Source organism: Micromonospora sp. C41, from assembly GCF_018070485.1.
Classification (GTDB): domain Bacteria; phylum Actinomycetota; class Actinomycetes; order Mycobacteriales; family Micromonosporaceae; genus Micromonospora; species Micromonospora chalcea.
In genome coordinates this window covers 1-52838 of the sequence record NZ_JAGPXP010000008.1, presented here as the reverse complement: position 1 = coordinate 52838, position 52838 = coordinate 1, and the positions used below count along the sequence as shown (strand labels likewise).

Here is a 52838-nt window from a genome sequence, read left to right as displayed (position 1 = left end):
TGTCGCCGGAGGTGCGCTTCCCGAGCCGGTCCCAGCGCCGCACAGTCCGGCCGTCCGGGCTGTAGATGATCTCCCGGATGTCGCGGGTGTCCGGCGCGTTCGCCTCGCACTGCCGCACCATCCACGTCGAGAACGTCCGCAGGTTGTGGGTGGAACCGCCGGAGCGGATCGAGAACGTGCCGACGTCCAGCGCCGACGCCCACTGCGCCAGGCCGGTACGGTCCCGCGCCGACTCGACCACGGAGTAGTCCCGCGACACCACCCGGTCCGAGCCGCAGTGGTAGCCGCCCCGGTGCGCCGGGTCGCCGACGATGCCGACGGCGGCGCCGGACAGGCCGTGGTCGCCGAGGTGCTCCAGCAGCAGCCGGCGCACGTCGAGCAGGGACTTCGGAGCGGTGGTGGCCACCGGTGCCTCCTCCAGGGTGATGGTCTGCCAGGTCCGCTGTTCGTCCGGCCAGGCGGTGAGGTCCCACTCGTCCTTGTGGAACCACGCCACGGTCAGCCCACCGTCCGCCGCGATCGCGGTGACCATGTCCCGCATCCACGCCTGGCGGCCGGTCCCGTCGCGGTCGCCGGGGACGCGGGTCGCGCCGAGCTCGGCGACCAGGTACGGCAGCCCGGTCCGGCCGGCGATGTCCCGGGGGATCGAGAGCAGGTCGTCGGGGCGGCGGTAGGACGAGCCGTTGTTGTAGATGTCCCAGCCGTGCGCGTCGACGTCCGCAGTGACGAGCCACCGCAGGTCACCCGGGTTGGCCTGCCACCAGTAGCGGGTGTAGACCGGCACCAGCCACACCCGGTCCCGCGCCGGATGGTCGGCGAGCGCGGCGACCAGCTCGGCCCACCGCGCGTGGAACACCTCGGGGACCGGGTCGCCCGCCGACGGGCCCTGCTCGGGCTCGTGCGCGTACGTCAGGATCAGCCGCCGCCCGGCCGGCATCTGGTCCAGCCAGGCCCGGACCCCGGCGAGGTCCCACGTTTTGAAGGAGACGTGCGGCAGCACCTGGTCGCCGAGCGGGCCGAGGACCGGCCCGCTCCACGATGGCAGTGCCTTGCCGGCGCCGACGAAGATCCGGGCGGTGCCGGTCGCCGTGTAGCGGTCCAGCATCTCCGCGACGGTCCGACCACCCGGACACCACCCGATCAGCGTCACGAGATCCTCCGCAGCTGAAGCGTCGAACCGGCCTTGAGGATCGCCGAGGTGCCCGCGCCAGCCGTGTTCTGCGCCCACCGAACCTTCAGGTTCCCGCCGGACAAGCTGGTCACCAACGTGCCGCGCATCAACGCGGTCAGCTGGTTGCTGACGCCGCCGCCGCCGAGCACGAACGTCTGATCGTTGACGGGCGCCCCGAAGGCGTACGGCTGGATGTCGCCGAACGCGGTCGTCGACCCCGAGGCCAGGCCGAGCATGCCCCATACCATGCTGCCGGACGGCCAGTTGAAGCCGATCTTCGCGTCGTTCGCGGTGGGTGCCTCGTAGAACAGCAGCGCCTCGACGTCGTACTGGGCCCCGGCGATCACCGGCACCGACAGTGTGTCGATGAGGTTGGTCGTGTTGGTCCGGGTGACGTCGGCGGCGAGCCGGTCAGTGATCGGCGCCAGCGCGTTCAGCCGCGCCGGCGTGAGCCGCATCCCCGACAGGATCTGAATGGCCACGGTTCCTCCTTCCTCACAGGGCGGCGACGGCAGGCCGCCACACGTCCACCTCGGTGCCGGACGGCCAGGCCGCCGACACGCCGTTGACCGCCCGGGCGGTGACGGTCGCGGTCTGCGGGCTGACCGTGCCGGCGATCGCGGACACGGTCACCCGCTCCTCACCGACCCGCAGGTCCAGGGGGAAATCGGCCGCGTCCGTCGTCCACAACCCGTTCGCCGCCGTCGACGCCAGGGACAGCGACAGGCCGCCCGCGGTGACCGCCGCGGCGAGCGTGCCGCCGTCCATCGGCACCCGCGCGTCCCCGTCGGCGGTGGCCACGTCGTAGGGCAGGGCGGGCACGCCGGTGAACGCGATCGACCACAGGAACTCGCTGATCGTCTCGGTGTAGCCGGTCACCAGCGTGCGGACGTCCCCGGCCGCCCACACGGGTAGACCGGTCACCTCGAGCACGTCGCCGGTGTCCACGGCGAGCAGCGCGTCCAGCGCGGCCGGGGCAGCCTGCCAGGCCGGGGCGGCCAGCTGGACACCCAGCGACGGGTAGCGGGGCCGGTCGACCGTGCCGAGGTGCAGCCGCCAGCCGGCCTGGTCGCCGAGCTGGTCGTCGCCGAGCAGGTTCAGCTCCGGGGCTGTCTGGTAGACGCCGACGCCGGTCGGCGGCGGCACCGCGGCGAGCGGCCCATCCGACTGCACGAGGCGCACCTGCGAGCCGTCGGTGCGCTTCACGGTCACGTCGTTGCGGACGGCGTCGAGGTCGTCGACGGGCGCGAACGGTGGCGTCAGGGCCAGCTGCCCGGTGTAGACGATCGGCACCGGGGTCTGGTTGTAGAGGGAGTCGCGGGGCCGGTACGCCAGCCCCAGCACGGTCCGGTCCTCGTAGAGGTAGCCGCCGTCGACCTCGATCGCCTCGTCGAGCAGCTCCCGGAACGTGCCGGCAGCCTGCCAGCCCATCCGCTGCACCGCCTCGACCGGGACGGCCGGCATGGAAAAGGGGATGCCCTGCTCGGCGCTCAGCCGGGCCAACCGGTCGGTGGATGCCTCCCGCCAGTACGACAGGCCGGCCCCGTACACCAGCACCCCGTACGCATCGGTGGAGGTGTACTGCACGGCCGCTGGCGTGCCCGTCGACGCCCACACCGCCAGGTGCCCGAACGGCATGGTGCCGGTGCTGGTCTGCCCGCCGGTGTTGACCCCGACCGAGGCGATCCCGGCCAGGGTGCCCGCCACCGACCCGGTAACGATCGTGACGTACGACGCGCGGATCGTCGCGCCGTCCTGCCACACGGACAGCTCGTGCTGTACGAACCCGTCCTGCAGACCGAGGTTCTGCAGGACGGTGGTGCGGGCACCAGCGGCGTCGTAGGCGAAGAGTTGGATGCCGAAGTACGGCGACTCGGTCTGCACCAGCTGCCACCGCACGAACGTGCCGCCCGGGGTGGCCACGTCGACCAGGACCACGTCACCGGGGACCGTGTTGTAGTCGGTCAGCGCGTTGACCACGACCGTCCACGCGGCGGCGGTCGCCGCGGTCACGTCGGCCGGCACCGCCGCCGACAAGGACGCCCCGCCCTTCAGGTCAACGACCTGCCCAGTGCCGTACCGGACCGTCTGCGACGCCAGCGACCCCCACGAGTAGTCCGCGACGGCCACGAACTCCGGCGCCGGGCCGGACACGAGCAGCGGCGGATGCCCGGAGATCTCCGACCCCACCTGCGAGGCCGTAGCGCCGTCCTCCATCGGCCAGTACGCCACCGGCCCCGACGCCCGGTAGGCGCGGCGCATCGCCGAGTCCTTCGGCTGCTCACCCTGCCCGGAGCGTTGCAGCACGCCGACGGCTTCCACGTCGACGTACCGGACGGTGCCGTTGGCGTTCCACGACGGCGGCCACGCCGGCACCTCCCCGGCGAACCGGGCCACCAGGGCGCCGGACAGACGGCCGGCCTTCACGCGCAGCGGCGTGTTCCGGCCGAGCAGCCCATACCAGGACCCGGCGGCGTCGCGGGGCGAGTACTTGCGGGACAGGTTGTCCAGCCGCAGCGTGCAGCGGCCCCGCTCGGCCCGGTAGCCCTCCCCGGTCTGGCCGCGGGTGATCGTCACGTCGCCTTGCACGTCGGCGGTGATGTCGACCCAGCCGAGCACCGCCCCCAGGTACAGCTCCACCTGGTAGGCGAACACCTTCGCGGCGGTCATGCGGCCCGCCGGCCGCCGAGGACCACCTGGACGTTCCCGCCGCCGTCCTTGACCGCCCGGCGCAGCACCTCCAGCAGCAGGTCATCGAGCCGCGACCCGGCGGAGTCGATCACCAGCACGGCGGCGCCGCCGGCCTGGCCGCGCGGCACGACTTCCTCACCGGCCAGCGCCATGATCGGCACCTGCTCGCCCGGCCGGCCCGGCACCGTGCCGCCGGTGTGGAACGTCGGCAGCCGCGGCGCCGAGATGCTGCTACCGCCGAGCCCGGGCACCCAGCCCGGCACCGACCAGGACAGCCTGCCGACGGTCGAGTTCCACGCCCGCGACACGGCGTTGAACGCCGACCGGAACGGCGCCGACACCGCCGACGCCACCGACGCGAACGTCTTCTTCACCCGCCCGGGGATCCCCAGCAGGTAGTCCAAGAACTGCCCGGCGAGCCGACCCACCCCGCCCCAGAATCCGGTGAACAGCGACCACCACGCCTTCACCCCAGCAGTGATGACCTTGAACGCCCACGTCCAGCCGCCCACGATCCAGTCGACGACGAACTGCGCCGCCGCCTTGATCGCCGTCCACGTGTACTTCCAGATCGTCTGAAACCACGTCGTCTTCGTCGCCACCCACACGATCGCGGCGATCAGCGCACCCACGGCGAGGACCACCAAGCCGATCGGGTTCGCCGACATCGCCACGTTCCACGCCCACTGCGCCGCGGTCGCGATGCCCGTCGCCGCCGCGCCGGCCAGCTGCGCAGCCTTCGACGCCGTGGTCGCCGCCGCCGCCCGGATCGACGACAGCGACACGGCGTTGTTCGCCATCGCCAGCAGGTTCACCGTGCCGACCAGCCCCAACGCCGCCGTCGACACCGCCTCGATCTCCGACCCCCACCGGGTCAGCGTCGACGGGTCCGCCGCCCGCTGCGCGTCGTTCAGGTTCAGCTGCGCGTCCTTCGCGTCCCGGCCCGCCTGCGCCGCGTCCCGCTGCGCCTGCGACTGGTCCTCGGTGGCCTGCTTCAGGTCGATCTGCGACTGCTCGGCGTCGATCCCCGCCTGCTTCAGGTCCTGCTGCGCCTGGCTGAGGTCGATCGCGGCCTGCCGCGCCTCCACCGAGTTCTTGCCGTGCTCTTTGACCGCCGCGTTGTACTCGGCCTGCGCGGTCTTCGCGTCCAGCGCGGCCTGCTTCTGGTCGATGATCGCCTGCTCGGCGTCCGCGCCGGCCTGCTTCGCGTCGAGCTGCGCCTGGTTCAGGTCGACCTGCGCCTGCCGCAGATCGCCGAGCGCCTGCTCAGCGTCCAGGCCGGCCTGCTCCACGTCGGCCAGGGCGCGGGCCTGCGCCTGCGCCCGATCGGCGCCCCGGTTCTGCAACGCGGCCAACGCGGACACCGTGCCGCCGGCGTCGTCGACGGCCGCAGACATACCGGCGGCGGTCGCGCCGAGCCGCCCCATCCGGTCCGCGTACGCATCGGTGGACTGCCGGGCGGCGTCGCTGCTCTGCGACGCCGCGCGCGCCGCGTCACCGACGGACTCCGTCGACTTGACGGCCTGCGCGGCGGCTTTCTGGAGCTTCCCGGCGTCACCGGCGAAGGTGAGGGTAACGGCGTTGCCGGCCATCTCAGTCCACCTCCAGCCCGGCGTCGCGGACGACCTTCAGCAGCCCCCGCTCCAGGACGTCCTCGACCCGGCTGCGGTTGGCGTGGAAGGCGGGGTACACGTACCGGCCGCCCTTCTTGAAGTCCCGCTTCGGCGGCCGGCCCTTGACCCGGCCCTCACCGCCGTAGTCCAGCCACGGCACGTACGGCGCCCGCGACGACCCGGCCGACACCCGAGTCGCCGTGCGCGTCGACTTGGCCTTCACCGACGCCTGCGCCCGCCCGGACACCCGCGGCATCATCGGGCGGGCCGCGTCGACCACGATGTTCGCGGCCTCGTTGTGCGCCAGCCGCAGCTGCTTCGGAGCCTCACCGTCGACGCGGCGCAGGGCCCGCGCGAACTGCGCCAGGCCCTCCACCTGAATCGGCTCCGTCACCGCCCACCCGCCTTCAGCCGCTCCAGCGCGGCCCGCTGGTTCTTCCGGGCGTAGTAGACGCCCCACTGCACGAACTCGTCGTTGCTCATCTGCTCGCGCAGCTCGGCGACCGTGCGGCCCAGCTGCGCGGCGAGGAAGAACTCGAACTCCAGCGCCGGATCGTCATCCAGCGCTTTTGTACGCCTCCTTCTGCGCCAGCCCGGCGATCCCGGACAGCTCGTTCACCGTCTCGTTCAGCAGCTGGATCTCCCCGAACGACGCGACCTCGAACAGCCGGCGCACCTCGTCGACCGTCAGCTGCGGGTCGACCAGCGCCCACGCGAGGGCCTGCGCCTCCATGTCCTTGCCGTCGTTGACGCCCTCGCCGATGGTCTTCACCTCGACGCGGGTCAGCCCACGCAGCCGCACGACACCGACGCCTTCGAGCTCGACGTCGGTCTCCTTGCAGCGCGGCTTGAACAGCAGTTCCTTGTCCACCAGGTCTCCCTCGATCAGGTCTGCGTCGCGGTGGCGACGTCGCCGGAGTGCGTCAGCTTCAGCGTCCACATCACGTAGTCGGCGACCGGGTGCGTCTCCTTGTACTCGCCGACCAGCACCTCGACGGTCCGCTCCGGCAGGCCCGTGCCAGTGCCCTCCGGCCGGTACACCAGCTCGACGTTCGTGCCCACCAGCGGCTCGATCACCGCACGCGGCCCGGTCACCGCCGTGTTGTCGTACTTCCCGGACAGGTCCGTCGACCCGTCACCGAGCCCGCCCTTGTACACGTTGTTGTCGTTGCCGTACGCGGTGAGCTTGTGAGACTCCGGCGACCGGGTCCAGTCGGAGTCGTTCAGGTACTGCGACAGGTCGTTGTCGTCCAACAGGACGACCGTCTTCTTGCTGTGCACCTCGGCCATGGCCCTACTCGCCTTCTCCGCTGATCTCCAGGTGGAACATCCCCGCCAGGTAGTCGACGCCCGCATACGAGACGACGTCGAACTCCGCCCACACCACCCGCACGGCGGTCAGCGCGGTGTACGTGTGCTCTTCCACGGCGGCCTTCACGCTCTTCGGCCCGGACCCTGCGGCGTACTCGGCGATCGCCCGCCGTGTCTCCGGCTTCGTCGGATTCGCCAGCAGCACCAGCAGCGGCCAGTCCGGGACGACGTCCCGGCCACGCTGGTAGGTGTTGTCGAAGTCGACCCGCTCCGGCAGCGGCACCAACCCAAACGGCGGGGCGACCCGCTGCACACCCCACTCCGGCACGTTCAGGCCGAGGGTCTTCAGAGCGTCGCCCAGCTCCCCGGCCACCTTGTCGAGGTCCACGGGTCAGCCCACCCTGCGGCGCCGGGCCAGGCCGGCGAGGGTCGTTGACACGTCCGGGTCCAGGCGGGCGAGCAGCCGCAGCTCCGACCCGTTCTCCGGGCTGCCCGCGATCCCGTACGGCGAGTCCCGCCGCGACGACCACCGCGACACCTGCAACTTCGTCGCGCCGACCACCTGCGCGGGTACCTCCGTCCAGCCGAACACGGCGGCCACGATCACCGGGCCGTCCGGGTAGTCGGCGAACCCGAGCCGCTCGTACGGCCGGCCGTCCAGCACGGCGTTGTCGGGCAGCAGCGTTGCCCCCGAGCTGGCTAGCGCGGTACCGCCGACGGTCATCCCCGTGACGTCCTGCACGTCGTCGATCTCCAGCAGCCACAGCCCGGACACCACGTCGTAGACGGCCGGGCGCCGGTACGTGCGGGCGGTCAGGGTGTCGACCTGGCCGAACTGGCGGTTGCAGCGCTTGTCGATCGCCCGGGACGCGGCCGTGCACCAGGTCGCCAGGTCCGCCAGGTCGACACCGGGCGCGCGAACGAAGTCCGCCGCCTCGGTGTCGGTCAGGTAGTCAGGCTTCCAGGGCACGGCCGCGTCCCCCTCAGAACTCTCGCCGGTCCGGCCGGAAACGCCGGTCGACACGGGCCAGCGCCGCCGACAGCTCGGCCACCTGCTTGCGCAGCCCGGCCACCTCGGCGCGCAGATGCTCGACACCGTCGGCCACCTGCGCAGCCGTCACCCGCGGCGTCTTCTCGTCCTCAGCCATCTCGTCTCCTACGCCGTCGGGTCGACGCCGCCGCGTCAGGACGTGGTGTAGATGACCTGGCGGACACCGTCGATCCGCGTGTTCGCGAACGCCTTGTAGCCCCAGATCCCGACATCGACGTACGCGACCCGGTACTCGAACTGAAGCCGCTGCGGCGCCGACGCCCAGCCGTGCACGTCGTCCGGGTTGAACAGCCAGCTGTTCTTCGCACCCGTGCCGGCCGCGCCCAGCGCCCACGACGGCACACCCGTCACGCCACCGAGGTCGATGCTGCCCCACCGCGGCGCGGCGGTGCCGGTCGCGTTCTGCGGGCCGATGATCGGGTACAGACGGCGGCCGGTCGAGTCGACGGCGCCGGTGAACGCCCGGTACAGGTTCTGGTGCACCGCGAACGCCCGGAACCGGTGGCCGCCGCGGATGAACTGGAGGTCGGCGTTCGCCGCCCCCCACGCGGCGTCGAGCGCGTCGTCGGCGAGGTCCGTGCCGAGGCTGATGTCCGTCGCGGCGGTCAGCGTGGCGAGGAACGTGCCGGTCGCGCCTTCGAGCTCCTCGTACCACTCCCGCTGCATCTGCCGCCAGATCAGCCCGGACAGCTGCGGGGAGCCGCCCTGCTCCCATGCCTCCCGGGTCACCTCGACCTTCCCGGACAGCGGCGTCGGGGTGATCGTCTGCGAGGTGGCTACGTAGGTGCCCGGCGTCGGCTCGACGCCTTCCGTGTGGTCGCTCACCATGTTCGTGGAGCTGGAGAACTTGGGAACCACGAACGGGGTGGCGTCGTTGATCGTGCCCCGGTTGACGAAGTCCCACAGGGGAGTCGCCTGGTCGAGCTGGTCGACGAACATGTCCGGGCGCTGCCGGGCGGGGTTGAGCGCCGCCGCGTCGGCCTTGTCCACGTCGAACTGGGCCTGGCCGAGCTGCGGTCGGGCGGCCATCGCCCCGTCGAACTGCGACCGGACGAACGCCTGCGCCCGCTCCAGCGCCTCCACGTCGCCACGAGAACCGGCGATCAGGTCCGACGAGAAGTCGTGCGTGCCGCGGGTGAGGTTCCCGGCCCGGTCGAACCGGTACGGCAGCTCCTCCCGCACAGACGCGGCGACGGTCCGCCGGGTCGGGTCGACGGTCTGCCGCCGCTCCTCCGGCTCCTGCCGCTGGGCCGGAATCGCTTGCGGCACGCCGAGCAGCGCGCCGAGCTGCCCGGCGCGGATCAGCCCGTCGACCTGCTCGGCGGACAGCGTCAGCGCACCGGCGGGCGTCGCCGGCCGCTCCGGCTGCTGCGGCTGCTGCGCGGCCACCAGCGCCTGGATGGCGCCGGGCCGGGCGAGCAGCGCGGTCAGCTGGTCCTGGTTCAGGGCCACGCCCGCCGGCTGGTTCTCCGGCTGGTTGGCGGGCGGGGCGGTCGGGCACGCCACGCCCTCCGCGTGGACCTGCCCGCAGTGGGTGCACTTCATGGCGTTTCCTTCCGTCCGGCTCGCGGCCACCTTGGTCACGCGAGCGTCGTCGAATGCGGGCATGGGGGTCGACGACGTCTCGCGCCACGTAGCGCGTTTCACGTCGTAGACCTTGTCCTTCTCGTTCCACTCGACGTCGCCCGACTCCGGGTCCATCGAGAAGTCCACGCCGATGCTGAGGCCGTCGTACAGGCCGTGCTGCGCGTCGTACAGCAGCTGGTCGCGCTCGATCTTCGCCGGGCTGCCCTCCGGCCCGTCGAGGACCTTCAGCTTCACGATCGGACCGCGCCGGGTCTCGTCCACCGACGTGTGCACGCCGACCGGGGTGTAGTGGTCCTTCAGGTGCTTGATCCGGGACAGGTTGTTCGCGTCGTACTCCAGCGACCCGGGCAGGAACCGGAACCGCATCCCGTACTTGCTCGCGATCTTGTTGTACGGCACGGCCAGGCCGGTGATCGTCCGCCGCTCGACGTCGACCGTCGCAGGCTCCACCGCCCCGAAGTCGGCGACGTCGAACGTCATCGCCGGGCCCTGCTCGTCGGCGAACGTCACCGCCGCCGGCCGGTCCGCCTCCGCACCCGTCTGCGCGTCGGACTGGTCGCCGCCCGGGTCGACGGGCGCCGGGGCCGGCCGGGCGGCGGCCCGGGTCACGACGTCCGCCGAGATCCCGGCCTGCTCGCCGATCCACTTCTCGTCCACCACGCCCATCTCCTTCAAGCCCTTCCAATAGGCGATCAGGCCGGCCGGGTCCGGCTTCAGGTAGTCGGACAAGTCGAACCGGACGACGTGCCCGCGCCGGGTCACGTCACCCATCGACAGCCGCTGCGTGATCGCCTGCATGAACGGCGAATACGTCTCGTTGATCTTCGACGTGCGGCGGTCCTGCGCGTTGAAGTACGTCCGCGACGTTGTGCTGATGCCCAGGTCCTCCGGGTCCACCCCGAGCCCGTTCGCGATCTCCAGCGTGGCCTGCTGCTGAAGCTGCACCAGCTGGATCTCCACCGGCGACGGCGTAGCCACGTCGACCCGCTTCACGTTCCCCGGGATCCACCCGGTACCGCCGGCCTTCCGCGCCGCCCGCCACTCCGCGAGGAACGCGTCGATCTCCTCGTCCTCCATCGGATCCACCGACGGGTCATCCGTGTCCGTGAAGTAGTCCGTCGGCCGCGGGTTGTCCGCGTACGTGGAGGCCAGCTTGTCCAGCAGCAACGCCCGCCGGATCGCCCGCGCGTTCGCCGTCAGCAGCCCCGGGTTCGGCGAGTCGAACCGGATCAGCTTGTCGACCGGCGTCGGCTCCCCATCGACCCACACGACCTTCACGCCACGCGGGTCCACGCCGGACGGGACCGGGTTCACCGCCCCGGTCGGCGCGGTGAGGCTCACCGTGCGCACGTCGAGGTGCCGGGCGGCGAGGGGATAGCCGGCGAAGTCCTGCGCCGTGATCAGCCACCACGAGATCCCGTCGAACGCCAGATCCTCGATCGTCTGCGACAGCGTCACCACGTTCGCCACATCCGGGTCGATCTGCGCCAGGAACGAGCTATGGACAATGTCCAGGCCCTTGTACTGCACGAGCGGCAGCGTCGCGATCGAACAGAGCGAGTTGCGGCCCCGCTGCACCGCCGCCACCGACAGGGCCTGCTCTCGCGACACCCGGCCCGGCGTACCGGCCTTCATCTCGGCGATCACCCGGTCCACCGGCCGCGGCGCCGAATCGAACTCGGCGACCGGCGGCAGCTCCAGAGCGATCGGCTTCGGCAGGGACAGCAACTCCCGAAGCTGCTGCCCCGCCACCGAGATCCACCCCACGGCCGCAGTGTACGCCGTACGCCTACGAATCGTCAGCCACGGGGGCAGCAAACCTTAGAATCGAAGGTCACCCCGTCGAGCGGGTACGCCGCGACACCTTCCGCGGCTTCGGCAACGTCCGCGCCAGATGCACCGCACCCGCCACCGCATACACCGCATCCACCTGCCCCGCCCGCCGAGTGAACACCCACCCGCCGCCCAACTTCAGCTTCTCCGCCTTCTCCACCTGCGCATCCAACATGCCCTGCCCGGAGTGCACCACCGTCCGCGCGACGACCTCCTTCGCCAAACCCATCGCCGTCGCCGTCACCTCACCCCGGATGCCCTCCACCCGCACCCCACGCGGCGGCCACCCCCGACCGCCCTCCTTCCGCCGATCCGCCAACTTCGCCGCCACCGCCGCCGCCGGCCCGCTGGGGAACCAGCCCAGCAGCCTCGGCCGGACCCGCTCCGCCCACCCCGGCAGCTCCCGCTCCAGCTGCGACGCCGCGTCCGGCCCCGACCACTCGTGCACCGTCTCCACCCGCACCCGCTCGTCGTCCAGGACCACCGCCACCGCCAGCGTCGCGTGCTCCCCGTCGAGCGACAGGTCCACACACGCCGCCAGCCGCTGCCGAGCCTCGACGTCCACCGGCGCCGGATCCCGACAGTCCCGCCACCCCTGCGGGTCGATCGCCGGATCCAGCATCCCCGCCTGAACGCACATCACCTCCGTCTTGAAGGTGCGCAGCAGCTCCCCACCCTTCGCCTTCGCGCCGGCCGCCTCGTTCAGCAACCTGCGCGCCGACTTCCCGCCCTCGTAGCCCAGCGTCGGATTCGCCTGCGCCAGCGCCAGCACGTCCTCCGGATCCGCGTCCTCCGGCGCCGACCACTCGAACAGACCCAAGCTCGGGTCACCGATCCCCGTCTCCGCGAACGTCAACGCCGCGCTGCGCAGGTCGTTGTACGGCACACCCTTCGGATCCGGGGTCGTCAACGCCCAGTACTGCGCGTCCTCGAACGCATCCATCGAGAAGTACGCCGCCCCGTACGCCTCGTAGTCGTACTGCTTCGCGAACTCGTCAGCGATCACCCGCCGGTTCGACATCGACCGGCCACCCTCCGCGTTGCTCGCAGCGATCGCGTAGTGGCAGCCGTCGACCGTCCACCACTCCTCCTCACCGGCCGCCTTCCGGATCGCCTTACGCTCCGGGTTCTCGCCCATCCGCGCCCGCAGCTCCGGCACCTTCAGCGCCAGGTCGAACGCCGACTTCCACGGCTTCTTCGCGTACTTCGTCAACGTCGACGTGCCGAGGATCGACGGCTGCTGCTCGTCGAAGATCCAGAACAGCGTCAGGTCCTCGACCTCCCGCGTCTTCCCCGACTGCCGGCCCACCACCACGATCAACCTGCGGAACCGCGGCACCCCGTCCGGCCGCAGCTCCCCAGCGTGGATGGACAGCCACCGCTGCCACGGCCACGGCTCCCGCCGCAGCTTCTCCTCCGCGAACCGCACCGCCCGGAACCCGTAGCTGGTCGACTCGTCCAGGGCGCACCCGCAGCCACACGGCCCCGGCGGACCGGTCACCAGCGGCGGCGTCCACAGCCGCGGCGTGGTCGAGCCGAGGACGACGTCCGGGTCAGCGAGCGCCAGGCTCACGGGGGCCTCCGATCGGGGACGCAAAAAAGGGACAGGGCGCGGGTGTCCCCGGGGCCCCTGGTGGGGAAAAACCGGGGCGCTGACCTGCGGGAATGTTCACCACTTCGTGACCGCCTTGTTCGGTGGGTCTTCGTGCTGGGTCGGGTCGCCGATGTGGCCGTTGCAGGCCTCGCACGCGGCGACCAGGTAGCGGGGATCGTCGCCGGTTACTGCCTTGCCTCGGGTGTGGTGCACGACGTCTTGTGTGTCGGTGCAGGTGTGGTCGCCTGGTGCTCGGTCGCACCATCCGTCTCGGTGGGCTCGGCAGCCCTTGCCCTTGTCGCGGAGCAGGACGTTGGCGCGGATGGTGCGCCAGCGTCGGGTGCTGCCTCCTGCCCAGTTCTTGCTCATGTGGTGGTTGTCACTCTCGACTGCTGCCGACTGCTGCCCACTGCTGCCGGGCAGCGGTGCCGTTCGCGTGTGACTGCTGCCGGGTGTAGGGTCGCGCCGGAGGCGCGCCCACCCGGGGCAGCAGTCGCACGGGCAGTCACGGCAGCACTTCCGAATTCTGATCTTGGGCAGCGGTCAGGGCCCGGTATCCCTTGGCCCCTCGCTTCCCGATCGTCTCGGCCACTCTCCGGTCCACGATGAGGTCGTCGACGGCGTCTCGGATGACGTTCTCCCGCACCTGCCAGCCGGCCGCGCGCAGCAGCGCGAACAGCTGCCGCTCCGACGGGACGGTCTGGTCGGGCTGTCCGGCGATGAGGTCGTGCACGGCGTCGGCCAGCTGCGGCCCGTGCTCGCTCTGCTCGTCGGTGGGGGTCGGTTCGGCGGGGGGCAGGATCGCCAGGTCCAGGTAGCTGACGTGGGTGCGGGTGTCGTCGACGATCATCTCTCCCATGAACGTCTTGCCGGACGTCTTGGTGCCGCGGCCGTGGCGGCGCAGGTGGCCGGGCCGGTCCTTGGTGACGTAGATGTGGGACCGGCCGCGGGCGTTGCGGCCGAACGGGTCGGCGTTCTCCAGCAGGATCAGCGCGCCGGACAGGGCGTTGCCCTTGTGGATGGAGCCGAGCGCGTACCGGCCGCGGTTCTCCCGGTCCTTCACCACGTGGTCCGCCGAGAGGACGGCGGCGCCGGCGTTGATGAACGGGCGGATCAGCAGGCGGCGGAACGCGGCGACGCCGTCCTCTTCGCGGATCGCGGCGCCGTGCATGGCCATGCCTTCGTTGACGCCGTCGAGGATGACCAGCGACGGGCGGCCCTCAAGGAGCCGGGCGATCTGCGCCTCGGTGACGGGGCGGGCGGGGGCGACGAACCGGAACAGCTCGGCGATCTGGCTGTCGGTGCAGCCGAGCGCCTGCAAGCGCTCCACCGAGTCGGACGGGTCGGCTTCCTCGAAGTGCACGTACACGACGGGGCGGCCCTGGTCGAGTTCGGCGGCGACGCAGGCGAGCGCGAACCACGACTTCCCGGCCTCCATCTCCCCGATGACGGAGTGTTCCTTGCCGGGGTAGATGAACCGCAGTCCGTCGCGGCGGGTCACGCCGATGGTGGGCTCCGGCCGGACGACCTCACCGCGCAGGTACGGGCCGAGATCGAGGGGCTGCCACGAGTCGCGGTCGCCGGGCTGGCCGCGCGCGGCGTCGGGGTTGGCGAGCTGCGCGAGTAGTTCCGGGGCCTGGAGATCCCATTCGTCGTCGTGGTCGAGGAGCCGGGCGACGCGGGCGAGGACCTGTTCCCGGGTGCGGCGGCGGGCCGCGGCGCGGACGATCGCGGCGTGGTGGCCGATGGTGCCGGGGCCCATCGCGGCGGCGGCCAGCTCGCCGAGGTACAGCATGCCGCCGACGCGGGCGAGGTCCTGCGTCTTGGACAGCCGCTGCCCGACCGCGACGGGGTCGGTGGGTTCGCCGGCGTCGCGGGCGTCCAGGATGGCGCGCCAGATCGCCCCGTGCCTCGGAAGGTAGAAGTCCGTGACGGTGAGGTCGTCGGCGCCGGGGGTGTGGTCGATTTCGGTCAGGGCGGTGCCGAGCAGGAACCGTTCGGCCTCGATGACGGGGCCGGCCGCGGTGGGGGTGTCGTCGTCGGTCACCGGGCGCCCGCCGTTGGTGGCGTGGTGTGGGCGAGGGCGCGGGCGATCAGGTCGGCGACCCGGACCGGTGTGGCGTCGCCTCGGTGCTCGCGGCAGCGCATGGCGGGGGTGCAGCCGCCGTAGCGTCGGCAGCCGTGCTCGCCCCAGGCGCGGCGCCTCATGCCGGGTCCTCGGACAGGTCGGCGGCCCACTGGAGCGCGGCGGCGAGCTTGCGGGCGGCGGTGATCTGCTCGGCGGTGAGCGGGGACAGTTCGGCGGCGAGCCGGACGGCCCACCGGGCATCGTCCTGGCTTGCTCCGGCGCGGAGGACTTGGCGGAGGTGGTGGCCGGGCTGGTTCTGCGCGGCGCGGGCCTTGCGGGCGCGGTCGGTACGCCAGGTGGCGTCGTCGAGCGGGCCTCGGGTCATTGGGACCAGAGCTCCATCGTCGACGTCGGGTTGATCATAGTCGGCTTTGGTGTTGGCTTGGTAGCCGACGTGGGGGTTGGTCACGTGGTGCTCCGGTTCGGGTTGAGCAGGGGCGCGTCGACGACGTAGTGCCGCGGGTCGAGTGGGATGCGGTACTGCTCGGCGATCAGCTCGGTGGTGCTGCACGGCCAGTCGGCGTTGTCGTCGGCGTGGTCGCCGGGGTCGCATCCGTGGCACCGCCAGTACGCGACGCGGTCCTTGTCGTGCCAGGACATGACCGGCTTGGGTTGGTGGTGCTCGACGACAGCGCGGAGCGTGCCGTCGGTGGCGGCGTGCAGCGCGAGGTAGCCGGGGTGCTGGGGCTCGGTGGTCATCGGCTGATCCCGGGCAGCTCGACGGTGACGACCTCGGGCCCCTCCTCGTCGTCCGGCCACTCGTCGTCGTCCTGCAGGTGCCCGCACTCCTCCGGGTCGCCCTGGCAGACGTCGCATCCCTCGGCGCCGACCACGCGTACCCTGCAGGCGCGGGCGACGGCCAGGGCGGTGCGCTCCACTGCGTCCATGCCGGACCAGCCGTGCTCGTCGTGGTTGGCGCTGGCGATCACCTCGCCGTTGACGTGGATCTCGATGTGCTCGTCGTCGGGGCGCTCGATCGTGATGGTGGGTGCGGTCATGGTGGTGTCATCGCTGGCGGGCTCGGAAACGCAACAGGCCGATCCGTCGGTGACGCGGTCGCCGATCAGGAACCGGTCGCCGAGGTCGTTGACGGCGCACCAGAATCGGCCGCGCAGGCCGTGGTAGGCCGGGCTGGGGATCTGCGCCTGCGCGAGCCGCTCGACGAGGCACGGCCGGGCGGCGGGGCAGGCCTCGGGGTGGCGCGTGTCGATGGTCCAGGCGCCGTCGGCGGCGAACACGATCTGGTGGTCCCAGTCGGGTTGCTCGATGGCGTAGCCGCCTTCGCCGTGACGGTGGGTGGGCGCGCCGGGCAGGCAGGGGCAGGCGTGCTCGGCGAGCAGCGCCCGCCACCCGTCGACGACGGTGGCGGGGATGTAGCCGCTGGTGTGGTAGCGGCCTGAGGGGTCGGCGGTGAGGGCGCCGAGCGCGGCGGTGAGGGCGGCGGCGAGCCGGTCGACGAGGTCGCTCGGCGGCTGGCCGGCCGTCTCGAGCACCGCGACGGCGTCGCGACGCCAGAACGCCTGGTCCTCGGCGTCCAGCTCCGAGAGGCTCGGCGCGAGGGTGCGGAGCCGGACCAGGGCGTCGGCCCCGGCGCGGATCTGCGCCTCGGTAGTGGGCGGCTTCAGCCGACCAGCGCGGGCCAGGATGTCGAGCACGGCCCGGGCGTCCTCACGGCAGGTGTCCGTCGGCGGCCCGTCCGCGCGGCACTCCGCCCAGAGGGTGCGGGCGACCAGCTGGACGTCGGCGTCGGTGTACGGCTTCTCGGTCATCGGTTCTTCCTTCGGATCAGGTCGGCGAGCAGAGCGGCCCGCAGCGGTCGGGTACGCAGGCGGCGGATCACCAGGGGGATCAGGTGTCGGATCACCGCCGCCCGCACGTACGGATCGGTCATCGGAGCGGCAAGCCCCGGTTGCGGCGCATTCGGTGGTTGATCTGCTCACGGGTCGGCTCGGCCCATCCGTGCCAGCCGACGCCGGGGTGCCAGAGCTGGCAGTGCTCGCGCTGACTGACCCCGCAGTGCCCGCAGCCGAGCGGCGGGGTGAGGTCGTCCACGGTCGATGTCTCCTGTTGACGGGCGACGCCGCCGTGCCCTCCCGGGCCGGCGGCGTCGCTGCGGTCGATGCTCACGGGGTGGGCCGCTCGGGCGGACGCAGCAGCAGCCGCAGGTCGAGCAGCACGTCCGTGACCGCCGTGTTGCCGCGGTTCGCGACCAGAGCCCGCTCGACGTACGCGACGGCCTGCTCGTGGGCGGCAGTGAGCTGGGCCAGCCGGACGGCACCCGGGTGGGGCGGCGGCGGGGCGGCCTCCCGGAAGAACCGGCTCACGACCGGCCACCGCGCTTCGCGGCCCGCGTGGCGAGTCGGTCAGTGGACCAGCCGACAGCGAAGCCAATCACCATGGCAATCAGCCCGGTCATCCACCACGGCAGGTCGAACGTCATGCCAGCCCACGTGAGGCCGATCCCGAGCAGCCACCCGGCGTAGAAACCCCTGCGACCGAACCGAGCGAGGCAGGGTGCGTCCACCTCTACCCGGACGCGAATCGATGTCGTCCTCAGCTCAGCCACGCTCGCCACCGTCCCCGGCGGGCTCGCCGCGCAGCACCAGCTCCAGACCGTCCGCCAGCTTCCGCAACTCCGCCCGCAACTCGTTCGCCGTCGACCCGTTCACCGCCAACGCACGGCGGGCGTGGTCCGCCCACCCGCGCACCGCGACCTCGTACCGGGCCGCCTCGATCGCGTGCAACAGGCCGCCGGTCAGCTTCAGCGTCCGGTCGGCCAGCTCGATGTCCCCGGACTCGTCCAGCGTTCCCTGCGCGTTCCGGTGCAGGTACAGGGCCCGCTGCGCGTCCCGCAGCGTGTCCTCCTGCTCGGGGTTGGCGATCTCCAACGCGGTGATGCGGAGCTTGACCGCCGGTTCCTTGTCCTCGTCCGGGGCGGGCTGGGTGCGCTCGACGTGGCGCAGCTCGACGACGCCGACGAGGGTCATGCCGGGTCGCCGGTACAGGTCTTGCGCGTACCGGGACAGGCTGTCGCCGGCGGCGGTGGTCGGCTTCCCGTCCAACTTGATCGCGATCACAGGCTCAACTCCTTCGTCATGCCCGGGCCGATCAGCCCGGGCCACTTCACGGCCTTCAGCGACGCCCGCTGCGCGGCCGGCAACTTCGCCACCGGCAGGCCCAGCTGGTCGAGGCCCATCTCCCGCAGCCACCACGCGTCGCACTGGTTGTCGTCGCGGAACTCGCGCGCGGCGTGCTTGTACGCGGCCAACGCCATGTCGGTCTTGTTGGCGTTGCCGTTCCCGGTCGCGTACTTCTTCAGCGAGGACGGAACAACCAGCGCGTACGGCACCAGCTGGTCCCGCAGCCACGTACGGACGACGCCGTGGACCATGCCGGTGATCCCGGCCCCCTTCGCGTTGATGGGCAGGTCCTCGATGACGACCAGGTCCAGGCGGCGACCGTCGACGGCCCGGGCCACCTCGGACCGGATCTCCGACAGCCGGGCGTCGCCGTCTTGTCGTGGCTTGACGGTGTACGTCGTGCCGTCGCACCAGGCGATCCCGGTCCCGGTCATCGACAGGTCGAGGCCGACCACCCGGGCGCTCACCGGGCACCGTCCCGGCGGAGCTTCCCGCAGTAGCAGTACCCGCACCGGGCCACGTCCCGCCGGCACATGTCACTGACCGGCCGCCACGGCAACGCGGAACGCAGGTCCGGATCATCACGCCACCGGTAGAGCACCCAGTCGACCAGCCCGGACCAGCACTGGCCGGGCAGACGGTCGATCAGGCCGGCGATGCGCCAGCGGAGACGCTGCTTCACCGGCCCTCACCGCCGTCCACCGGCGGCTCCTGCTGCGCGATGAACCGCTCCAACCGGTCAATCACCCGCGCCGCGTCCTGCCGGCTCAGCTCCTTCGTGCTGCTGACCGTCTTGTCGAGCACGTCGGAGATGTAGGCCAGGCCCTCGTCGCGGCTGCCGATGCCGGCCTCCCGCAGGCAGGCGTGGAGCTTCCGCTGCTGCGCGTCGTTGATCGCCCCGGCCGCGAACCGGGCGCTCTGCTGGTCGGACTGCTCGCCGGGCAGCGGCGGCTGAGCAGCCCGGGACGCGGCCGCCGGCCGGGCGGCACGCTGCGCGGTCTGCCCGCCCTCGGCCGGCTCCGACTGCCGCTGCTGACGCGGCCGGGCCGCGGCACGCTGCGCCGTAGCCGGACGGCCATCCTCCGACAGCCGCGACTCGTCGTCCTCATCCGCCGCCACACCCACCAGCGCGGCCAGGCAGTACCGGCGGGCGTACGTGATCCGCCCACCGATCATCTGGATGCCACCCTCACCAGAGATCGGGAACTCCCCGGTCAGCGACTCCCCGGACTCGTGCAGCAGGTGGTAGCGCAGGCACATCTTCCCGTCCGACCCGGTGCCCGGCATCGTCGCGAAGGACAGGCCGTGCTTGGCCAGCAGCGGCAGGATCGCATCGGACAGGTTCGCCAGAGTGACGTACGAGTAGGAGTAGGTGCCGCCGGCCTTCTTCTCGACCTCGACGGTGCGGTCCCGCTCCAGCTTCGGCAGCTCGGCCTGGACCTTGGCCAGGGCGGCGGCGAGACCGGCCAGGCTCGGCGTGTTCGGGGCGGTCACCACGCACCACCGATACGGCGAGCGTTCGGCTGCGGCGCCGCGAACCGCTCGACCGCGGCCGCCACGTCGAACACCTGGCCGGGCTTGAAGTCCTTCGCGTAGCCGCGCGGCGCGGTGGTGATGACCCCGTCGGCGTCCAGCTCGAAGTAGTCGAACTTCGTCACCGTGGTGTCGTCCTGCGTCACGACGCGGATCCGGTAGCCGCTGCCGTGACGGTCCACGGCCGGGCACCACGTCTCACCGAACCAGTACGACGCCTGGTCGAGCGGGAACCACCGGCTGATCTCGTCGATGCTGATCTGGCGGGGCTTCCGACGGGCGGTCACGGCTCCATCCCGTCCGGACCCTCGCTGCCGGCCACCGTCAGCACGTACTGCGAGGCGGTCGGCGGCACGATCGACTCACCGACCAGGTCCCGCAGCCCGTCGACGATCCGCGCGACCTCCTTCACGTACAGGAAATCCCGGTAGGTGTCCTCCCCGCAGTCCAGCGGCCGGCAGTCGTAGCCGTCCGTCCGGAGGTGGATGCCGGCGCAGAAGTCGACCTCCGGCATGTCGATGACCTCACCGCCGGGCAGCACCAGGTACTCCGACCACCGGTAGGGGGCGAGCTGAAGCGCGACGTCCCCGAAGATGCCGCTGCGGCCGGTCTTCCAGTCGAACAGGCCCCGCGACCGGCCGTCGTCGTCGCGGGGGATGTGCTCGTACTCCGGCATGTCCGGCAGCAGCACGTCCGCGATCAGGTCGAGGGTGCCGACGTGCCGGCGGGCCTCGGAGTAGACGACCGCCTCGACGTGCACCGCGCGCAGGTCGAACTCGTCGAGGAACCGGACGGCGGAGCGGACGTAGCCCTCCAGGCCGTCGGGGATGGTGACGCGCTCCCCGGCGATGAGCCGCTCGGCCAGCTTGTGGATGGTGCTGCCCTTCGCGGCGGCGGCGTCGCGCTTCTCGTACCGGCCGCCCTTGATCTTCTTGAGCCGCTCGGACGTGGGCAGCTTGGACAGCTCGTCCCAGTTGTCGACGGCGTACTCGGCGGTGGCGTCGCCGGCCCAGTTGATGAGGGCGGGCTTGGGCAGGCCGTTGCCGTTGATGGTGGTGACGCCGTCGATCTTGCTGCCGGTGTCGAGGTCGTAGTAGGAGTGGTTGCGGCCTCGGGTCCGCTTCTCGATTCTCACTGCTTGTGGGGTTCCTTCTCATCCGAGGCCGGCGGCTGGCCGACGCAGCTTTCGCGGATCTGTTCACAGCGGCAGTCGCCGGAGCCGGTGCGGGCCGGGCACGTCGACCAGTGCCGGGCCCGCTCGGCGAGCTGTTCCGCGTCGGGGCCTTCGGTCGGCAGGCCGGCAACCAGCGCCCGGTACAGGGCGGTCGTCCGCAGCCAGCCCTCCGGGTCGCGCATCGCCGCGTCGGAGTGCTCGTCGAACGCGTCCAGTGCTGCGTCTGACATCAGGTCGAGCTCGCTGAACGTCCGACGGCCGAGGACGGGTCGGCCGTTGTCCTCGCCGACGACGTCACCCCACACCGGGGCGGTCATCGCGGCGATCTCGCCCCCGAGGTACAGGAACGCAAGCATCGGCGCGCGGCGCATCAGGAACCGGGCAGCGTTGTGCCGCCACTCGGGGTCCATGTCGGCGATCAGGATCGGCGGGCGCGGCTTCTTCGGCACCCACCATTCGCCCTGGCGGAGGTACGCGTAGTAGGCGCGTTCGGTGTCGGTGGCCTTCACTGCTGGTGGGCTCCAGGGTCAGGCGCGGGCAGCAGCCCGGCGCGGATGGCGATAGCGACGGCGTGCGGCGCGTTGCGTGCGCCGAGCCGCTTGTAGAGGCGGGCGAGGTGCATCGTGGTGGCGGACTTGCCCTTGCCGATCTGCCGTCCGATGGCGGTGTAGGTGTGTCCGTCGGCGACCAGGGCGAGGACGTACCGGTCGATGGGGTCGAGGTTCGGGCGGGCCGGTGCGGGCTGCTGCGGCTGCGGGACAGGGGCCGGGTCGTCGGCGTGGTTGACGCCGGCGAGGATCTCGGCGGCGGAGCGGATCACCGAGCACCGGCCAGGGCACGCTGCTCTTCGGCGATCTCCCGCAGCCACTCATCCGCGATCCCCCGCACCGCCGCGTCGGACAGCGACGGCACCGCCTGCTCCACCAGCAGCCGACGCGCCAACAGCGGCGTCACCGCGCTGTCCGCCGGGTCCGCCAGGGCCAGCAGCGCACCCGGCCGCAGCGACCGCCGCCCGGCCGGCCGGGAGTCGACGTCGACCAGCGGCCAGTCCCGGCGCGCCGGGGCCAGGCCGGGCCGATCGACCACCGGCGCCGGGGCGGGGGCGTCGGACAGGTAGTCGGACACGTCGTGCTGGTCCGCGGTACGGTCCCGGCCGAACGCGAACAGGCCACCGAGGCCGAGCGCGATCGCGCCGAGACCGGCCAGCGCGGCGGAAAGGTCGATGATCTGCATCAGGACTCCTTGGACTTAGCGCGACGGCGGTCGAGCGCCGGATCGACGCGGGGCACCGGCTGCACCAGCGGCCGGCGGATGACGGTGAGAAGCCGCTCGGTGCACGGCGGGCAGGCGCAGTTCGCGGGGTGCCCCGCGTCCGGGGTGGGCGCCGCGGCGGGGAACACGGTCACGCCTCGGCCGGGGCGGGCTCCGGGTCCGCGTTGCCCTGCGCGTGGACGTCGAAGGACAGGTCTTCCGCGATCGGCCGGCTGGAGTTCGCCACCGCGATGTCCTTGGAGGCGCCGCTCCGCCCGACCTCGACGCCGAGGTACTCCGCCCACCGCTGCACCTCGGCCTGCGAGTCCAGGTGCCCGGCAGACACGCGGAAGTGGTAGCCGGTCAGCGGCAGCCGGTTCCGCACGATGTCGGAGGCCAGCTGGTGCAGCGCGGCGGCCAGCGCCAGCCGACGGCCCTCGGCCCGGGCGTCGGCGATCTCCGCCTCGGTGGACACCGGCAGCGTCACCCCGCGCCGCTCCCGGACCAGCACCGGCTCCCCGCCGCCCGGCGGGATCAGCGTCACCGCCACCATCGGGATCGTGTTCGCGTCGGTGTACGCAGCGGCGTGCCCGACCTGCCAGGTCACGACGTCGCTGACGTGGTCGGCGGCGTAGTTGACGTGGTCGCCGCTGGTGAGCTTCTCGACGGCCCGGAACTCGCGGGGGTTGGTACTCTGCTGGCCAGTCATTGACCTACTCCTCTGCTGCGGTGGGTCATGGCGTGCGGGCCGTCCGGCGAGGGGCGGCCCGCTTTCGTTGTCTGTCGCGGGGCGGCCGGGACGGCGGCGGAGGAAGGTCGGGGGGACCATTGGGACCGCCGTCCCGGCCTGGTCGCCTACGGCGCGGAGCCGCGAAACACCGCGCGTGCGCCATCCACAGCGGGGGTCGTGCTGTGGACAACCGGCCCGGCGACCGGGGCCGATCCACCCGCTCGCGACAGCGGATGGAAGTGACGGCCCGCGCCGGCGGACGTCGACGATGCCGGCGCGGGCTCCGACCAGACGGCCGGAGTCTCGATGAGCGGATACCGGCGCAGGTAGATGTGCAGCTGCGCCAACCCGCAGGTGGCGATGAGCGCGCCGAACCACATGAGCGCGAGCGCGACTCGGCCGGCGGGGTGGGTGCGGGCGACGGCGGTCATGTCGCGAGCCAGCGCGGTCACCGCTGACCGACCTTCGGGTGGGTGCCCGCGCCGCCGCCGGTGTTCGTCGACCCGGACCCGGAGCCGGGACCGTTGCCCGACCCGGTGCCGGCGCCGCCGCCGGAGTTGTTGCCGCTGCCCCGCGTGCTCATGCCGCGTCCGCCGTACCGGCCGCTGCCTCGCGGGCGCGCAGCTCGTCGTCGCGCAGCTGCCGGATGAAGGCGTCCAGGTCCTCGTAGTAGACGACCCGGCGCTTGCCGAGGACGAACGAGCGCAGCGGCCCGTTGCCGTTGTCGATCAGCTTCCACACGTACCGCTCCGTCACGCCGCCGAGCAGGACTGCCACCTCCGGCACGCTGTAGGCGAGCCGGCCGGGGATCTGCTCACTCCGGCGTGATGGAGTCTGAACGACCTCGCTCCGATTCATAGGAGTGACGCTACACGCTCCTGTTCAGTGGAGCACGTCATACGTTCGGATGATGTTCGACTGAACACGGACGCCTACAGTCATAGACATGAGTCGTTGCTACCGCCCGCGAACGGCGGCAACCCACACCCTCGACCGCCACCCCTGGCGGCACTACCGCAGGTCGGAGCGCTCCCGACCGCGCGACAACCGTCCGACGAATCGGACCGACACTGACCGCGTGACTACCGTCCCGCCCGCCGTCGCCCGCGCCCGCTTCGCCGCCTTCGTCTCCCGCGCGCTCCGCGAAGCGCGCAGCCGCGGCATGACCGACACCGACATCAAGGCCGCCACCGGCATCCCCCCGTCCACGTTCCACCGCTGGCAGACCACCGAAGGCGGCCTGCCCCGGTGGGAGAAGGTCGCCGCGTTCTGCGCCGGCCTGGACATCCCCACCTCCGCCGCCGCAGCAGCCCTCGGCATCTCCGACCGGACCCGCGAACCCGAGCCGGAGCCCACCGAGGACCCGGACCTGCGCCGCCTCGGCCGGATCCTGCGCGACCCGGCCGTCCCCGAGTCCGAGAAGCAGGCCATCCGGCACACGATCCGCATGCTGTCCCGGGCCACCCGCACCGAGGCGGGCGACTGATGGCGCGCCGCCGCCGGCCCACCGCGCGCGAGGGCAAGGACGGCTACTGGCACGTGTGGGTGACGGTCGGCACCAAGCCGAACGGGCGCCCCGACCAGCGGCACATCTCCCGGCCCACGCAGCGGGAGGCCGAGGACGCGGCGGACGAGCTGCTCGACCAGCTCCGCACCGCGGGCGCCGTACCGAAGGCCGGGAAGATGACCGTCCAGCAGTGGATGGAGCACTACCTGGACACGATCGCGCCGCGCCGCTGCAACCCGGGCACCGTCTACGACTACCGCAGCAAGATGCGCAACTGGGTGTACCCGGACCACGGCGGCCGCCGCCTGGACCGGCTCACGCCGGAGCACCTGGACGCGATCTACAGCGCGATGGCGAAGGCGGGGAAGGCCCCGTCGCACCAGCTGAAGGTGCACCGGATCCTGTCCCGCGCGCTGAAGGAGGCGCTGCGCCGCGGCCACGTGGTGCGCAACGTCGCCAGCCTGATCGACGCGCCGTCGGTCGACCCGGCGAAGGTCGAGGGCCTGGCCGAGACGTACACCCGGCGCGTCCTCGAGGTGGCGCAGCGGCGCCGGAACGGGCCGCGCTGGTCGGTGGCGTTCGCGCTCGGCCTGCGGCAGGGCGAGGCGATCGGGCTGCGCTGGCAGGTGGACGGGCAGGACCTGGTCGACCTGGACGCCGGACTCATTCACGTGTGGTGGCAGCTGCGTCGCCGGATCTATGAGCACGGCTGCGGCGGAACGTGTGGCCGGAAACGGGGCGCGGAATGCCCGAAGCGGTCCGGCGGTGGCCTGCAATTCGTGAAGACGAAAGGGAAGTCGCGGCGCACGGTTCCGATTCCCCCGGAATTGCTGCCCGCCTTCCGGGCGCATCGGAAAGCGCAAGTGAAAGAGCGCATGAAGTACGGCGGGAAATGGAACGAGAACGGGGCGGTATTCGTCACCGAGGACGGTCGGCTGTTGGACCCGCGCGACGATTACGACGAGTGGGTGTCGATTCTGCAAGAGGCCGGAGTGCCGCACCGGAAGTTGCACATCATGCGGCACTCGGCGGCGATGATGCTGCTGGCCCAGGGCGTGGACATCAAGGTGGTCAAGGAGCTGCTCGGGCACCGGGACATCCGGACGACGGACGGGTACACGCAGGGCGCGCAGGAGTTGATGAAGGACGCGGTGAAGCGGATCGGCGGGCACCTGTTCGGCCAGGCTGGCGCATGATCAACCGTGTACGGTTCCGTGTACTGAACCACTCTGAATGACACTGAATGAGACTGACGCAACCGCCCGCATGCAGGCACGTTCAGTGTGGTTCAGGGATAGGCCGCAAACTCGTAATGCGTAGGTCGACGGTTCGATTCCGTCAGGCGGCTCGGTACAGAATCCCAGGTCATCGGCCTGGGATTCGCCGTTTCCGGGGCGGACAACAGCGCCCTTCGACGGAGATGGGCTTCCGGAAGAGGAGTGGTTGGCGGCAGCGCGGCCTACGCTGCCGGAATGAAGGTGGGCAGGGTCTGGCGGGTGCACCACCGCAGCGAGTTGGTCGGTGAGGTCGATGAGCGGGAGCTCGACTTCCCCTGGATCCGCGGCCGCTTTCGGCCAGAGCCTGCTTTCCGACCACTGCGACCGATTTTCGCGGCATGGATCGAGGCCGTGAACTCCGGGGATGTTGAGGCATTGCGCCAGGCGCACGAGGCCATCTATCCGGCCGTGACGATGACTGACCCGACCGGGCGCGAGGTGCCATGGTTCATCTTGGTCATCGAAGGGGACGAGGCGCGCTTCCGGTGGCGTGATGAGCCCGTCACTGATCGGTAGCAAACCGGCCAGCACGTGGGCGGGCGGGGCCTGCCGAGCCACCCTCAGTCCAGCTTCGGTTGTTCGTACAGTTCGCGGGCGGACAGGATCACCGCGCTGCCGTCTGCGAGGCGGACGGTCAGTGTGGTGGTGTTGCTGCTCGACTCATCGAGGCCTTCGGGGTACCAGGCGCCGAAGTAACCGTCGCGAACGGTTGCCCGCGCCGTCCGTGACGAATCGCCATCCTCGGTCCGCAAGTTGATCTCCACGCTCGTCACCTGTGAGCCGACGTGTCCCGCCATGATCCGGACGTAGCCTTCGTCGGTGCGTAGCTGACCCCACGAGTACAGCTCGACACCCCCGGCGCCGAGCCGCTCGGTGCTGGTCAGCACGGTCAGGATGCTGGTATTCGTCACGTCCCCGTTGCGATCGCGGAAGCATGTCTGGCTTCCAGCCGGCGACACGGCGTTCACGTACGCGTACTCGCCGCGTTTTTCACCGATGACCACCCTTGCGACGCTCGCGTCCTGGGCAGGCAGGCATTTGCCGGCGATGTCGCGTGCCTCGGTATCCGAGATCGGACTCGGCTCGGGCGTCCACGACGCAAACGCGGGACCAGCGTTGAGAAATGTCAGGGTGAAGGCGACAGCGGCGGCGAGCGCTCCGGCCGCGCCGGCGATCGCCAGGCGAGGCCGACGGTGCGGTGTGCGCGCTGGTGCCGGGCGCGGTCGCCGATCAGTGGCGACGATCCGCTCGAGCAATTCTCGCGCGGGTTCCTGCGCGACGCGTGCGGGCACCGGGACGGCGGCAGAGCGGATTGTCCGGGCGAGGACGTCGTCGTGGGTCATGCGGAGCCTCCGCGTCGTGAAGGGCCGGCCGGTGCAGGGACGTTTGTGGGTTCGCTGATCGGCCGCTGACCAAGATGCTGACGCAGGCGGCGACGGGCGCGCAGCAGGCGCAAACTGAACGCGGGCCGGGAAATGCCCAGTACGTGTGCTGCCTGCGGCCCGGTGAGGTCTTCGATCGCGGTCAGCGTCAGCACTTCCTGATCGGCCGATGACAGGCGCTGCCAAGCCTTCACCAGGTCGACGCGGGTAGCCGCGAGGTCGGCCTCGGCGCTGCTCGGAGCATCGGGTTCCTGGAGGACGCGAAGCGCGAGGCTCTGCTGCCGCTGGTCGCTGCGCTGCCGATTGTGCAGAACATTGCGGGCGACGGTGAACAGCCAGGCGCGGGCCTCGCCGAGTGACTTCGGTACTTCGTCCAAGCGGCGCCACGCTATCAAGAACGTCTCGGCGACCACGTCTTCGGCAACGGCGAGGTGTGCACGGCGTTCGACGAAGAGCAGCAAATCGTCATACGCGGCCTCGAACAGCTCGCGGAAGGCGGAATCGGCCTCCGCGGTCGTCGGATCCACACCCTTCCTCGTGTTCGGCGCGTGGCGTCTGGTGCTCATAGTCGTCGCCGGTCCAATACGAAGCCGCGGATCAAGGGTGCGAGTGGGCGCTCGACGAAGCGATGGACAAGCCAGGCTGCCGCCAGCAGCCCAAGCACGGTGCCGCCGATCAGTATCGACGCGGGAAGGTTGGCTTCCTCGTACACGTTGCGGATCACGCTGTATCCAATGCGCGGGTGCAAGAGGTAGAAGGGGTAGCTGATGGCACCCGCAATGGCCAGCCAGCGCATTCTCACCCGGTCGGTGTAGCCGAGCGCGATGACGAGCATCAGAAGGTACACCCCGGTGAGCAGTACCGGTGCCGGCCAGACGGGCACCTCGAAGCCGGGCTTCAACTCCAGGGTCCGCCCGTACACGCGCTGCAGGCTGACCAGCCACGTGGCGAGTAGCAGCACCCACAGCCATGGATCGGATCGGTTGCGGCGAAGCAGGAACAGGGTGATTCCGGCGATGAAGTACGGCGCGAAGTCGGACATCACGACCTCGTCCAGGGCGGCACCCCGGAAGACGGGCATGACCACGGCGACTGCCAGCCACACGGCAGCGAATATTTTTACTCCCCGCTCGGTCGGCTTGGCCGCAAGAATGCACGCCGCGATCAGATAGAACCGGAGCTCGATCCAGAGGGTCCAGTACACGGTGTCGACAAGCGGCGTGTTGAGGGGCTCCGCCAACATGGTCAGGTTGACCAGCACGCCCCACCCGTCCGGCAGAGGTGGGAAAGGCAGCCCGCCACTGATCGGCAGCACTGCCGCCACGGCTGTCGTGGTCAGCACACACACCCAGAACGCCGGATAGAGTCGCGCGACGCGGGAGGCAGCGAACTCGCGAACGGTACGCCCCCAGCCGCTCATGAGGATCACAAATCCGCTGATCAGAAAGAACGTCTCGACTCCGAGGAAGCCATAGATCAGCACCGGTGCCGCGTCCGGCAGGAAGTATGCCGGCGGGCGCACGCCGTCCAACCTCCATGAGTCGCCGAAGTGGTATCCGGCCACCGCAAGAGCACAGATCAGCCGCAACCCGTCCAGCACGTACAACCGGGGCGCCCGCCCGGGAGGGCTGCTGACGGGCGGCGGCGTCGGCGCGCGGTCGAGCACCACGGTCGTCATACTCTGCTCCTGTCCTGGACACACGACTGCATCCAGGACAGACATGTGCAGCACCGCGTCAAGTGCTACAGGTGATCACCGTCACGGGTGGTTCGACCGGATCTGGCGCCTCTGGCCTCAGCCGATGTGCAGCAGCAACACCTGGTCGTCGCGGAGTTCGGAGATGCTGTCGCGCAACAGCCTCAGCCCATCCAAACCGGCCGTGCCGCTCTCCTCGAAGTCCAGTCCCATTTCCTCGAAGTGGGCGGCCAACTCCTCCTCGCGGTGCCCGGCGGGGTCGAGCTGATCCAGGAACCGCTTGTGTGCGGGAGTGATGAGCACGGTCAGGTCGTGCACCTTGTTGATGGCCGCCGACTCGGCATCGAACTCCGACTGCTCCAGGTCGACGTCGCGCTCCTCCAGATAGCTCAAGACGTGCAGCATGCAGTACCCGGACCAGTCGTACTCCTCCCGCGGCTCGCGTCCGTGTTCGGCGAGGTAGGAGCCGAGTGACGACGATGATGTGCGGGCGAGGTGGGCCAACTCGGGGATGCTTCTCCTGGGAACCAGGGTCAGTGACGCGACAGCAGACAACGCACCCTCCGTCGTACGGACTCTGCCGGGCAGGCTACGGGTAGGGAGCGACAACGTGTCGGCGGATCGTTGCGGCGGCCGATGGCTCTACAGCCATCCGTACAGCCAAGGAAAGCCGCAGGCGCTGACGGCACCCGACCCATGTCGTAAGCGCCTGTTACGGTGCGCCGCAGTTGGCCGGTCAGAGCAACCCCACGCAGACCCACGAGCCCGAGGTGAGCGGCCCGCATCCAATCCGCATCCCGCGTTGCGACCGCCTCGCCCAGCCGGTTGGCGACGGCGTCCAGGTCGTCACCGAACAGAGCCACGTACACCTCCAAGTGATGGTGCGGGGGAGCCGGACAAGACGGCGGCAGCGGCCCAGGCCAGCAACAAGCCCATGGTCAGGCCGGGCGGCAGGTACCAGAACGTGAGGAAGCCGGCTGGTGGCGTCAACGGCAGTGCCGCGACGAGCGCCCATGCGACGCGGCGCGGCAGCACGCCGCGACGCAGCCCCTGCAGCCCACACCAGACGGTGCCCACCAGCGCCGTCAACAGGGCCACGAGGTCGAACAACCACCCGTACCCGGGGGTGCTGTATTCCAGGCCGATCGCGATGCCTGCGGTGAGGAGCCCGTACCTCGTGAGGCGGCGGGGCATCGCGGTGGCGTGGCCGGTGACCGTCCAGACGAGCGGCAGCGCCAGCAGCACGGACACGAAGAAGGGCCCGCGCCAGATCCACGCCGGCTCCCCACCGTCGAACAACGGCAGGTTCTCGGCCATCCATCGCGACGGAGCGGGTAGGGAGGTGACGGCTCGGCCGCCGCCGACCTCCCACTGCGTGGCCATCGCGGCGCCGAGCACCGCCGCGATCACCGGCGCGAGAACCGCCAGGACGCGCCGCCAGCGGGCGACCGGCACCTTGCCCTCGCCGCCGGTCGGGCCGGCGCGATCGGGTACGCGCTGCGGATGCTTCTGTCGCATCGGACGATCGTCATTGCGTCGCTGGGAATTCTCATCAGGGGAACAGCCGGGATCACCATCGGCGTATCGGCGGTCCACGTGGGTTGTCTCGGTCCGCGGCGGTCAGTGCGCCAGCAGGTCGATGACGCCCGTCAGGTCCTCCTCGCCGCTGCCCTCGGCCAGGCGGCGGCGCATCAGCTCGAAGTAGGGGCTGAGCAGTTCCTGGCTGACGCCCTGCTCTGCCGCGGTGCGCAGGAACGTCGGCGTGCCGGCCACCTGCATGGCGAGATTGGAGACGACGCCCTTCGTGTAGTCGCCGCTGCGCAGTTGGTCGGCGGTCTGGTGAACGGTCGGGGCCATCGCGACGAGCCAGTCGGCGAGCAGCGGGGCCAGCGACGCGGGGTCGATGTCCTCCCGGCGGATCAGGGCGAAAGCGTGCGCTGCCCCGGCGAACATGCCGTACATGGCGCTGAGCAGGGCCACGTCGTGCAGGGCGGCGAAGCCCGCATCCCGGCCGACGTAGGTGGTGCCGGCCGGGACGGCGAGCGTCTCCTGGTGCCGTTCGAACAGTTCGCGGGAGCCGCTGTAGAAGACGTAGCCGCCGGCGTTCGGCACGCCGATCATCGGAGGGACGGCCATGATTCCGCCGTCGAGGTAGCGGGCCCCGCGCTCGCGGGCCCAGTCGGCTCGGGCGCGGGCCTGGGCGGGCGTACCCGTGGTCAGGTTGACCAGGTCCCTGCCGGCCAGGTCGGCGCCGGCCAGCACCTCCTCGACCGAGGTGTCGTCCAGCAGGCAGACGACGACAAGGGTGCTCGCGGCGACGGCCTCGGCGGCGCTGTTCGCGACCGTCGCTCCCTCGGCGGAGATCGCCGCGGCGCGGGCCGGGGTGCGGTTCCAGACGGTGAGCGGGTGTCCGGCGGCGAGCCAGGCGCGGGCCAGCGCGGCGCCCATCGCGCCGAGGCCCAGCAGCGTCACGGGCGTCTTCTCCACAGTGTCGGGTGCCATGCCGAAAAGGCTGGTCGCAGGCCCGCAGGCGATCAAGTACGCACTTCGGAGTAGGTGGTTACCCTGAGGTGAGCGAGCAGGTCGGAAGGGCGGGGGCATGACGACGTTGAACCGGCCGGGCGCACCGGACGGCCATGTCTGCGGGATCGACGCCGCGATGGAGGTGATCGGGGGCAAGTGGAAGGTGCTGATCCTCTGGGCACTCCACGAGCACCCGTACCGCCGCTTCGGCGAGTTGCGCCGGCTGCTGCCGGGGATCACCGAGAAGGTGCTGGCCGCCCACCTGCGCGAGATGGAGGCGGACGGCGTCGTGCACCGGGTCTCCTACGACGAGGTGCCGCCCCGCGTCGAGTACTCGCTGACCGAGGACGGCGTACGCCTCAACGATGCGCTCGAACCGCTGGCCGCGTGGGGACGCGAGCGGCCGTCGAGGACCGCAACCGGCACGGCCGCCTCGTAGCAGCGAGCCGAGGCGTCACCGCTGCTTCGCGCGCTGGCGGGCGGCCTCGTACAGCGCCACCGTCCCGGCCGCCGCCGCGTTCAGCGAACTCGCCGCACCGACGATCGGAATGCGTACGATCCGGTCGGCCGCCTCCTGCCAGCCCTTGCTGAGTCCGTGCGTCTCGTTGCCGACGAGCAGGAGAGTGGGCCCGGTCAGGTCGTGCTCCGCTACGTCCACGTCGCCGTGTTCGTCCGTACCGATGATCTGGATCTGTGGTCCCGCCTTCCGCACCGCGGCGACCCAGTCGAGGACGGCGTGGTGGCTGGGGACGCGCACGGCCGGTACGGCGAACAGCGACCCGGTGCTGGCCCGTACCGCCTTCGGGTCGTACGGGTCGGCGGCGTGACCGGTGACCACCACGCCGGACGCGCCGAAGGCGTCGGCGGACCGGATCAGCGTGCCGATGTTGCCCGGGGTCTTGGGGCGGTCGAAGACCACCACGAGCATGTCGGGCCCGACCGGGATGCGGGCCAGGTCGTCATCGGGCTGCGCCACCACGGCCAGCAGTTCGGGGGACTCCTCCTCCTTGCCGCTGAGTTCCCGCATCAGCTCGGGCGCGAGGGCCACCCGCCGGGCGTCGGTGCGGTCGAGCAGTTCCCGGCACCAGCGGGACAACTGTTGCCGGTCCGGGTACAGCAGCGCCCGGATCTCCCAGCCCTGTTCCAGGGCGACGGTGATCGGGCGTACCCCCTGGACCAGGAACTCCCCGGCACGCTGGCGCTTGTTGCGGTTGGTCAGCAGCGCCTGCCACTGCTGGAAGCTCGCGTTCCGGGTGGTGATCGTCAAGGTCTTCGCCACGCAGCCGATTCAACCCCATCCGGTGCCGGTCCCGGGGTTGCGGGCCCCGGCGACGATGGCCGGGTGATCATCCGCCGGTCGTTCCTGATCCGCCTCGCGTGCGTACTGCTGGTGGTCGGCGGCGGCGCGTTGCTGTGGCTGCCGTTCCACACCCAGATGGAGCTGGACGACTGGGCGGTGACGCTGCGCGAGCGGGGTACGCCCGCGCGGGCGGTCGTCGTCGACCAGGTGACGGAGAGCGGCGGCAACCGGAGTCCCTCGTCGAGCACCATGTACTTCAGCTACGAGGTGGACGGCCGGACGCACGCGCAGGAGGTGGCCTGCTTCGAGGTGTGCCGGGCCGCCGGAGCGGAGGTGTCGATCTGGGTGAACCCGGCGGACCCGGGTGACTTCGTCACCGACTTCGGTCAGCTCAGCGGCCACCGCGGCCGGGTGCAGGGCGTCCTCGGCGTGGTCGGGCTGGCCGCCCTGGGCGTCGGGGTGGTGCTGGCCCTGTCCGGTATCAGGCGTCGGCGTGCCACCCCGCCGCGCCGCGACCGGCCGCGCCGGGTGGAGCCGGCGACGGGCGGTCGCGGGTACGTGGGCCGGGGCAAGCGCAAGCGCAACGTCCGGCCCTGACCACGGGACTCAGCGGTACAGGGTCTCCAGGTACGCCGGGCCGTAGTGGCGTTCCAGGTCGGCCAGGCTCTCCGCCGGGGCCTCCACCTCTTTGATCAGCCGGGCCCGCGTCGGCAGCACGTCCGGCTGCCAGGTCTCCGGCTGCCACAGCTCGGAGCGCAGGAACGCCTTCGCGCAGTGGTAGAAGATCTGCTCGATCGCGACCTCGACGGCCAGCACCGGCCGGTGGCCCTTGACCTCCATGTCGGCGAACCACGGCGCGTCGGCGATCAGCCGGGCGCGCCCGTTGATCCGCAGCGTGTCGGTGCGGCCGGGAATCAGGAAGATCAACCCGACGTGCGGGTTGGCCAGGATGTTGCGGTAGCCGTCGGCCCGCCGGTTGCCGGGCCGCTCCGGAATCGCGATCGTGGTGTCGTCGAGCACCAGCGCGAAGCCGGGCGGGTCACCCTTGGGGGAGACGTCGCAGGTGCCGTCCGCGCCGGCGGTGGCGATCAGGCAGAACGGTGACGCGGCGAGCCACTCCCGGTCGCGTTCGTGCAGCGTACGGCGGTCCTTGGCGGCAGCGCGCGGCATCGGCGTGCCGATCAGCTCGCGTAGTTCGGCCTCGCTGGTGATCTCCCGGGTCGTCACGTCTTCCTCCCCCGTCCGTTGATCGTCACGACGGTTCCGGCCCGCGACGGGCCGCGTTCCGCCATGGTCAGCCTAGGAGAGCGCGTCGAGTGTCGGGTTTGCCCCCGGGGCCGGCGGGTAGGGACCGGTTCGCAGCGTGCGGCCGGACGTGACGGATGGAGGCCGAGATGGAGAGCCGGCTCAAGGTGCTCGGCCATCCCGTGCACCCGATGCTCGTGATGTTTCCGGTGGCGCTCTTCGTGACCGCCGTGATCTTCGACGTGGTGGACACCGTGGGCGGGCCCGGCTTCCTGGCCGAAGTCGCGTACTGGAACATCACCGTCGGTCTGATCGGCGGCCTGCTGGCCGCGGCGGCCGGGGCGTTCGACCTGCTCGCCCTGCCGGCCGGCACCCGCGCCAAGCGGGTCGGTGTCACCCACGCCGCCGCCAACGTGGCGGTGATTCTGCTGTTCGCCGCGGTCTGGGTGGTCCGGCTCAACGCCGACTCGCGGGCGGCCGGGGGCGCGCTCGTCGCCATCGAGGTGGTCGCCCTGGCGATCCTCGGCGTCAGCGCGTGGCTCGGTGGTGAACTGGTGGACCGCCTCGGCGTCGGCGTCGACCCGGAGCACGATCTCAACGCGCCCAGCTCGCTGCGACCCCCCTCGGCGACCCAGCGGATCGGAGACGCGCGATGACGGAACAGGGCAGCGGACGGGGCTGGCGTGGCCGCCAGCAGGGCTGGGACCCGATGGGCGAGCTCCAGTCGCTGCGCTCCGAGCTGAGCCGGCTGGTCGGCGGACGCTCCGGCAGCCAGGACGTGGATCTGGCCGAGACGGCGGACGGCTGGGAGGTGGTCGTCCGGCTCCCCGGTGTGGCGCCGGAGGAGGTGGCCGTCGAGCTGGACGACCGGGAGCTGTGCGTACGCGCCCGGTCGGAAGCCGAGGTGAACGCCGACCACGGCATCCCGGGCGGGTTCACCACGCGTGGCTTCGAGTACCGCGTCGACCTGCCGTCCCGGGTGGACCCGGACCGGATCGACGCGGTGATGGACCACGGCCTGCTCCGGGTGCGGTTGCCCCGGGCGGCCCGGCCCGCGCCGCGCACCATCACCGTCGGCCGCACCGGCCCGCGCGCGGGCGTCGACCGTACGCCGATGCCGGCCGACCCGGCCGCGGACCGGGAGCTGCACCACCCGGACACCGCGCTCGACGAGATCGACAGGCCGTAGGGGCCGCGTGACCAGCCCGTCGGGTGACTCCGACCCGCCGCGCCGCGACCCGGAGCCGTCGCTGCTCGGCCCGGTCGGCGAGCGTGTGCCCGACGTCGAGCGGATCGCCGTGCTGCGCGCCAACGCGCTCGGCGACTTCATCTTCGTGCTGCCGGCGCTGGACGCGCTGCGGTCGGCGTACCCGTCGGCGGAGATCGTGCTGCTCGGCGCGCCGTGGCACGCGGCGCTCTGGCGCGACCGGCCCGGCCCGGTGGACCGGGTGCTGGTGGTGCCGGCAGCGCCCGGCATCCGCGATCCGGGCCCGGGCGAGTCGCCGGGCGACGTGCCGGGCTTCCTGGCCGCGGCCCGCGCCGAGCGGTTCGACCTGGCGTTGCAGGTGCACGGCGGTGGCGCGAACTCCAACCCGCTGGTGGCGGGCCTCGGCGCGCGGGTCACCGCCGGCCTGCGGGCCGAGGGCGCGCCGCCGCTCGACCGCTGGCTGCGCTACGTCTACTACCAGCACGAGGTGATCCGCTACCTGGAGGTCGCCGCGCTGGTCGGCGCGCCCGCCACCACGATCACCCCGTCGCTGGCGGTCACCGCCGCCGACCGGGCCGAGGCCGCCGCCGTGCTCGGCCCGCCCACCCGGCCCCGGGTGGCGCTGCACCCCGGCGCCACCGACACGCGGCGGCGCTGGCCGCCGGAATGCTTCGCCGAGGTCGCCCGCGCGCTCGCCGGAGACGGGTACGAGGTGCTTGTCACCGGCACCCCCGCCGAGCAGGAGACGGTGGACGCTGTGGTGGCGGCGGCCGGCGTGCCGGTGCGTCCGCAGGTCGGCACGCTCAGCCTCGGCGCGCTGGCCGCCGCGTACGCGGACTGCGCGCTCGTGGTCTCCAACGACACCGGCCCGCTGCACCTGGCCGCCGCCGTGGGCGCGCCGACCGTCGGGGTGTTCTGGGTCGGCAACCTGATCAACGGGGCGTCGCCGCTGCGTGGGCGGCACCGCCCGATCGCCGCCTGGACCACCCACTGCCCGGTCTGCGGCGTCGACTGCACACCCGGGATCTACCCGCACCGGCCCGGCGACGGGGAGTGCCCGCACCGGGTGTCGTTCGTGGCCGACGTGCCGGCGGCCGAGGTGATCGAGGCGGCCCGCGAGCTGCTCACACCTCCGCCGTCGACTCGCTGAGCACCACTTCCCACGCCTCCACGTCCCGCTCGGTGACTGTGGTCGGCGACTCCAGGTGGTAGGCCCCGCTGGGCAGCACACCGGCGCCGCCGTGGCGCTCCAGCACGGCGAGCTGGGCGGCGACGTCCTCGCCCTGGTGCCGGTCGGGCAGCCGCTCCCAGAAGTCGAAGCCACCGGCCTCGACCAGCTTCGCCCGGTCGTAGAGCACGCAGCCGCCGATCCAGGAGACCTTGTACGCCCGCCACTGCCCGGGCGGCAGGTTCAGCTTCTCGGTGACGTGCAGCAGGTTCGCGGCCGGGTGGATCGACGCCCGATGCCACTCCGGCGTGCCCGGCATGATCCGTTCCGGTACCGGCCGTCCGGCCCACTCCTCGTAGTGCTGGTGCGTCTCCGGGCGGACGTCGTCGGCGTAGGAGAGCCCGTGCACCGCGTTGCCGACGAACCCGCAGCCCAGCTCGTCCAGCGCGGTCATCAGCCGGGACAGCGTGCCCGGCTCCAGCCACACGTCGTCGTCGAGGCAGAGCACCGCGTCGGCGGCCGACTGGGCCAGCAGGTAGCACCGGTGTTCGGCCAGGCCGCGACGGGGCAGCCGCCGGGTCAGCAGCACCGGATGCCCCCGGTGCCGCAGCGCCCGGACCATGGTGGCGGCGGCCGGGTGCGCGTACGCGGGCTCGCCGTCGGACTGGTCGCTGACCACCACCCCGAACCCGGGTACGCCCTCCTGCGCGGCCAGCCCGGACAGCGTGACAGCCAGTTCGGCGGGCCGATTGCGGGTGGGAATGAGCACGTCGAGGCGGCGGCGCTGCCGGAACTGCCCGGGCGTGCCCGGGTCGAGCGGTCGGGTCACGCCGGCCTGCCTTCGCCCACGGGGCTGTCCTCGCTCCGCTCGGTGCGTTCGCTCATGAGCGACTGGGCGCGGATCCGGTCGATGATCGCCGAGGTGGAGCGGTCCGGCACGTACCCGAGCGTGCGTACCTGCCCGCCCAGCCGCCGCACCAGCGGCGCCTCCGGCACCATCTCCGGCGGGTAGTCGCCGCCCTTGACGTAGACGTCCGGCCGGACCGCCTCGATCAGCCGGGCCGGGGAGTCCTCCTCAAAGACCACCACGTGGTCGACGCAGGCCAGCGCCGCCAGCAGCGCGATCCGGTCCTCGACCGGGTTGACCGGCCGGTCCGCGCCCTTGAGCCGGCGGACGCTGCCGTCCGAGTTGACCGCCACGATCAGCAGGTCACCGAGCGCGCGGGCCTGAGTCAGGTAGCGGACGTGCCCCGGGTGCAGCACGTCGAAGCAGCCGTTTGTGAACACCACCGACCGCCCGGCCTGCCGGTGCTCGTCCACCAGCGCGGCCAGTTCGTCGGCGCCGACCAGCGCCGGGTGCCCGCCGTCGTCCGGGCCGGTGCCGAGCGCGGCGAGGAGGTCCTCGCGGCGGCACACGCAGGTGCCGGTGTCGGCGACCGTGATGGTGGCGGCGAGCTGCGCGAGCTGGGCGGCGGTGGGCAGGCCGGCGTCGGCGGCGAGCGCCAGCGTCATGGCCGCCAGGTACGCGTCCCCGGCGCCCACCGCGTGACTGGCCGGGACCGGGGTGCTGTGGCTGCGCCGGGGCTCGCCCTCGGCGCCGCCGACCACCGCGCCCTCGGTGTCCAGGGTCACCGCCACCACGTCCGCGCCGGTGTGCTCGCGCAGCTCGGGCAGGCGCGACTCGGCCAGCACAGCCCGGTCTACGCCGGTGCCGGCGGTCGCGCTCACCGTCACGCCGGTGCCGGTGACGCTCAGCCCGTCCCCGGTGAGCGCCACCCGCTCCTCGCCGGGCGTCGGCTCGCCGGTCGGGCCGGTCGAGCCGCCGGTCGTCGCTGCGGCGGGCGCGCCCGAGGTCGGGTGCGGGCTGCCCGGCGCGCGGTCGCCGGACCCGCCGGGCGCCGCGCCGACCATCAGCTCGGACGGGCCGTCGGCCTCCGCCGGGTGGTCCAGGTGCAGGTCACCCCCATTGGGTACGGCGTTGCGCTCGCCGTGTGCGAAACCGGCGGCGGCGCGGGCCAGCAGCCGGGTGGCCTCGGCGAAGCTCGGCGTCACCACAGTCGGGTTCAGTCCACGCCAGTCGGCCAGGTCGTGCGCGTCCAGCGCCACGGTGCCGTAGCGGTCCCGGTTGGCGACCAGCCAGGCGCGTACCGCCGAGGGCAGGGCGCCCAGGCCGTAGTCGCAGACCACGAGCGTGAGCGGCTGTCCCGGGGCCACCGCGCGCAGCTCCTCGGTGGCGCAGTGCAGGGCGGTCAGCAGCCGTGCCACCCCGTCGTCGTCCAGCGCGTCCTCCGGGCCGCCGGAGTCCTCCCGGAGCAGGATCTGGTTGCCGGCGAGCATCCGCCGCTTCACCGGCGTGGGCCGGCCGGGCTGGCTCACCGTACGGTCCCAGACCGCGGCGCGGTCCAGGCAGTCGTGCAGCTCGTCACCGGCCACGTCGGCGCCGACCGGGGCGACGAGCGCCGCCCGTCCACCGAGCGCCGCCACGTTGACCGCCGTGTTGGCGGCGCCCCCGGCCGCGGAGATCCGCCGCCGCAGGGTGAGGACCGGCGCGGGCGCCTCGCGGCAGAGCCGCTCCGACTCGGCGAACCGCCACTCGTCCAGCATGGCGTCCCCGACGACCAGCACGGGACGCTGCTGCCAGCTCGCCACCACGGTGGCCAGCCGGCGCTCTTCCGCTGCTGCTCCTGCCATGCCTCTGCGGATCCCCCCGCGCCGTCGGGCCAAACGCGACGCGGGCCACCCGGTGCGCCCGGTTTCGCCGCATCGGCCGGGGGAACGGTGCAGACATACCCCGGAGAGGAGAGAAGAGCATGGCAGCGACACTTCAGGGCAAGCGCATCGCCTTCCTGGCCGCCGACGGCGTCGAGGAGGTCGAGTACACCCAGCCCCGGGAGGCGGTGGAGAACGCCGGCGCGCAGGTTGAGCTGGTCTCCCTCGACTCCGGCTCGATCCAGGCCTTCAACCACCTGGACCACGGCAAGCAGTACCGGGTCGACGTCACCGTCAAGGAGGCGGACGCCGGCGCGTACGACGGTCTGGTCCTGCCCGGTGGCGTGGCGAACCCGGACTTCCTGCGCGCGGACCCGGACGCGGTCCGGTTCGTGAAGTCGTTCTTCGACGCCGGCAAGCCGGTCGGCGTGATCTGCCACGGCCCGTGGACGCTGGTCGAGGCGGACGTGGTGCGGGGCCGCACCATCACCTCCTGGCCGAGCCTGCGCACCGACCTCACAAACGCCGGCGCGAACTGGGTCGACAAGGAGGTCGTCACCGACAACGGGCTGGTCAGCAGCCGCAAGCCGGACGACCTGCCGGCGTTCTGCGCCAAGATCGTGGAGGAGTTCGCCGAGGGTCGGCACGCCGCCTGAGGAAAGTCACAGGCCCACCGGGGGCATGATCCGCCCCCGGTGGGATAGGAAGCGGGATGACCGCCCAGACCGCCCCGCCCGCGCTGCCCGCCCGCCAGATCCGCCTGCTGATGTTCGGTCTGATGACCGGGATGCTGCTGGCGGCGCTCGACCAGACCATCGTCGGCACCGCCCTGCCGACGATCGTGGGGGAGTTGGGCGGCATCAACCACTACTCGTGGGTGGTCACCGCGTACCTGCTGGCGTCGACCGCCTCGACGCCGCTGTACGGCAAGATGGCCGACCTGTACGGACGCCGGCCGGTCTTCCTGTTCTCGATCGGCATGTTCCTGCTCGGCTCGCTGCTGGCCGGGCTGTCGCAGGACATGACCCAGCTGATCGTCACGCGCGGCGTGCAGGGTCTCGGCGCGGGTGGGCTGATGACGCTGGCGTTCACCATCATCTCGGACGTGGTCTCGCCCCGGGAGCGCGGCCGCTACCAGGGGTTGTTCGGCGCGGTGTTCGGCGTCTCGTCGGTGGCCGGGCCGCTCGTCGGCGGTTACTTCGCGGAGACCAACTGGCGGTGGATCTTCTACATCAACGTGCCGCTGGCGATCCTCGCCATCGTGGTCTGCTGGCACGTGATGCGGCTGGTGCCGTTCGAGCGGCGGGAGCACACGGTCGACTGGATCGGCGCGGCGCTGCTGGTGGCCGGCGTGAGCTGCCTGCTGCTGGCGCTGAGCTGGGGCGGCGCCGAGTACGCCTGGGGCTCCGGCGTGATCGTCGGCCTGTTCGCCGCGGGCGCGGTGCTGGGCGTGCTGTTCGTCGTCCAGGAGGCGCGGACCAAGGAGCCGATCCTGCCGCTGCGGCTGTTCCGCAGCGCCACGTTCGCGCTGGCGAACGCGGCGGGTTTCGTCCTCGGTCTGGTGATGTTCGGGTCGATCATCTTCATCCCGCTCTACCTCCAGATCGTCAAGGGCGCCTCGCCGACGCGCAGCGGTCTGCTGATGCTGCCGATGATGGCCGGCGTCATCATCACCTCGATCGTCACCGGCCGGGCGATGAGCCGGATCGGCAGGTACAAGTGGTTCCCGGTGGCGGGCGCGGCCGTGCTGGTGGTCGGCATGCTGCTGTTCCAGCAGCTGCGGGTGGCCACCTCGCTCTGGGCCGCGTTCGGCTACATGGTGGTGATCGGGATCGGGCTGGGCCTGTGCATGCAGTCGCTGATCCTCGCCGTGCAGAACGCGGTGAGCGTGCGCGACCTGGGCGCGGGCACGTCCTCGGCCACGTTCTTCCGGTCGCTCGGCGGCTCGTTCGGCGTGGCCATCCTGGGCGCGGTGCTGTCGTCCCGGCTCACCACCGAGCTGGCCGGCCGGCTGCCGGGCGCGCTCGCGCAGCTTCCGCCGGAGCAGCGGGCCGCGGTGTCTGCAGGCGGGAACTTCTCGATCAATGACCCGGCGGCCATCCTGGCCCTGCCCGCCCCGGTACGCGCCGCCGTCCAGGCCTCGTTCGTCGAGTCGCTGCACCTGGTCTTCCTGACCACCGGGCTGATCGCGATCGTCGCGGTGCTGGTCACGCTGGCCATGCCGAACCACCAGTTGCGCGGCACCGGTCCGCAGGGCGCCACCGGCGGCGCCGACCCGATCGGCGGCAAGGCCCCGGCGCCCGGCGGCAAGCCGCTGACGAAGGAGTCGAAGGAGGAGGCCGCCGCCGACATGGAGGCGAAGTCGCAGACGATGCTGTGACCGGCGGCTACTTGAGGATCAGCCGGTTGGTCTGCTCGAACACGTCCAGGTCGGCGAGCGTCTCGTGGACGCTCGACGAGAGCGGGTGCGGGAAGTCCGCCGGACGGAAGAAGGCGGCGTCGGTGGTCTCGTCGGTGAACCGGTCCAGCTCGCCGTCCCACTCGTCGACCCGGAACGCGGTGGTGAAGACCTGGTACGTGTGTCCGTACATGTTGGTGTGGGTGCGGTCCGGGCCGGTGTAGAGCGCGAACGCGCTGACCCGCAGCGCCCGCAGGCCGGTCTCCTCCCGCACCTCGCGAACCGCGCAGTCGGCGATCGACTCGCCCAGTTCCATGGCGCCGGCCGGCAGCGCCCACTGGCCGTTGTCGGAGCGCTGGATCAGCAGCACCCGGGCGGCGTTGTCGCGCACCACGGCGCGGGCGCCGACGAACATCAGGGTGCGGTCACCGGCCAGGGCGCGGAGCTGCCCCACGTACGAGTCGGCCCACGAGATGCTCACCCGGACAATCTACGCATCATCCGTGATCACCTCGGTGGTTCCGGGGGGTTCCGTAGATGTGACCGCCGCCACTACGTTGTTACCCATGCGTAGCACGATGATGGACGCCCCCCTCCAGGTCGCCCGGATCCTCGAACACGGCTCCACCGTGCACGGCGCGGCGGAGGTGGTCACCTGGACCGGCGCCGAACCGCGCCGGATGACGTACGCGGAGGTCGGCCGTGCCGCCGCCCGGCTGGCCCACGCGCTGCGCGACGAGTGCGGCGTGACCGGCGACGAGCGGGTCGCGACGTTCATGTGGAACAACAACGAGCACCTGGTGGCGTACTTCGCCGTGCCGAGCATGGGGGCGGTGCTGCACACGCTCAACATCCGGCTCTTCCCCGACCAGGTCGCCTACATCGCCAACCACGCCGAGGACCGCGTGGTGCTCGTCGACACCACGCTCATCCCGCTGCTCGCCCGGGTGATCGGCGAGATGACCACCGTGGCGCACGTGGTGGTGGTCGGCGGCGGCGACCCGGCCCCGCTGCTGGCCGCCGCCGGTGACCGGATCACCGTGCACCACTGGGACGCGCTGCTGGCCGACCGCCCCGACCACTTCGACTGGCCGGAGGTGGACGAGCGGGACGCGGCCGCGCTCTGCTACACCTCGGGCACCACCGGCCACCCCAAGGGCGTCGCCTACTCGCACCGCTCGATCTACCTGCACTCGCTCCAGGTCTGCATGCCGGAGGGCTTCGGGCTCGGGCCGAACGACCGCGAGCTGGCCATCGTGCCGATGTTCCACGCCATGTCCTGGGGCCTGCCGTACGCGGCCTTCCTCTCCGGCGCCTCGCTGATCATGCCGGACCGGTTCCTCCAGGCCGAGCCGATCGCCGCGATGATCGCCGCCGAGCGCCCCACGCTGGCCGGGGCGGTGCCGACCATCTGGACCGACCTGCTTGCCTACCTGGACGCGCACGAGGTGGACCTCTCCTCACTGAAGGAGGTCATCGTGGGCGGGTCGGCGTGCCCGCCGGCGCTGATGCACGCCTTCCACGACCGCTACGGCATCGACGTCATCCACGCCTGGGGCATGACCGAGATGTCGCCGCTGGGCTCGGTGTCCCGGGCGCCGGCCGGCGCGACCGGCGACGACGCCTGGCGCTACCGCTACACGCAGGGCCGCGTACCGGCGGGCGTGACCGCGCGGATCGTCGGCCCTGCCGGTGAGCCGCTGCCCGCCGACGGGACGTCGGTGGGCGAGCTGGAGGTGCGCGGGCCGTGGGTGACCGCCCGGTACATCGGCGACGACGTGCCGGAGGAGGAGAAGTTCCGGGATGGCTGGCTGCGGACCGGTGACGTCGGCACGCTCTCGCCGGACGGCTACATCACGCTCACCGACCGCGCCAAGGACGTGATCAAGTCGGGCGGGGAGTGGATCTCCTCGGTCGAGCTGGAGAACGCCCTGATGGCGCACCCGGCGGTGCTGGAGGCGTGCGTGGTGGGCGTACCGGACGAGCGCTGGGACGAGCGTCCGCTGGCCACCGTCGTGGTTCGCGAGGGCGCCTCGGTGACCGCCGAGGAACTGCGGGACTTCCTGGCCGGCTCGGTGGCCCGCTGGCAGTTGCCGGAACGCTGGGCGTTCATCGACGCCGTGCCCAAGACCAGCGTCGGCAAGTTCGACAAGAAGGTGGTGCGCTCGCGGTACGCCGACGGCGGGCTCGACGTACGGGAACTGACCGCGTCGTAACGTTTCGGGGCGTACCGTCGCCTACACGGGCAGGAACACGTTTCCAACGGGCATTCCTCCCAGAGGGCGGCCCCGGCGTTCGCACCGCGCCGGGGCCGCCCGTCCGTTACGGGCTGACCCGCACCGTCATTGTTGCGAAACTTGTTCGCGTCTGTCCGGCTGTCGGGGAAATCCGGTCACCTACTCGTCCGCGGTGGTGACCAGCACCTTGCCCACCACGCTGTCCTGCACCGCCTGCTGGGCGGCAGCGGCGTCCGCCAGCGGATACCGGTGCAGCGGCAGCCCGGCGTCCTCACCGACCCGGATCGCGCCCTGCGCCACCGCCGCCGCGATGTCGGTGACCGCCTGCGCCTTGGCGACCTTCGGCGCGGTGTAGATCAGCACGAACTGCCAGCGCGCGTTCGGAACCATCAGCGGCCGGATCGGCAACGTGATCTCGTCGCCGCCGTCGTCGGCGTACACGCAGACCGCCCCGCCGGTACGCAGCATCCGCACGTCGGCGGCGGCGTTGCGGGCGGCGGAGACCTCGACGATCGTGTGCACCCCGTCGGGCGCGACCTTGCGGACCTCCTCGACCACGTCCTGCTCGCGATAGTTGATCACGAAGTCGGCCCCGGCCGCCGCCGCGAGCTGTGCCTTCTCCGGGCTGCTCACAGTCGCGATGACGCACGCGTCGGCCCAGCTCGCGAGCTGGATCGCCGCGTTGCCCACCGCGCCCGCGCCGCCCTGCACCAGCACCACATGGTCGCTCAGCGCGCCCGCGTGCAGCTTGTCCGGCATGTACTCGCCCGCGGTCAGGCAGCGGTGCGCGGTCATGAACGGGATGCCGAGCGCCGCCCCCAGATCGAACGACGCCGGACCGAGCGGCACCGCGTGCCGGACCGGAACCAGCGTGTACTCCGCGGCGGTGCCCCACGGCCGCTGCCACGCCGCCTCCCACACCCAGACCCGCTCGCCGATCAGCGTCCGGTCCACGCCCTCACCGACCGCCTCGACCACCCCGGCGCCGTCCTGGTGCGGAATCTGCCAGCCGCTCGGCAGCGGCCACGCCTGGCGGGCCTTCCAGTCGGTCGGGTTCACCCCCGACACGGCCATCCGCACCAGCACCTCGCCCGGCCCGGGTTCCGGCACGGGCCGCTCGACCACCTGGAGCACCGAGGCGTTCCCGCTGCGCTCGTACACGATCGCCTTCATCGCCGTCCCTCCGCCGTCCTTCCGGGTGCGCTACCCGGCAGCCGCCCGAACATGCGGCCCAGGGCGCACCCGGCCACCGTACGACGGCTCGTCAGGCGGCCGGCTTGAGCACGACCTTCGAGTAGCCCGGCTCGCGGCGGTCGAAGCGCTGGTACGCCTCCGGCGCCGCGTCCAGCGGCAACTCCTTGCTCACCACGAAGCTCGGGGTCGCCCGCCCCGCCATGATCAGGTTTCGCAGGTACGCATTGTAGGTCTTCACGTTCGCCTGCCCGGTGCCGATCCGCAGGCCCTTCTCGAACAGCTTGCCCACCTTGAACAGCAGCTCACCCCGGGCGGAGTGCTCGTCCGGGGCGCCCGGGTCCGCCGCGAGGTAGAGCCCGACCACGCCGATCGCCCCGGTCGCGCGCACCACCTCCACGAGCGTGTTCAGCACCAGCGCCGGCTGCTCCTCGCCGCTGGGCGCGGACGCCTGGTATCCCACCGCGTCCACGCCGTGATCGGTCCCCACCCCGTCGGTCCGGTCCCGGATCTGCTCGACCGGGTCGCCCGCGCTGAAGTCGATCGGGGTGGCGCCGATCGACTCGGCCAGCCGCAGCCGGTCCGGCACCCGGTCCACCACGAACACCTCGGACGCCCCGATCAGCACCGCCGAGTACGCCGCCATCAGCCCGACCGGCCCGCCGCCCATCACGGTCAGGTTCTCGCCCGGCCGCAGCCCGGTCATCGCCACCCCGTGGTAGCCGGTCGGAAAGATGTCGGCGAGCATCGCGTAGTCGTTCTCGTGTTCGGCGCCGGGCGGCAGCTTCAGGCAGTTGAAGTCGGCGAACGGCACCCGCAGGTACTCCGCCTGCCCACCCCGGTACGGCCCCATCGACACATAGCCGTACGCGCCGCCGGCGAAGCCCGGGTTCACCGTCAGGCAGAACCCGGTGCGCTGCTCCCGGCAGTTGCGGCAGAACCCGCACGCCACATTGAACGGCATCGAGACCCGGTCACCCACGCGCAGGCTCGTCACGCCCGGCCCGGTCTCGACGATCACGCCCATGTTCTCGTGGCCGAACACGATGCCCGGTTCGGCGGCCGTCCGTCCCTCGTACATGTGCAGGTCCGAACCGCAGATCGCGGTCGTCGTGACCTGGACGACCACGTCGTTCGGATCCTCGATCCGCGGGTCGTCGACCTCGTTGACGGCCACCTCGTGCGGCCCCTCGTACACCACAGCCCTCATGTCACCGACCGTAGGCCGGGTGGTGGCGGCGGGTGGGTGGTTCAGTCGATCCCCGCCACCACAGCGGGCGTGAGCGCGCCGATCGAGGGGAGCAGCACGGTCGCGAGCGCCTCGGCGTCCGGATCGAGCGGGTACGACCCGTGCGGCACCGCCACCACCCGGCACCCGGCGGCAGCTGCCGAACGGACCCCGTTCGACGAGTCCTCCACGGCCACGCAGCGGGCCGGGTCGACTCCCAGCCGCCCGGCCACTGCGAGCCACACGTCCGGCGCGGGCTTGCCCCGGGCGGTCTCCTCCGTCGACAGCGTCGCGCCGAACGAGCCGGCCAGGCCCGTCGCGTCCAGCGCCGCCGCGATCAGCCGGGTCGGGGAGGAGCTGGCCAGCCCGAGCGGCCACCGCGCGGCGATGCGGCGCACGACCTCCTCCGCCCCGTCGATCACGGGTACGCGCTGCGCGTACCGGCGGGCCATCTCGGTCACCACCTCGGTGGCGACCTGCTCGGCCGACCTGCCGACGCCCAGCTCACCGCTGAGGTACTCGGCCCACTCGCCGGTGCTCATGCCCATCAGCCGGCGCTGCGTGTCCGGCTGCCAGACGCCGCCGTGCTGCGCCACGTACGCGCGCCGGACCTCCTCCCAGACCGGCTCGGAGTCCACGATCACGCCGTCCAGGTCGAAGAGCACCGCGTCCACCATGCCGCCATCCTGCCCCAGCCGGCGGCCCGGCTCACCGTGGCAGCGCGGCTCCGACCGACCGCTGCGCCGGCAGGCCGATCGGCGCCTTGGCCGGGATGATCGTGCGGCAGCGGGTAGCGATCGGCTCCAGCAGGTCCCGCAGCCGGGCGGTACGTTCCGCGCCCAGCGCCCGCCACGGCCCGGCAGCGGCCCGGTCGGTGGCCTCCTCGACCACGCGGAACGTCTCCGTGGCGTACGGCGTGGCCGTCCGGTCGGGGGTCAGCCAGCCCTTCTCCACCAGCCGCTCCTCGGCCGCGGTCCACTGCTCGTCGGTCCAGCCCCGGGCGGGCTGGTGGAACTCGCGGGACTGGTCGACCCGGCACCGCCAGGCCACCACCTCGGCCGGTTCCAGCCCGGTCGTCACCAGCGCCGCCACGTGGCCGTCGCCGCGGTGCTCGCGCAGCGTGGTGGCGGCCTGCCAGAGCCGGGCCAGCGGGTACTCGCCCCGGGGCAGTGCGGCGTTCACCGCGCCGAGCACCCGGCCGGCGACGTCCACCCGCGCGGCCGCCTCCTCCAGCAGGTCGGCGGCCTCGACCAGATGCGACTCGGGCAGCTCGTAGGTGAACTCGGCGAGCGCCTGCACACCACCGGTGAGCCGCGCCCGCAGCGCCTCCTCCGGGGTGGCCAGACGCCACACCGACGGCAGCGCGCGGGCCACCATGGCCGGCGCGAAGCTGAAGAACGCCGCGGTCACGGCGGGCGCGTCGACCGCGCCGAGCGGCGCGGCCCGCCCCGCGAAGTAGCCGCGCCAGTAGCCGCGCAGCCCGACCGCCTCGAACGCGGCGCGGGCCCGCGGATGGAAGTAGGTCACCGCGTGGACCGGCTCGTACAGCGTCCACATCTGCCGGGTCGCCCCGGCCCCGTCCAGCGCCGCCACGTGCACCTCCGCGTCGGTGAGCAGATCACCGCGGACGGACGTGCCGCCCGCGGTGACCATGAACCTACTGCCGCAGGGTGACCGGACGGAAGCCTGGAGTGAGCTACTGCGCAGCCAGCACGTCGACGACGAAGCGCAGCGGCCCGGCCGGGCGGCCACCGGCGGCGTCGTTGCCGTACGCCAGATCGGCCGGCAGGTCCAGCTGCACCCGGCTGCCCACCGGCACGCCGACCAGGCCCTGGTCCCAGCCCTTGATGACCTGGCCCACGCCGATCTGGAAGGTGGCCGGCTGGCCGTTGTCCCAGGACGCGTCGAACTGCTTGCCGTCGGAGTAGAACACGCCCACGTAGTTGGTGGTGATGTTCTGCCCGGCCTTCACCGCCGGCCCGGTGCCCTTCACCAGCGTGGTGACGGTGAGCTTGGTCAGCTCGCCGGTGCCGGCCTGCACTGTCGGCTTGGTCTTCAGCGCCGGGTCGATGCCGGCGGGCAGCTCCGGAGCGGGCATCTCGGTGGGCTCGACCGGGGCGGTGGGGCTGGCCGAGGAGCCGGCGGTGGCCGCCTTGTCGTCGTCCCCGCTGTTCAGCCAGACCAGGCCACCGACCAGGGCCACCACGGCGAGCACGCCGACAGCCGCGCCGAGCATCGACTGCCGGCGGCGACGCGCCTCGGCGGCCTTCTTCTCGGCCAGCTGGGCGGCCAGCCGCCGCCCTGCCTTGGTGGCCGGGGCGGCCTGGCCCTCCGACCGGTTCTCCACACGCTCGCTCACGTCGACTCCCTGCAGGGTGGGTGGGTGCGCCCCCGGCGGGCCGCCGCCGAGGCCAGCGCACACGGTACCCGCCCGGAGCCCCAGCGTGCCCATACGCCCGCACCGATCAGGACACGGAGACCGATACGGGGGCACCGCACAGGGTACGTTTCGGGCATGGCGATCCTCAGCGAAGAAGACCTGGCCCTGCTCGGCGAGCCGCAGCTCGCGCACGTGGCGACGATCGAGGCCGACGGCACCCCGCACGTCACCCCGGTCTGGGTCGACACCGACGGCGAGCACATCGTGTTCAACACGGCCAAGGGGCGGCAGAAGTACCTGAACATGGCCCGCAACCCGGTGGTCGCGGTGTCGGTGGCGGACAAGGCCGACGACTTCCGCACGCTCTGGATCAAGGGCACCGTCGAGTTCGTCACCGAGGGCGCCGACGAGCACATCGACCGGCTGGCGAAGAAGTACCTCGGCCAGGACACGTACCCGTGGCGGCGCCCCGGCGAGGAGCGCGTCATCGTCCGGGTCACCCCGACCGAGAAGCTCGGGCGAGGCTGAGCGGCCCGGCCCCGCCCTCCACCGAGGGCGGGGCCCCGGCCGTACGCGCGTCAGGCGCTCTTCTTCGCGGCGGCCTTCTTCGCCGTCGTCTTCTTGGCGGCGGTCTTCTTGGCCGGTTCGGTCTTCTTCTCCGCCGTCTTCTTCGCGGGGGTCTTCTCGGCGGCCGTCTTCTTCGCCGGCTCGGCCTTCTTCTCGGCCGGCTTCCGGGCCGGGGCCTTCTTCGCGGCCTTCTTCGCCGATCGGGCCGACGAGATCGGCGTCGGCTCGGCCCCACCGCCGGACGGCGCCTCGCCCCGGGCCGCCCGGGCCCGCTCCACGGATGCCTTCAGCGCGGCCATCAGGTCCACCGCGGCGGCCGGCGCGGCCTCTTCCTCCTCCGGCTGCACCACCTCGCGGCCCTCGACCTTCGCGTCGATGACCTCCTGCAACGCCGCCCGGTAGTCGTCGGTGAAGGCGTCCGGCTCGAACTCGCCGGCCATCGAGTCGATCAGTGAACTGGCCATCGCCAGCTCCGGCGGGCGTACCTTCAGGTCCTCGTCCAGGAAACCGAAGTCGGGCCGGCGGATCTCGTCCGGCCACAGCATGGTGTTGAGCAGCAGCACGCCCTCGCGGACCCGCAGCGTCGCGAGCTGCTCCCGCTGGCGCAGCGCCACCTTGACGATCGCCACCCGCTCCGAGTCGGACAGCGCGTCGCGCAGCAGCACGTACGGCTTCGTCGCCGAGCCCTCCGGCTCCAGGAAGTACGCCTTGTTGTAGAGGATCGGATCGACCTGCTCGGCCGGTACGAACTCCAGCACGTCGATCGCGTGCGACGTGCTCAACGGCAGGTCGGCGAAATCCTCGTCGGTGAGGATGACCATCTCGCCACCACCGATGTCGTACCCCTTGGCGATGTCGTCGTAGGTGACCTCCTCGCCGCAGACCGAGCAGGTGCGCTTGTAGCGGATCCGGCCGCCGTCCTCACGGTGCACCTGGTGGAAACGGATGTCCTTCTCCTCGGTGGCCGAGTAGACCTTCACCCCGATCGACACCAGGCCGAACGACACCGCTCCTTTCCAGATCGCCCGCATTTCGCGCTCCTCTCCCCGGTTGACCACCAGAATCGCAAACGATCGAACGGGACGCACGCGCTTCCGCACCCAACTACAGTCGGAACGTGCCCGGCGCGCCGTTGAAGCCGATGCTCGCGACGACCGGGCAGCTCCCGGTCGGCGCCGCCTGGTCGTACGAGTTCAAGTGGGACGGCGTCCGCGCGCTCGCCGACATCTCCCGCGGCGACCGGCACTTCTACGCCCGCTCCGGCGTCGAGATCACCACCGCGTACCCGGAACTGCTCAACCTGGCCGAGCAGGTAGGTGACGCGCTGCTCGACGGCGAGGTGGTCCTCTTCACCGACGGGCAGCCCTCGTTCACCGCGCTCGCCGAACGAATGCACGTGCGCAACCCGGCCAAGGCGGCTCGGCTGGCGGCGACCGTACCCGTCACGTACATGATCTTCGACCTGTTGCGGCTCGACGGCGAGGACCTGACCGCCCGGCCGTGGCGGGAGCGGCGGGCGGCGCTGGAGTCGCTCGGGCTCGGCGCCGCCCGGTGGGCGGTGCCGCCGGTCTTCGGCGACGGCCCGGCCACCTACGCGGCGGCCGGCGAGCACGGGCTGGAGGGGGTGATGGCCAAGCGGGTCGACTCGCTCTACCGGCCCGGCGTGCGCTCCCCGGACTGGGTGAAGGTCAAGCTGGAGGTCACCGGCGACTTCGTGGTCGGCGGCTGGCGGCCCGGCGCGCGGCGCGTCGGCGGTCTGCTCGTCGGCGTGCCCGGCCCGGACGGGCGGTTGATCTACCGGGGGCGGGTCGGCGGCGGGATCGGCGCGGCCATCGAACGGGAACTGCTGCGTGAGCTGGAACCGCTGCGGGCCACCGCGTCGCCGTTCGCCGCCGGGGTGCCGCGCGAGGATGCCCGCGGCGCGATCTGGGTAACTCCCCGGATCGTGGTGGAGGTCAAGTACGGCCAGCGCACGCCGGACGGGAGGCTGCGCTTCCCGCGCATCCTGCGCCTGCGCCCGGACAAGCCGCCCGAGGAGGTCGACGATGCCGGCTGACCGGCTCAAGGTCGAGGTCGAGGGGCGCTCGCTGGAGCTGTCCAACCTGGACAAGGTGCTCTTCCCGCAGGCCGGCTTCACCAAGGGCGAGGTGATCGACTACTACACCCGGATCGCCCCGGTGCTGCTGCCGCACCTGCACGACCGCGCGCTGACCCGGATCCGGTTTCCCAACGGCGTCGACGGCGGCTCGTTCTTCGAGAAGAACGCGCCCGCCGCGACCCCCGGCTGGGTACGCACCGAGAACCTGCCCGCCCCCGGCTCCACGAAGGGGCGGGAAACCATCGACTACGTGGTCTGCGACGAGCTGCCCACGCTGGTGTGGCTGGCGAATCTCGCCGCGTTGGAGCTGCACACTCCGCAGTGGAAGATCGGCGCGCACCCGGACATGATGGTGGTCGACCTGGATCCGGGCGCTCCGGCCGCGCTCAAGCAGTGCTGCCAGGTGGCGCTGCTGATGCGCGACCGGCTGGCTTCCGACGGGATCTCCTCGTTCCCGAAGACGTCCGGGAAGAAGGGCATGCAGCTGTGCTGCCCGATTGCCGGTACGCAGGACGCCGAGATCGTCTCCGACTACGCCAAGCGGATCGCGCAGGAACTGGAGCAGGCGCACCCGAAGCTGGTCGTGTCGAAGATGGCGAAGAACCTTCGGCCCGGCAAGGTCTTCATCGACTGGAGCCAGAACAACGCGGCGAAGACGACAGTGGCGCCGTACTCGCTGCGGGCCCAGCCGGTGCCGGCCGTGTCGACGCCGCTGACCTGGGACGAGGTGGAGGCCGGGGCGGCCGGGAAGCGGCCGTCGACGCGGCCGTACACCGCCGGGGAGGTGCTCAAGCGGGTGGAGAAGCAGGGCGACCTGCTGGCGCCGCTGCTCGACGGCGGTCCCGAGCTGCCCGTGCGCTGATCCGGGCCGCTTCGGTTGCTCCGGACCGGCGGCTCGGACGGTTAGGGTGAGCGGACCGGCAGACAGGAGTTTCGCGCATGGCCCACCAGGCAGCCGTCGCCGTCGCGCCCGACGCGGTCGGGTACCCGCTGCTCAGCTACCACGACGACGGGACGGGCGAACGCACCGACCTGACCGCCGCGCAGCTCGGCGAGTGGACGGCCCGCAGCGCCGGGCTGCTCCGCGACGGTTGCGGGCTGCGCCCCGGTGACCGGGTGGCGGTGCTGCTGCCGCCGCACTGGCGTACCGCGGCGGTGCTGCTCGGGGCCTGGTCGGTCGGGTTGACGGTGTCGTTCCGTCCCCGCGCGCTGGCCGGCCTGCCGGTGCTGGAACCGGGCGCGGACCGGCCGTACGACGCGGTGTTCGTGACGCCGGAACGCCTCGACGACTGGCTGGAGGACGTACCCGAGGGGACGCACCGCTATCTGGTGGGCACCGGTCCGGGGCCGCTCGGCGAGGTGCCGCCGGGCTGGCTGGACTGGTCGGCCGAGGTGCTGCGGCACCCCACCGACCCGCCGGACTACACGGCAGTCGACCCGTCCGGGCCGGCCACCGCGGACGGCACCAGCTTCGGGGCGTGGCGTCGCCTGGCCGCCGAGATCGCCACCCAGCTCGATCTGCACCCCGGCGACCGCCTCCGGGTGGACCCGACCGAGGACGAGCAGCCCCTGAAGTGGCTCTTGGCCCCCCTCTCCGCGGGTGCCACGGTCCTGATCCACGCCAACTCCGCCTCCGCCTCCGCCTCCTCGCCTCGCTGATCTTGCAGTCGCGGCCCCTCGGGTGCCGGGTTTGTGGCTTGAGTCCGGGCCGCAACTGCATGATCAACGGCACTCCTGGCGTTTCGCGTCGATCCACGCCGAGATCTTGGAAGGAAGCGGTCGTCATGAGGGCTGTTCAGTCCCATGACATCTGTCAGCGTTGAAGTCCCGATACATGTGTCACGTGGTAGGGATCTTGGGTCGGGTGGTATGTGCTGCCGGGCATGGCTTCTCGGCGGCATGTGATGAACCTGCTGGA

General features: G+C 71.9%; 66 protein-coding genes (1 of these 66 running past the window's edge). 15 read left to right on the top strand and 51 right to left on the bottom strand.

The features are described from left to right. The 34 genes from KBX43_RS31495 to KBX43_RS11250 all read right to left on the bottom strand — a co-directional run. On the bottom strand, nt 1-1150 hold the 5' portion of the coding sequence (locus KBX43_RS31495; protein ID WP_247677323.1) for a hypothetical protein. It extends 473 nt beyond the left edge of the window; only the first 1150 of its 1623 coding nucleotides appear in the window; the start codon lies at nt 1148-1150; the stop codon falls past the left edge of the window. Next, the gene (locus KBX43_RS11400; RefSeq protein ID WP_210884335.1) at nt 1147-1653 is read right to left on the bottom strand and encodes a hypothetical protein; all 507 of its coding nucleotides are present in this window, start codon (nt 1651-1653) and stop codon (nt 1147-1149) included. Before KBX43_RS11400 ends, KBX43_RS31495 begins: the two co-directional genes overlap by 4 nt. Nucleotides 1654-1666: 13 nt before the next feature. After that, nucleotides 1667-3841 (bottom strand): hypothetical protein, encoded by a 2175-nt coding sequence (locus KBX43_RS11395; RefSeq protein WP_210884333.1) that lies wholly within the window; start codon nt 3839-3841, stop codon nt 1667-1669. Next, nucleotides 3838-5454, bottom strand: a complete 1617-nt coding sequence (locus KBX43_RS11390; protein WP_210884332.1) for a hypothetical protein — start codon at nt 5452-5454, stop codon at nt 3838-3840. The genes KBX43_RS11395 and KBX43_RS11390 overlap by 4 nt, the downstream gene beginning before the upstream one ends. A 1-nt stretch (nt 5455) precedes the next feature. Continuing rightward, complete coding sequence (locus KBX43_RS11385) at nt 5456-5869, bottom strand: HK97 gp10 family phage protein (protein ID WP_210884331.1); 414 nt, start codon at nt 5867-5869, stop codon at nt 5456-5458. A gap of 162 nt (nt 5870-6031) precedes the next feature. Then, a complete protein-coding gene (locus KBX43_RS11380; protein WP_210884329.1) occupies nt 6032-6346 on the bottom strand; it encodes a hypothetical protein in 315 nt (104 codons plus the stop codon). Between the two features lie 14 nt (nt 6347-6360). Further along, complete coding sequence (locus KBX43_RS11375; protein ID WP_210884327.1) at nt 6361-6765, bottom strand: hypothetical protein; 405 nt, start codon at nt 6763-6765, stop codon at nt 6361-6363. Between the two features lie 4 nt (nt 6766-6769). Continuing rightward, nucleotides 6770-7174 carry a hypothetical protein gene (locus KBX43_RS11370; protein WP_210884322.1) on the bottom strand — a complete coding sequence of 135 codons (405 nt, stop codon included), beginning with the start codon at nt 7172-7174 and terminating at the stop codon, nt 6770-6772. 3 nt (nt 7175-7177) lie between these two features. Then, the gene (locus KBX43_RS11365) at nt 7178-7756 is read right to left on the bottom strand and encodes a hypothetical protein (protein WP_210884320.1); all 579 of its coding nucleotides are present in this window, start codon (nt 7754-7756) and stop codon (nt 7178-7180) included. 13 nt (nt 7757-7769) lie between these two features. Further along, entirely contained in the window at nt 7770-7934 is a 165-nt protein-coding gene (locus tag KBX43_RS11360; RefSeq protein ID WP_210884318.1) for a hypothetical protein, read from the bottom strand. A gap of 35 nt (nt 7935-7969) precedes the next feature. After that, nucleotides 7970-11191, bottom strand: coding sequence for a phage portal protein (locus KBX43_RS11355; RefSeq protein ID WP_210884316.1), 3222 nt, complete (start codon nt 11189-11191; stop codon nt 7970-7972). 67 nt (nt 11192-11258) lie between these two features. Then, nucleotides 11259-12830 (bottom strand): terminase, encoded by a 1572-nt coding sequence (locus KBX43_RS11350; protein WP_307851500.1) that lies wholly within the window; start codon nt 12828-12830, stop codon nt 11259-11261. 96 nt (nt 12831-12926) lie between these two features. Further along, nucleotides 12927-13220 carry a hypothetical protein gene (locus tag KBX43_RS11345; protein WP_210884314.1) on the bottom strand — a complete coding sequence of 98 codons (294 nt, stop codon included), beginning with the start codon at nt 13218-13220 and terminating at the stop codon, nt 12927-12929. A 136-nt stretch (nt 13221-13356) separates the two neighbouring features. Further along, a complete protein-coding gene (locus tag KBX43_RS11340) occupies nt 13357-14898 on the bottom strand; it encodes a DnaB-like helicase N-terminal domain-containing protein (RefSeq protein WP_210884312.1) in 1542 nt (513 codons plus the stop codon). Then, nucleotides 14895-15059 carry a hypothetical protein gene (locus KBX43_RS11335; protein WP_210884310.1) on the bottom strand — a complete coding sequence of 55 codons (165 nt, stop codon included), beginning with the start codon at nt 15057-15059 and terminating at the stop codon, nt 14895-14897. Before KBX43_RS11335 ends, KBX43_RS11340 begins: the two co-directional genes overlap by 4 nt. Next, nucleotides 15056-15304, bottom strand: a complete 249-nt coding sequence (locus KBX43_RS11330; RefSeq protein ID WP_210884308.1) for a hypothetical protein — start codon at nt 15302-15304, stop codon at nt 15056-15058. Before KBX43_RS11330 ends, KBX43_RS11335 begins: the two co-directional genes overlap by 4 nt. A gap of 80 nt (nt 15305-15384) precedes the next feature. After that, entirely contained in the window at nt 15385-15678 is a 294-nt protein-coding gene (locus KBX43_RS11325; RefSeq protein ID WP_210884306.1) for a hypothetical protein, read from the bottom strand. Then, the gene (locus tag KBX43_RS11320; protein ID WP_210884304.1) at nt 15675-16748 is read right to left on the bottom strand and encodes a hypothetical protein; all 1074 of its coding nucleotides are present in this window, start codon (nt 16746-16748) and stop codon (nt 15675-15677) included. The genes KBX43_RS11325 and KBX43_RS11320 overlap by 4 nt, the downstream gene beginning before the upstream one ends. Then, a complete protein-coding gene (locus KBX43_RS31870) occupies nt 16745-16870 on the bottom strand; it encodes a hypothetical protein (RefSeq protein WP_260032145.1) in 126 nt (41 codons plus the stop codon). Before KBX43_RS31870 ends, KBX43_RS11320 begins: the two co-directional genes overlap by 4 nt. After that, nucleotides 16867-17031, bottom strand: coding sequence for a hypothetical protein (locus tag KBX43_RS11315; protein ID WP_210884303.1), 165 nt, complete (start codon nt 17029-17031; stop codon nt 16867-16869). The genes KBX43_RS31870 and KBX43_RS11315 overlap by 4 nt, the downstream gene beginning before the upstream one ends. Nucleotides 17032-17102: 71 nt before the next feature. Next, a complete protein-coding gene (locus KBX43_RS11310; protein ID WP_210884302.1) occupies nt 17103-17303 on the bottom strand; it encodes a hypothetical protein in 201 nt (66 codons plus the stop codon). A 234-nt stretch (nt 17304-17537) separates the two neighbouring features. Continuing rightward, entirely contained in the window at nt 17538-18056 is a 519-nt protein-coding gene (locus KBX43_RS11305; RefSeq protein WP_210884301.1) for a hypothetical protein, read from the bottom strand. Next, a complete protein-coding gene (locus KBX43_RS11300) occupies nt 18053-18586 on the bottom strand; it encodes a hypothetical protein (protein ID WP_210884300.1) in 534 nt (177 codons plus the stop codon). The genes KBX43_RS11305 and KBX43_RS11300 overlap by 4 nt, the downstream gene beginning before the upstream one ends. Continuing rightward, entirely contained in the window at nt 18583-18801 is a 219-nt protein-coding gene (locus tag KBX43_RS11295) for a hypothetical protein (protein ID WP_210884298.1), read from the bottom strand. The genes KBX43_RS11300 and KBX43_RS11295 overlap by 4 nt, the downstream gene beginning before the upstream one ends. Continuing rightward, nucleotides 18798-19613 carry an ERF family protein gene (locus KBX43_RS11290; protein ID WP_210884294.1) on the bottom strand — a complete coding sequence of 272 codons (816 nt, stop codon included), beginning with the start codon at nt 19611-19613 and terminating at the stop codon, nt 18798-18800. The genes KBX43_RS11295 and KBX43_RS11290 overlap by 4 nt, the downstream gene beginning before the upstream one ends. Further along, on the bottom strand, nt 19610-19939 hold the full coding sequence (locus KBX43_RS11285) for a hypothetical protein (RefSeq protein ID WP_210884293.1): 330 nt from the start codon (nt 19937-19939) through the stop codon (nt 19610-19612). Before KBX43_RS11285 ends, KBX43_RS11290 begins: the two co-directional genes overlap by 4 nt. Continuing rightward, nucleotides 19936-20787, bottom strand: a complete 852-nt coding sequence (locus tag KBX43_RS11280; protein WP_210884292.1) for a hypothetical protein — start codon at nt 20785-20787, stop codon at nt 19936-19938. The genes KBX43_RS11285 and KBX43_RS11280 overlap by 4 nt, the downstream gene beginning before the upstream one ends. Further along, nucleotides 20784-21335, bottom strand: a complete 552-nt coding sequence (locus KBX43_RS11275; protein ID WP_210884290.1) for a hypothetical protein — start codon at nt 21333-21335, stop codon at nt 20784-20786. Before KBX43_RS11275 ends, KBX43_RS11280 begins: the two co-directional genes overlap by 4 nt. Further along, the gene (locus KBX43_RS11270; protein ID WP_210884288.1) at nt 21332-21646 is read right to left on the bottom strand and encodes a LuxR C-terminal-related transcriptional regulator; all 315 of its coding nucleotides are present in this window, start codon (nt 21644-21646) and stop codon (nt 21332-21334) included. The genes KBX43_RS11275 and KBX43_RS11270 overlap by 4 nt, the downstream gene beginning before the upstream one ends. Further along, nucleotides 21643-22059 (bottom strand): hypothetical protein, encoded by a 417-nt coding sequence (locus tag KBX43_RS11265; RefSeq protein ID WP_210884286.1) that lies wholly within the window; start codon nt 22057-22059, stop codon nt 21643-21645. The genes KBX43_RS11270 and KBX43_RS11265 overlap by 4 nt, the downstream gene beginning before the upstream one ends. 169 nt (nt 22060-22228) lie before the next feature. Further along, on the bottom strand, nt 22229-22786 hold the full coding sequence (locus KBX43_RS11260; protein WP_210884284.1) for a hypothetical protein: 558 nt from the start codon (nt 22784-22786) through the stop codon (nt 22229-22231). A gap of 146 nt (nt 22787-22932) precedes the next feature. After that, a complete protein-coding gene (locus KBX43_RS11255) occupies nt 22933-23259 on the bottom strand; it encodes a hypothetical protein (protein WP_210884283.1) in 327 nt (108 codons plus the stop codon). After that, a complete protein-coding gene (locus KBX43_RS31865) occupies nt 23256-23390 on the bottom strand; it encodes a hypothetical protein (protein WP_282100975.1) in 135 nt (44 codons plus the stop codon). Before KBX43_RS31865 ends, KBX43_RS11255 begins: the two co-directional genes overlap by 4 nt. Then, nucleotides 23387-23584 (bottom strand): hypothetical protein, encoded by a 198-nt coding sequence (locus KBX43_RS11250; RefSeq protein ID WP_247677322.1) that lies wholly within the window; start codon nt 23582-23584, stop codon nt 23387-23389. The genes KBX43_RS31865 and KBX43_RS11250 overlap by 4 nt, the downstream gene beginning before the upstream one ends. Nucleotides 23585-23885: 301 nt before the next feature. On the opposite strand from KBX43_RS11250, the gene KBX43_RS11245 reads away from it, so the two are divergent. From KBX43_RS11245 to KBX43_RS11235, 3 genes are all read left to right on the top strand, one after another. Further along, complete coding sequence (locus KBX43_RS11245) at nt 23886-24293, top strand: helix-turn-helix transcriptional regulator (RefSeq protein ID WP_247677321.1); 408 nt, start codon at nt 23886-23888, stop codon at nt 24291-24293. Next, nucleotides 24293-25510: a tyrosine-type recombinase/integrase gene (locus tag KBX43_RS11240; RefSeq protein WP_210884280.1), complete on the top strand. Its 1218-nt coding sequence runs from the start codon at nt 24293-24295 to the stop codon at nt 25508-25510. Before KBX43_RS11245 ends, KBX43_RS11240 begins: the two co-directional genes overlap by 1 nt. A gap of 276 nt (nt 25511-25786) precedes the next feature. Then, nucleotides 25787-26107, top strand: coding sequence for a hypothetical protein (locus KBX43_RS11235; protein ID WP_030503768.1), 321 nt, complete (start codon nt 25787-25789; stop codon nt 26105-26107). Nucleotides 26108-26151: 44 nt separating this feature from the next. Here the strand turns inward: KBX43_RS11235 and KBX43_RS11230 are convergent, their stop codons facing one another. The 6 genes from KBX43_RS11230 to KBX43_RS11205 all read right to left on the bottom strand — a co-directional run bounded on the left by KBX43_RS11230 (nt 26152) and on the right by KBX43_RS11205 (nt 31171). Next, nucleotides 26152-26934, bottom strand: a complete 783-nt coding sequence (locus KBX43_RS11230; RefSeq protein ID WP_069088066.1) for a hypothetical protein — start codon at nt 26932-26934, stop codon at nt 26152-26154. Next, the gene (locus KBX43_RS11225; RefSeq protein ID WP_043327218.1) at nt 26931-27500 is read right to left on the bottom strand and encodes an RNA polymerase sigma factor; all 570 of its coding nucleotides are present in this window, start codon (nt 27498-27500) and stop codon (nt 26931-26933) included. Before KBX43_RS11225 ends, KBX43_RS11230 begins: the two co-directional genes overlap by 4 nt. Nucleotides 27501-27535: 35 nt before the next feature. After that, complete coding sequence (locus tag KBX43_RS11220; protein ID WP_210884279.1) at nt 27536-28651, bottom strand: acyltransferase; 1116 nt, start codon at nt 28649-28651, stop codon at nt 27536-27538. A 117-nt stretch (nt 28652-28768) separates the two neighbouring features. Next, nucleotides 28769-29062 carry a hypothetical protein gene (locus KBX43_RS11215; protein WP_210884278.1) on the bottom strand — a complete coding sequence of 98 codons (294 nt, stop codon included), beginning with the start codon at nt 29060-29062 and terminating at the stop codon, nt 28769-28771. 453 nt (nt 29063-29515) lie between these two features. Further along, entirely contained in the window at nt 29516-30187 is a 672-nt protein-coding gene (locus KBX43_RS11210; RefSeq protein WP_052165854.1) for a hypothetical protein, read from the bottom strand. A 102-nt stretch (nt 30188-30289) separates the two neighbouring features. Further along, on the bottom strand, nt 30290-31171 hold the full coding sequence (locus tag KBX43_RS11205) for an NAD(P)-dependent oxidoreductase (protein WP_210884276.1): 882 nt from the start codon (nt 31169-31171) through the stop codon (nt 30290-30292). A gap of 97 nt (nt 31172-31268) precedes the next feature. Between KBX43_RS11205 and KBX43_RS11200 the strand changes: the two genes are divergently transcribed. Continuing rightward, a complete protein-coding gene (locus KBX43_RS11200) occupies nt 31269-31631 on the top strand; it encodes a helix-turn-helix domain-containing protein (protein ID WP_043327213.1) in 363 nt (120 codons plus the stop codon). Between the two features lie 15 nt (nt 31632-31646). Here the strand turns inward: KBX43_RS11200 and KBX43_RS11195 are convergent, their stop codons facing one another. Beyond that, a complete protein-coding gene (locus tag KBX43_RS11195) occupies nt 31647-32471 on the bottom strand; it encodes a TrmH family RNA methyltransferase (RefSeq protein WP_069088074.1) in 825 nt (274 codons plus the stop codon). A gap of 63 nt (nt 32472-32534) precedes the next feature. On the opposite strand from KBX43_RS11195, the gene KBX43_RS11190 reads away from it, so the two are divergent. Then, nucleotides 32535-33089 carry a DUF3592 domain-containing protein gene (locus KBX43_RS11190; protein ID WP_307851498.1) on the top strand — a complete coding sequence of 185 codons (555 nt, stop codon included), beginning with the start codon at nt 32535-32537 and terminating at the stop codon, nt 33087-33089. A gap of 9 nt (nt 33090-33098) precedes the next feature. Here the strand turns inward: KBX43_RS11190 and KBX43_RS11185 are convergent, their stop codons facing one another. After that, nucleotides 33099-33719 (bottom strand): pyridoxamine 5'-phosphate oxidase family protein, encoded by a 621-nt coding sequence (locus tag KBX43_RS11185; protein WP_030503779.1) that lies wholly within the window; start codon nt 33717-33719, stop codon nt 33099-33101. Nucleotides 33720-33886: 167 nt separating this feature from the next. On the opposite strand from KBX43_RS11185, the gene KBX43_RS11180 reads away from it, so the two are divergent. The 3 genes from KBX43_RS11180 to KBX43_RS11170 are packed head-to-tail and all read left to right on the top strand — an operon-like array spanning nt 33887 to nt 36094. Further along, the gene (locus KBX43_RS11180; RefSeq protein WP_030503780.1) at nt 33887-34393 is read left to right on the top strand and encodes a DUF2231 domain-containing protein; all 507 of its coding nucleotides are present in this window, start codon (nt 33887-33889) and stop codon (nt 34391-34393) included. After that, complete coding sequence (locus KBX43_RS11175) at nt 34390-34926, top strand: Hsp20/alpha crystallin family protein (RefSeq protein WP_043327210.1); 537 nt, start codon at nt 34390-34392, stop codon at nt 34924-34926. The genes KBX43_RS11180 and KBX43_RS11175 overlap by 4 nt, the downstream gene beginning before the upstream one ends. Before the next feature lie 7 nt (nt 34927-34933). Further along, a complete protein-coding gene (locus KBX43_RS11170) occupies nt 34934-36094 on the top strand; it encodes a glycosyltransferase family 9 protein (protein WP_113972172.1) in 1161 nt (386 codons plus the stop codon). Here KBX43_RS11170 and KBX43_RS11165 read toward each other — a convergent pair. Together KBX43_RS11165 and rfaE2 are read right to left on the bottom strand one after the other, a co-directional pair. Further along, entirely contained in the window at nt 36069-36941 is an 873-nt protein-coding gene (locus tag KBX43_RS11165) for a glycosyltransferase family 2 protein (protein WP_113972171.1), read from the bottom strand. The genes KBX43_RS11170 and KBX43_RS11165 overlap by 26 nt on opposite strands. Beyond that, complete coding sequence (gene rfaE2 / locus KBX43_RS11160; RefSeq protein WP_247677320.1) at nt 36938-38803, bottom strand: D-glycero-beta-D-manno-heptose 1-phosphate adenylyltransferase; 1866 nt, start codon at nt 38801-38803, stop codon at nt 36938-36940. Before rfaE2 ends, KBX43_RS11165 begins: the two co-directional genes overlap by 4 nt. A 119-nt stretch (nt 38804-38922) precedes the next feature. On the opposite strand from rfaE2, the gene KBX43_RS11155 reads away from it, so the two are divergent. Continuing rightward, nucleotides 38923-39477 carry a type 1 glutamine amidotransferase domain-containing protein gene (locus KBX43_RS11155; protein WP_043327208.1) on the top strand — a complete coding sequence of 185 codons (555 nt, stop codon included), beginning with the start codon at nt 38923-38925 and terminating at the stop codon, nt 39475-39477. A 56-nt stretch (nt 39478-39533) separates the two neighbouring features. Beyond that, on the top strand, nt 39534-41201 hold the full coding sequence (locus KBX43_RS11150) for an MDR family MFS transporter (protein WP_064448866.1): 1668 nt from the start codon (nt 39534-39536) through the stop codon (nt 41199-41201). Nucleotides 41202-41208: 7 nt separating this feature from the next. Here KBX43_RS11150 and KBX43_RS11145 read toward each other — a convergent pair whose 3' ends face one another. After that, nucleotides 41209-41700 carry an NUDIX domain-containing protein gene (locus tag KBX43_RS11145; protein ID WP_030503787.1) on the bottom strand — a complete coding sequence of 164 codons (492 nt, stop codon included), beginning with the start codon at nt 41698-41700 and terminating at the stop codon, nt 41209-41211. 100 nt (nt 41701-41800) lie between these two features. Between KBX43_RS11145 and KBX43_RS11140 the strand changes: the two genes are divergently transcribed. After that, the gene (locus tag KBX43_RS11140) at nt 41801-43435 is read left to right on the top strand and encodes a fatty acid--CoA ligase (RefSeq protein ID WP_176722787.1); all 1635 of its coding nucleotides are present in this window, start codon (nt 41801-41803) and stop codon (nt 43433-43435) included. A 180-nt stretch (nt 43436-43615) separates the two neighbouring features. Here the strand turns inward: KBX43_RS11140 and KBX43_RS11135 are convergent, their stop codons facing one another. The 5 genes from KBX43_RS11135 to KBX43_RS11115 all read right to left on the bottom strand — a co-directional run bounded on the left by KBX43_RS11135 (nt 43616) and on the right by KBX43_RS11115 (nt 48327). After that, the gene (locus tag KBX43_RS11135) at nt 43616-44629 is read right to left on the bottom strand and encodes an NADPH:quinone reductase (RefSeq protein ID WP_113972170.1); all 1014 of its coding nucleotides are present in this window, start codon (nt 44627-44629) and stop codon (nt 43616-43618) included. Nucleotides 44630-44720: 91 nt separating this feature from the next. Further along, nucleotides 44721-45857 carry a glutathione-independent formaldehyde dehydrogenase gene (locus tag KBX43_RS11130; protein ID WP_113972169.1) on the bottom strand — a complete coding sequence of 379 codons (1137 nt, stop codon included), beginning with the start codon at nt 45855-45857 and terminating at the stop codon, nt 44721-44723. 41 nt (nt 45858-45898) lie between these two features. Then, entirely contained in the window at nt 45899-46552 is a 654-nt protein-coding gene (locus KBX43_RS11125; protein WP_113972168.1) for an HAD family phosphatase, read from the bottom strand. Between the two features lie 31 nt (nt 46553-46583). Continuing rightward, complete coding sequence (locus KBX43_RS11120) at nt 46584-47432, bottom strand: hypothetical protein (RefSeq protein WP_199495966.1); 849 nt, start codon at nt 47430-47432, stop codon at nt 46584-46586. A gap of 139 nt (nt 47433-47571) precedes the next feature. Continuing rightward, on the bottom strand, nt 47572-48327 hold the full coding sequence (locus KBX43_RS11115) for an FKBP-type peptidyl-prolyl cis-trans isomerase (RefSeq protein ID WP_043327194.1): 756 nt from the start codon (nt 48325-48327) through the stop codon (nt 47572-47574). A 63-nt stretch (nt 48328-48390) separates the two neighbouring features. Between KBX43_RS11115 and KBX43_RS11110 the strand changes: the two genes are divergently transcribed. Further along, nucleotides 48391-48783: a PPOX class F420-dependent oxidoreductase gene (locus KBX43_RS11110; protein WP_043327192.1), complete on the top strand. Its 393-nt coding sequence runs from the start codon at nt 48391-48393 to the stop codon at nt 48781-48783. Between the two features lie 50 nt (nt 48784-48833). Here the strand turns inward: KBX43_RS11110 and KBX43_RS11105 are convergent, their stop codons facing one another. Beyond that, on the bottom strand, nt 48834-49853 hold the full coding sequence (locus KBX43_RS11105; protein ID WP_113972166.1) for a Ku protein: 1020 nt from the start codon (nt 49851-49853) through the stop codon (nt 48834-48836). 86 nt (nt 49854-49939) lie between these two features. Here KBX43_RS11105 and ligD (KBX43_RS11100) point away from each other — a divergent pair, with 86 nt between their 5' ends. The 3 genes from ligD (KBX43_RS11100) to KBX43_RS11090 all read left to right on the top strand — a co-directional run bounded on the left by ligD (KBX43_RS11100) (nt 49940) and on the right by KBX43_RS11090 (nt 52579). Then, a complete protein-coding gene (ligD, locus tag KBX43_RS11100) occupies nt 49940-50878 on the top strand; it encodes a non-homologous end-joining DNA ligase (protein WP_113972165.1) in 939 nt (312 codons plus the stop codon). After that, complete coding sequence (gene ligD / locus KBX43_RS11095) at nt 50868-51782, top strand: non-homologous end-joining DNA ligase (RefSeq protein ID WP_043327186.1); 915 nt, start codon at nt 50868-50870, stop codon at nt 51780-51782. The genes ligD (KBX43_RS11100) and ligD (KBX43_RS11095) overlap by 11 nt, the downstream gene beginning before the upstream one ends. Before the next feature lie 77 nt (nt 51783-51859). Continuing rightward, complete coding sequence (locus tag KBX43_RS11090; protein ID WP_210884274.1) at nt 51860-52579, top strand: TIGR03089 family protein; 720 nt, start codon at nt 51860-51862, stop codon at nt 52577-52579. The last annotated feature ends 259 nt before the right edge of the window (nt 52580-52838 follow it).

What these genes read in the sequence shown, in the direction of transcription:
- KBX43_RS11395 (WP_210884333.1), bottom strand. Translation starts at nt 3,841, where the DNA reads ATGACCGCCGCGAAGGTGTTCGCCTACCAGGTGGAGCTGTACCTGGGG.
- KBX43_RS11110 (WP_043327192.1), top strand. Translation starts at nt 48,391, where the DNA reads ATGGCGATCCTCAGCGAAGAAGACCTGGCCCTGCTCGGCGAGCCGCAG.
- KBX43_RS11125 (WP_113972168.1), bottom strand. Translation starts at nt 46,552, where the DNA reads ATGGTGGACGCGGTGCTCTTCGACCTGGACGGCGTGATCGTGGACTCC.
- KBX43_RS11210 (WP_052165854.1), bottom strand. Translation starts at nt 30,187, where the DNA reads ATGCGACAGAAGCATCCGCAGCGCGTACCCGATCGCGCCGGCCCGACC.
- ligD (WP_043327186.1), top strand. Translation starts at nt 50,868, where the DNA reads ATGCCGGCTGACCGGCTCAAGGTCGAGGTCGAGGGGCGCTCGCTGGAG.
- KBX43_RS11325 (WP_210884306.1), bottom strand. Translation starts at nt 15,678, where the DNA reads ATGACCACCGAGCCCCAGCACCCCGGCTACCTCGCGCTGCACGCCGCC.
- KBX43_RS11130 (WP_113972169.1), bottom strand. Translation starts at nt 45,857, where the DNA reads ATGAGGGCTGTGGTGTACGAGGGGCCGCACGAGGTGGCCGTCAACGAG.
- KBX43_RS11235 (WP_030503768.1), top strand. Translation starts at nt 25,787, where the DNA reads ATGAAGGTGGGCAGGGTCTGGCGGGTGCACCACCGCAGCGAGTTGGTC.
- KBX43_RS11120 (WP_199495966.1), bottom strand. Translation starts at nt 47,432, where the DNA reads ATGTGGACGCTGTACGAGCCGGTCCACGCGGTGACCTACTTCCATCCG.
- KBX43_RS11140 (WP_176722787.1), top strand. Translation starts at nt 41,801, where the DNA reads ATGGACGCCCCCCTCCAGGTCGCCCGGATCCTCGAACACGGCTCCACC.
- KBX43_RS11330 (WP_210884308.1), bottom strand. Translation starts at nt 15,304, where the DNA reads ATGACCCGAGGCCCGCTCGACGACGCCACCTGGCGTACCGACCGCGCC.
- KBX43_RS11265 (WP_210884286.1), bottom strand. Translation starts at nt 22,059, where the DNA reads ATGCAGATCATCGACCTTTCCGCCGCGCTGGCCGGTCTCGGCGCGATC.
- KBX43_RS11260 (WP_210884284.1), bottom strand. Translation starts at nt 22,786, where the DNA reads ATGACTGGCCAGCAGAGTACCAACCCCCGCGAGTTCCGGGCCGTCGAG.
- KBX43_RS11390 (WP_210884332.1), bottom strand. Translation starts at nt 5,454, where the DNA reads ATGGCCGGCAACGCCGTTACCCTCACCTTCGCCGGTGACGCCGGGAAG.
- KBX43_RS11335 (WP_210884310.1), bottom strand. Translation starts at nt 15,059, where the DNA reads ATGAGGCGCCGCGCCTGGGGCGAGCACGGCTGCCGACGCTACGGCGGC.
- KBX43_RS11180 (WP_030503780.1), top strand. Translation starts at nt 33,887, where the DNA reads ATGGAGAGCCGGCTCAAGGTGCTCGGCCATCCCGTGCACCCGATGCTC.
- KBX43_RS11115 (WP_043327194.1), bottom strand. Translation starts at nt 48,327, where the DNA reads ATGGGCACGCTGGGGCTCCGGGCGGGTACCGTGTGCGCTGGCCTCGGC.
- KBX43_RS11135 (WP_113972170.1), bottom strand. Translation starts at nt 44,629, where the DNA reads ATGAAGGCGATCGTGTACGAGCGCAGCGGGAACGCCTCGGTGCTCCAG.
- rfaE2 (WP_247677320.1), bottom strand. Translation starts at nt 38,803, where the DNA reads ATGGCAGGAGCAGCAGCGGAAGAGCGCCGGCTGGCCACCGTGGTGGCG.
- KBX43_RS11360 (WP_210884318.1), bottom strand. Translation starts at nt 7,934, where the DNA reads ATGGCTGAGGACGAGAAGACGCCGCGGGTGACGGCTGCGCAGGTGGCC.
- KBX43_RS11150 (WP_064448866.1), top strand. Translation starts at nt 39,534, where the DNA reads ATGACCGCCCAGACCGCCCCGCCCGCGCTGCCCGCCCGCCAGATCCGC.
- KBX43_RS11345 (WP_210884314.1), bottom strand. Translation starts at nt 13,220, where the DNA reads ATGAGCAAGAACTGGGCAGGAGGCAGCACCCGACGCTGGCGCACCATC.
- KBX43_RS31870 (WP_260032145.1), bottom strand. Translation starts at nt 16,870, where the DNA reads ATGACCGATCCGTACGTGCGGGCGGCGGTGATCCGACACCTGATCCCC.
- KBX43_RS11240 (WP_210884280.1), top strand. Translation starts at nt 24,293, where the DNA reads ATGGCGCGCCGCCGCCGGCCCACCGCGCGCGAGGGCAAGGACGGCTAC.
- KBX43_RS11175 (WP_043327210.1), top strand. Translation starts at nt 34,390, where the DNA reads ATGACGGAACAGGGCAGCGGACGGGGCTGGCGTGGCCGCCAGCAGGGC.
- KBX43_RS11090 (WP_210884274.1), top strand. Translation starts at nt 51,860, where the DNA reads ATGGCCCACCAGGCAGCCGTCGCCGTCGCGCCCGACGCGGTCGGGTAC.
- KBX43_RS11230 (WP_069088066.1), bottom strand. Translation starts at nt 26,934, where the DNA reads ATGACCCACGACGACGTCCTCGCCCGGACAATCCGCTCTGCCGCCGTC.
- KBX43_RS11155 (WP_043327208.1), top strand. Translation starts at nt 38,923, where the DNA reads ATGGCAGCGACACTTCAGGGCAAGCGCATCGCCTTCCTGGCCGCCGAC.
- KBX43_RS11105 (WP_113972166.1), bottom strand. Translation starts at nt 49,853, where the DNA reads ATGCGGGCGATCTGGAAAGGAGCGGTGTCGTTCGGCCTGGTGTCGATC.
- KBX43_RS11220 (WP_210884279.1), bottom strand. Translation starts at nt 28,651, where the DNA reads ATGACGACCGTGGTGCTCGACCGCGCGCCGACGCCGCCGCCCGTCAGC.
- KBX43_RS11320 (WP_210884304.1), bottom strand. Translation starts at nt 16,748, where the DNA reads ATGACCGAGAAGCCGTACACCGACGCCGACGTCCAGCTGGTCGCCCGC.
- KBX43_RS11200 (WP_043327213.1), top strand. Translation starts at nt 31,269, where the DNA reads ATGACGACGTTGAACCGGCCGGGCGCACCGGACGGCCATGTCTGCGGG.
- KBX43_RS31865 (WP_282100975.1), bottom strand. Translation starts at nt 23,390, where the DNA reads ATGAGCACGCGGGGCAGCGGCAACAACTCCGGCGGCGGCGCCGGCACC.
- KBX43_RS11205 (WP_210884276.1), bottom strand. Translation starts at nt 31,171, where the DNA reads ATGGCACCCGACACTGTGGAGAAGACGCCCGTGACGCTGCTGGGCCTC.
- KBX43_RS11375 (WP_210884327.1), bottom strand. Translation starts at nt 6,765, where the DNA reads ATGGCCGAGGTGCACAGCAAGAAGACGGTCGTCCTGTTGGACGACAAC.